46 protein-coding genes (1 of these 46 running past the window's edge) are annotated in these 57,671 nt (G+C 74.0%); 19 read left to right on the forward strand and 27 right to left on the reverse strand.

Going from position 1 to position 57,671, the window contains the following annotated elements:
• From HIR71_RS11540 to HIR71_RS11560, 5 genes are all read right to left on the reverse strand, one after another.
• Window positions 1-2,846, reverse strand: a 2,846-nt coding sequence (locus tag HIR71_RS11540) for an FHA domain-containing protein (protein ID WP_169325220.1), incomplete at its 3' end; no start/stop codon positions are given.
• Window positions 2,847-3,012: 166 nt separating this feature from the next.
• Window positions 3,013-5,658, reverse strand: a complete 2,646-nt coding sequence (locus HIR71_RS11545) for an ABC transporter permease (RefSeq protein ID WP_169325221.1) — start codon at window positions 5,656-5,658, stop codon at window positions 3,013-3,015.
• A complete protein-coding gene (locus HIR71_RS11550; protein WP_169325222.1) occupies window positions 5,658-6,503 on the reverse strand; it encodes an ABC transporter ATP-binding protein in 846 nt (281 codons plus the stop codon). Before HIR71_RS11550 ends, HIR71_RS11545 begins: the two co-directional genes overlap by 1 nt.
• A 195-nt stretch (window positions 6,504-6,698) precedes the next feature.
• Window positions 6,699-7,466, reverse strand: a complete 768-nt coding sequence (locus HIR71_RS11555; protein ID WP_169325223.1) for a response regulator — start codon at window positions 7,464-7,466, stop codon at window positions 6,699-6,701.
• Window positions 7,467-7,500: 34 nt separating this feature from the next.
• The gene (locus HIR71_RS11560; RefSeq protein ID WP_169325224.1) at window positions 7,501-8,682 is read right to left on the reverse strand and encodes a sensor histidine kinase; all 1,182 of its coding nucleotides are present in this window, start codon (window positions 8,680-8,682) and stop codon (window positions 7,501-7,503) included.
• Window positions 8,683-8,837: 155 nt separating this feature from the next.
• Here HIR71_RS11560 and HIR71_RS11565 point away from each other — a divergent pair, with 155 nt between their 5' ends.
• Window positions 8,838-9,530, forward strand: a complete 693-nt coding sequence (locus tag HIR71_RS11565) for a response regulator transcription factor (RefSeq protein ID WP_169325225.1) — start codon at window positions 8,838-8,840, stop codon at window positions 9,528-9,530.
• Between the two features lie 4 nt (window positions 9,531-9,534).
• Window positions 9,535-10,857 carry an ATP-binding protein gene (locus HIR71_RS11570; protein WP_169325226.1) on the forward strand — a complete coding sequence of 441 codons (1,323 nt, stop codon included), beginning with the start codon at window positions 9,535-9,537 and terminating at the stop codon, window positions 10,855-10,857.
• 21 nt (window positions 10,858-10,878) lie between these two features.
• Here HIR71_RS11570 and HIR71_RS11575 read toward each other — a convergent pair whose 3' ends face one another.
• Complete coding sequence (locus tag HIR71_RS11575; RefSeq protein WP_169325227.1) at window positions 10,879-11,412, reverse strand: GtrA family protein; 534 nt, start codon at window positions 11,410-11,412, stop codon at window positions 10,879-10,881.
• 143 nt (window positions 11,413-11,555) lie between these two features.
• On the opposite strand from HIR71_RS11575, the gene HIR71_RS11580 reads away from it, so the two are divergent.
• From HIR71_RS11580 to HIR71_RS11590, 3 genes are all read left to right on the forward strand, one after another.
• Window positions 11,556-12,809: a 5-(carboxyamino)imidazole ribonucleotide synthase gene (locus HIR71_RS11580; RefSeq protein WP_169325228.1), complete on the forward strand. Its 1,254-nt coding sequence runs from the start codon at window positions 11,556-11,558 to the stop codon at window positions 12,807-12,809.
• On the forward strand, window positions 12,806-13,360 hold the full coding sequence (gene purE / locus HIR71_RS11585; protein ID WP_169325229.1) for a 5-(carboxyamino)imidazole ribonucleotide mutase: 555 nt from the start codon (window positions 12,806-12,808) through the stop codon (window positions 13,358-13,360). Before HIR71_RS11580 ends, purE begins: the two co-directional genes overlap by 4 nt.
• A 120-nt stretch (window positions 13,361-13,480) precedes the next feature.
• Window positions 13,481-14,659 carry an acyltransferase family protein gene (locus HIR71_RS11590; protein WP_169325230.1) on the forward strand — a complete coding sequence of 393 codons (1,179 nt, stop codon included), beginning with the start codon at window positions 13,481-13,483 and terminating at the stop codon, window positions 14,657-14,659.
• Between the two features lie 5 nt (window positions 14,660-14,664).
• Here HIR71_RS11590 and HIR71_RS11595 read toward each other — a convergent pair whose 3' ends face one another.
• The 5 genes from HIR71_RS11595 to rfbB form a co-directional block, all read right to left on the reverse strand.
• Window positions 14,665-15,747, reverse strand: coding sequence for a glycosyltransferase family 2 protein (locus HIR71_RS11595; RefSeq protein WP_169325231.1), 1,083 nt, complete (start codon window positions 15,745-15,747; stop codon window positions 14,665-14,667).
• Window positions 15,744-16,838, reverse strand: a complete 1,095-nt coding sequence (locus HIR71_RS11600; protein WP_211374101.1) for a glycosyltransferase family 4 protein — start codon at window positions 16,836-16,838, stop codon at window positions 15,744-15,746. Before HIR71_RS11600 ends, HIR71_RS11595 begins: the two co-directional genes overlap by 4 nt.
• Before the next feature lie 62 nt (window positions 16,839-16,900).
• Window positions 16,901-17,926, reverse strand: coding sequence for an LCP family protein (locus HIR71_RS11605; RefSeq protein ID WP_311836243.1), 1,026 nt, complete (start codon window positions 17,924-17,926; stop codon window positions 16,901-16,903).
• 268 nt (window positions 17,927-18,194) lie between these two features.
• The gene (locus tag HIR71_RS11610) at window positions 18,195-19,433 is read right to left on the reverse strand and encodes an LCP family protein (RefSeq protein ID WP_311836244.1); all 1,239 of its coding nucleotides are present in this window, start codon (window positions 19,431-19,433) and stop codon (window positions 18,195-18,197) included.
• Between the two features lie 78 nt (window positions 19,434-19,511).
• On the reverse strand, window positions 19,512-20,507 hold the full coding sequence (rfbB, locus tag HIR71_RS11615; RefSeq protein ID WP_169325234.1) for a dTDP-glucose 4,6-dehydratase: 996 nt from the start codon (window positions 20,505-20,507) through the stop codon (window positions 19,512-19,514).
• Between the two features lie 218 nt (window positions 20,508-20,725).
• Here rfbB and HIR71_RS11620 point away from each other — a divergent pair, with 218 nt between their 5' ends.
• The 6 genes from HIR71_RS11620 to HIR71_RS17505 all read left to right on the forward strand — a co-directional run bounded on the left by HIR71_RS11620 (window position 20,726) and on the right by HIR71_RS17505 (window position 28,606).
• Window positions 20,726-22,600, forward strand: a complete 1,875-nt coding sequence (locus HIR71_RS11620; RefSeq protein ID WP_169325235.1) for a DUF4214 domain-containing protein — start codon at window positions 20,726-20,728, stop codon at window positions 22,598-22,600.
• A gap of 65 nt (window positions 22,601-22,665) precedes the next feature.
• Window positions 22,666-23,175 carry a phosphatase PAP2 family protein gene (locus HIR71_RS11625; RefSeq protein WP_211374102.1) on the forward strand — a complete coding sequence of 170 codons (510 nt, stop codon included), beginning with the start codon at window positions 22,666-22,668 and terminating at the stop codon, window positions 23,173-23,175.
• Window positions 23,172-24,041, forward strand: coding sequence for a decaprenyl-phosphate phosphoribosyltransferase (locus tag HIR71_RS11630; RefSeq protein ID WP_311836245.1), 870 nt, complete (start codon window positions 23,172-23,174; stop codon window positions 24,039-24,041). The genes HIR71_RS11625 and HIR71_RS11630 overlap by 4 nt, the downstream gene beginning before the upstream one ends.
• Window positions 24,038-25,330 (forward strand): lipopolysaccharide biosynthesis protein, encoded by a 1,293-nt coding sequence (locus HIR71_RS11635; protein WP_169325236.1) that lies wholly within the window; start codon window positions 24,038-24,040, stop codon window positions 25,328-25,330. Before HIR71_RS11630 ends, HIR71_RS11635 begins: the two co-directional genes overlap by 4 nt.
• Window positions 25,324-27,477, forward strand: coding sequence for a hypothetical protein (locus HIR71_RS11640; RefSeq protein WP_169325237.1), 2,154 nt, complete (start codon window positions 25,324-25,326; stop codon window positions 27,475-27,477). The genes HIR71_RS11635 and HIR71_RS11640 overlap by 7 nt, the downstream gene beginning before the upstream one ends.
• A complete protein-coding gene (locus HIR71_RS17505) occupies window positions 27,467-28,606 on the forward strand; it encodes a glycosyltransferase family 4 protein (protein WP_169325238.1) in 1,140 nt (379 codons plus the stop codon). Before HIR71_RS11640 ends, HIR71_RS17505 begins: the two co-directional genes overlap by 11 nt.
• Here HIR71_RS17505 and HIR71_RS11650 read toward each other — a convergent pair.
• The 3 genes from HIR71_RS11650 to HIR71_RS11660 are packed head-to-tail and all read right to left on the reverse strand — an operon-like array spanning window position 28,593 to window position 31,458.
• Window positions 28,593-29,282, reverse strand: coding sequence for a class I SAM-dependent methyltransferase (locus HIR71_RS11650; protein ID WP_169325239.1), 690 nt, complete (start codon window positions 29,280-29,282; stop codon window positions 28,593-28,595). The two genes, HIR71_RS17505 and HIR71_RS11650, sit on opposite strands and share 14 nt — an antisense overlap.
• A 53-nt stretch (window positions 29,283-29,335) precedes the next feature.
• Entirely contained in the window at window positions 29,336-30,553 is a 1,218-nt protein-coding gene (locus HIR71_RS11655; RefSeq protein ID WP_169325240.1) for an ABC transporter ATP-binding protein, read from the reverse strand.
• Complete coding sequence (locus tag HIR71_RS11660; protein ID WP_169325241.1) at window positions 30,553-31,458, reverse strand: ABC transporter permease; 906 nt, start codon at window positions 31,456-31,458, stop codon at window positions 30,553-30,555. The genes HIR71_RS11655 and HIR71_RS11660 overlap by 1 nt, the downstream gene beginning before the upstream one ends.
• A gap of 123 nt (window positions 31,459-31,581) precedes the next feature.
• On the opposite strand from HIR71_RS11660, the gene HIR71_RS11665 reads away from it, so the two are divergent.
• Window positions 31,582-33,483, forward strand: coding sequence for a DUF4214 domain-containing protein (locus HIR71_RS11665; RefSeq protein ID WP_169325242.1), 1,902 nt, complete (start codon window positions 31,582-31,584; stop codon window positions 33,481-33,483).
• 26 nt (window positions 33,484-33,509) lie between these two features.
• Here the strand turns inward: HIR71_RS11665 and HIR71_RS11670 are convergent, their stop codons facing one another.
• Genes HIR71_RS11670 through HIR71_RS11680 form a run of 3 tightly spaced genes read right to left on the reverse strand, consistent with a single transcriptional unit; the run spans window position 33,510 to window position 37,530 of the window.
• A complete protein-coding gene (locus HIR71_RS11670; RefSeq protein WP_169325243.1) occupies window positions 33,510-35,054 on the reverse strand; it encodes a glycosyltransferase family 4 protein in 1,545 nt (514 codons plus the stop codon).
• Window positions 35,051-36,577, reverse strand: coding sequence for a glycosyltransferase family 4 protein (locus HIR71_RS17510; RefSeq protein WP_169325244.1), 1,527 nt, complete (start codon window positions 36,575-36,577; stop codon window positions 35,051-35,053). The genes HIR71_RS11670 and HIR71_RS17510 overlap by 4 nt, the downstream gene beginning before the upstream one ends.
• On the reverse strand, window positions 36,574-37,530 hold the full coding sequence (locus HIR71_RS11680; RefSeq protein ID WP_169325245.1) for an FkbM family methyltransferase: 957 nt from the start codon (window positions 37,528-37,530) through the stop codon (window positions 36,574-36,576). The genes HIR71_RS17510 and HIR71_RS11680 overlap by 4 nt, the downstream gene beginning before the upstream one ends.
• A 120-nt stretch (window positions 37,531-37,650) precedes the next feature.
• Here HIR71_RS11680 and gmd point away from each other — a divergent pair, with 120 nt between their 5' ends.
• The 3 genes from gmd to HIR71_RS11695 are packed head-to-tail and all read left to right on the forward strand — an operon-like array spanning window position 37,651 to window position 42,121.
• Window positions 37,651-38,637 carry a GDP-mannose 4,6-dehydratase gene (gene gmd, locus HIR71_RS11685; protein ID WP_169325246.1) on the forward strand — a complete coding sequence of 329 codons (987 nt, stop codon included), beginning with the start codon at window positions 37,651-37,653 and terminating at the stop codon, window positions 38,635-38,637.
• A gap of 5 nt (window positions 38,638-38,642) precedes the next feature.
• Complete coding sequence (locus tag HIR71_RS11690; protein WP_169325247.1) at window positions 38,643-39,605, forward strand: GDP-mannose 4,6-dehydratase; 963 nt, start codon at window positions 38,643-38,645, stop codon at window positions 39,603-39,605.
• Entirely contained in the window at window positions 39,602-42,121 is a 2,520-nt protein-coding gene (locus tag HIR71_RS11695; RefSeq protein ID WP_311836246.1) for a glycosyltransferase, read from the forward strand. The genes HIR71_RS11690 and HIR71_RS11695 overlap by 4 nt, the downstream gene beginning before the upstream one ends.
• A 10-nt stretch (window positions 42,122-42,131) precedes the next feature.
• Here the strand turns inward: HIR71_RS11695 and HIR71_RS11700 are convergent, their stop codons facing one another.
• The 3 genes from HIR71_RS11700 to HIR71_RS11710 are packed head-to-tail and all read right to left on the reverse strand — an operon-like array spanning window position 42,132 to window position 47,586.
• The gene (locus HIR71_RS11700) at window positions 42,132-44,651 is read right to left on the reverse strand and encodes a glycosyltransferase (protein ID WP_169325248.1); all 2,520 of its coding nucleotides are present in this window, start codon (window positions 44,649-44,651) and stop codon (window positions 42,132-42,134) included.
• Entirely contained in the window at window positions 44,648-45,766 is a 1,119-nt protein-coding gene (locus HIR71_RS11705) for a glycosyltransferase family 4 protein (protein WP_169325249.1), read from the reverse strand. The genes HIR71_RS11700 and HIR71_RS11705 overlap by 4 nt, the downstream gene beginning before the upstream one ends.
• An 11-nt stretch (window positions 45,767-45,777) precedes the next feature.
• The gene (locus HIR71_RS11710; protein WP_169325250.1) at window positions 45,778-47,586 is read right to left on the reverse strand and encodes a DUF2142 domain-containing protein; all 1,809 of its coding nucleotides are present in this window, start codon (window positions 47,584-47,586) and stop codon (window positions 45,778-45,780) included.
• 152 nt (window positions 47,587-47,738) lie between these two features.
• On the opposite strand from HIR71_RS11710, the gene HIR71_RS11715 reads away from it, so the two are divergent.
• Window positions 47,739-48,878: a glycosyltransferase family 4 protein gene (locus HIR71_RS11715; protein WP_169325251.1), complete on the forward strand. Its 1,140-nt coding sequence runs from the start codon at window positions 47,739-47,741 to the stop codon at window positions 48,876-48,878.
• Here HIR71_RS11715 and HIR71_RS11720 read toward each other — a convergent pair.
• A complete protein-coding gene (locus HIR71_RS11720; RefSeq protein WP_169325252.1) occupies window positions 48,851-49,471 on the reverse strand; it encodes a dTDP-4-dehydrorhamnose 3,5-epimerase family protein in 621 nt (206 codons plus the stop codon). The genes HIR71_RS11715 and HIR71_RS11720 overlap by 28 nt on opposite strands.
• Before the next feature lie 90 nt (window positions 49,472-49,561).
• Here HIR71_RS11720 and rfbD point away from each other — a divergent pair, with 90 nt between their 5' ends.
• On the forward strand, window positions 49,562-50,416 hold the full coding sequence (gene rfbD, locus HIR71_RS11725) for a dTDP-4-dehydrorhamnose reductase (RefSeq protein WP_169325253.1): 855 nt from the start codon (window positions 49,562-49,564) through the stop codon (window positions 50,414-50,416).
• A gap of 10 nt (window positions 50,417-50,426) precedes the next feature.
• Here rfbD and HIR71_RS11730 read toward each other — a convergent pair whose 3' ends face one another.
• Genes HIR71_RS11730 through HIR71_RS11745 form a run of 4 tightly spaced genes read right to left on the reverse strand, consistent with a single transcriptional unit; the run spans window position 50,427 to window position 54,073 of the window.
• A complete protein-coding gene (locus HIR71_RS11730; protein WP_169325254.1) occupies window positions 50,427-50,897 on the reverse strand; it encodes a DUF2304 domain-containing protein in 471 nt (156 codons plus the stop codon).
• Complete coding sequence (locus HIR71_RS11735; RefSeq protein WP_169325255.1) at window positions 50,894-51,637, reverse strand: glycosyltransferase family 2 protein; 744 nt, start codon at window positions 51,635-51,637, stop codon at window positions 50,894-50,896. Before HIR71_RS11735 ends, HIR71_RS11730 begins: the two co-directional genes overlap by 4 nt.
• 10 nt (window positions 51,638-51,647) lie before the next feature.
• Entirely contained in the window at window positions 51,648-52,985 is a 1,338-nt protein-coding gene (locus HIR71_RS11740) for a hypothetical protein (protein ID WP_169325256.1), read from the reverse strand.
• Complete coding sequence (locus tag HIR71_RS11745) at window positions 52,982-54,073, reverse strand: glycosyltransferase family 4 protein (protein WP_169325257.1); 1,092 nt, start codon at window positions 54,071-54,073, stop codon at window positions 52,982-52,984. The genes HIR71_RS11740 and HIR71_RS11745 overlap by 4 nt, the downstream gene beginning before the upstream one ends.
• Window positions 54,074-54,169: 96 nt before the next feature.
• On the opposite strand from HIR71_RS11745, the gene HIR71_RS11750 reads away from it, so the two are divergent.
• Together HIR71_RS11750 and HIR71_RS11755 are read left to right on the forward strand one after the other, a co-directional pair.
• Window positions 54,170-55,072 (forward strand): glycosyltransferase, encoded by a 903-nt coding sequence (locus HIR71_RS11750; RefSeq protein ID WP_169325258.1) that lies wholly within the window; start codon window positions 54,170-54,172, stop codon window positions 55,070-55,072.
• A 108-nt stretch (window positions 55,073-55,180) separates the two neighbouring features.
• Complete coding sequence (locus HIR71_RS11755; protein WP_311836247.1) at window positions 55,181-56,299, forward strand: NAD-dependent epimerase/dehydratase family protein; 1,119 nt, start codon at window positions 55,181-55,183, stop codon at window positions 56,297-56,299.
• Window positions 56,300-56,363: 64 nt separating this feature from the next.
• Here HIR71_RS11755 and HIR71_RS11760 read toward each other — a convergent pair whose 3' ends face one another.
• Both HIR71_RS11760 and rfbA read right to left on the reverse strand, forming a co-directional pair.
• Window positions 56,364-57,542 carry an acyltransferase family protein gene (locus HIR71_RS11760; protein WP_211374103.1) on the reverse strand — a complete coding sequence of 393 codons (1,179 nt, stop codon included), beginning with the start codon at window positions 57,540-57,542 and terminating at the stop codon, window positions 56,364-56,366.
• A protein-coding gene (gene rfbA / locus HIR71_RS11765) for a glucose-1-phosphate thymidylyltransferase RfbA (protein ID WP_169325259.1) crosses the window boundary here: on the reverse strand, window positions 57,539-57,671 show its end. The gene runs 737 nt beyond the window's last position; the window shows 133 of its 870 coding nt (coding positions 738-870); its start codon lies beyond the right edge, outside the window; it ends in the stop codon at window positions 57,539-57,541. Before rfbA ends, HIR71_RS11760 begins: the two co-directional genes overlap by 4 nt.

The following is a 57,671-nucleotide window of genomic DNA, read 5'->3' on the forward strand; positions in this document are numbered from 1 at the left end:
CGAACCGGGTCCAGTTCTCCTCGGGGTCGCCGCTCACCTCGAGCGCCTGCGCGGGCCCACCCGGATCGGCGCCCTCGAAGAACACCCGGTACGCCGGGTCGAGCCGCACGAGGTCGAGGTGGGCCCGCGGTGTGCGCCGATCCAGGGGCGCCATCGGCGTGCGCGACCTGGAAGGTCTCCGGTGCGGCGGGCCCGCGCCGCATGATCGCCCGCCCGGGCAGCGCGGCCGGCAGCGACGCGGCGTCGGGCACGTCGAGCAGGTCGAGCGAGTCCGCGCCGTCCGTGACCCGGAGCGCGACCCGCAGAGCAAGGTTCGCGCGGAGCTCCGGGCTCACCGCTCCGGCCGGGCGCTGCGTCGCGAGGACCAGGTGGATGCCCAGCGAACGGCCCTGCGCAGCGATCCGCAGCAGACCCGGGACGAACGTCGGCAGATCCTCCGCGAGCGCCCGGAACTCGTCCACGACCACGAGCAGCCGCGGCGGCACGTCCTGCGAGCCGACCGCGTCGCCGTCCTGGCGGGCTCGGTCGCGGAGAGCGGCGAGGTCGGGCACGCCCGCGGCCGCGAGGGTGCGCTCGCGGCGCCGCAGCTCGCTGCGCAGGCCGGCCAGCGCCCGTGCGGCTCCGGCCGCGTCCAGGTCGGTGACCTGCCCGACGACGTGCGGCAGGCGCGCGCAGGCCCCGAAGCTCGCGCCCCCCTTGTAGTCGACGAGGGCGACAGCGAGCTCGGCGGGGGAGTGCGTGAGGGCGAGGGACAGGACGAGGGTCTGGAGGAGCTCGGACTTGCCGGCGCCCGTGGTCCCGGCGACGAGGGCGTGCGGCCCGTCGCGCACGAGGTCGACGCTCACCGGCGCGCGTGCGCCTGCGAGCCCGAGCCGGGCGACGAGTCGACCCGCCGACGCCCCGTCGGAGCTGCTGCGCCAGCCCGCCGCGATGGCGGCCGCGTGCGGAGCAGGCAGGCCCGGCAGCTCGGTCAGCGCGACCCGAGCGGGGGGCGCTGGGCTGCGGGCGCTCCGCGGGCCCTCCACCGTTCCACCCGCACCCGCACCCGCACCCGCACCCGCACCCGCACCCGCGCCCGCACCCGCACCCGCAGTGCCGTTCGTGTCCGTCCGGTGCCGCAGCGCCCGGATGCGGCGTGCATGCCGTTCCGCCCACGCGACCGTCACACCGTGCAGCGGCACCGGTCGGGTCGCCCCCGCGGGAACGTGCAGGAGTGCGACCGGGGATCGTGGACGCACCTCCAGGACGGTGCCGCACCATGGGGGGACGTCGGCTCGAGCGGGAGCGACGAGCACGACGGCGGCGCCCCGGCCACCCGCCCACCGGCGCGCCAGCTCGGCCCTGCCGACTCCGTCATGCGCACCCCCGTCCAGCGCACCCCGGTCGAGCGCACCGCCGTCGAGCCCGTTGCCGCCGGTCCCGCAGTCGGCGACGAGCAGCGTCCGGTGGGCTCCCGCCCGCCCGTCGAGCCCGTCGAGCCCGTCGGACCCGTCGTCCCGGCGTGCCGGGGCGAGCCAGCGGCACCACGCCCAGCCCGCGCGGTCCTCGGGCGTCCCGACCACCTCCACATGGACGCGCTCGCGTTCCGCAGCGCCGTCCGCGTCGACGTCGGGACGGAGGGCGTCGGCCACGACGGCGCGCGCGGCGGCGAGCGCGAGGGCGCGCGGCCCGATCACCGCGACGCACCCGTCGGGCGACAGCTGCCACGGCGACGGTCGGAGCGACTCCTCCGACCGCTCGTGCTGGTCGCGCCGCGGGTCCGGTCCGTGTCCGGCGAGAACGGCATGGACCGCATGCGTCGCGAGGTCGGCGGGCGCCGCGAGGGTCCCGGGAGCGGCAGCGACAGCGGCCGGCCAACGTGCCGGGTCGACGGCCGCGGCCGGTGCCGCCGCGCGACCGGCGCCGAGCCGTCTGCGTCCGAGGCCCGGCCCACCGCGCTGTCCGAGGCTCGGCCCACCGCGCCGTCCGAGGCTCGGCCCCCCGCGTTCTCGCAGCGCCGACCAGCCCGTGACGGCCGGCCCCACGAGCGCGAGGGCGAGCAGCGCGGGGTTGCCCGTGCCCAGCGCGAGCGCCACCGAGCCCAGCGCGGGGGCGAGCCAGGTGGCGGCGCTCCCGCCGTGCCGCAGCGCACCGCGAACCGGTCCCGGCGGCGCTCCCGCGCGACCCGGACGGTCGAGCGCGGGCGGATCGAGGCGTTGGGGTCTGTCCTGGGGCCGGCGCGCCTCGAGCACCGTGGCGCCGAGCAGGAGCCGATCGCCCGCGTGCAGGCGGACGGGTCGCCGTCCCACGCGACGGCCGCGCGCCATGAGCGGCGGCCGGGGTCGGTCGCCTCCGCGCGTGTCGTCGTCGCGCCGATCACCGTCGCGGGCGCGCGAGCGGACGAGCCGCGTCCCGTTGCTCGATCCCAGGTCCCGGACCTGGAGCCCGCCACCTGCGACCCGCACCTCGAGGTGCCGGCGGGAGACGCCGGGGTCGCGCACGGCCAGCTCACCGGTGCGGCCCACGACCAGCGCGGGCACGGCGTCGGCGCCACCCAGACCGACGAGGTCCCCGCACTCCGGCCCGGAGACCACCGCGAGGTGCCAGGGGGAACGCAGCGCGGCGCGGTCCGGGTCGACGGGGCCCTGCCCGTCGCGCAGCAGCGCGCCCGCGAGGAGCGGGACCTGGCCGGTGAGCTGGTCGTCGTCGAGCACCGTCTCGTCGACCGCGAGCGCACCGCCCCGCGCCAGCTCCGCCCGACCCACGGCGAGCGCCAGGTGCGGGCGGAGGTCGCCGAGCCGCGCGCCGTCGGGCACCTCGAGGTCGACGTCGGAGGAGCCGGGCGGGCCGGCGAGGGTGAGCAGCACGCGCCCACTCTCGCCGGGTCCCGCGTCCGGCGGCGGGCGGCCGCCGCCGGACGGGGACGAGCCCGCGTTCCACAGGCCCGATCGTCAGGTCACCCGGTCACGAGACCCGCCCGGTCACGAGACCCGCCCCGTCGCCAGACCCGCCCGGTCACCAGACCCACCGATCTCACTCCACCGCGAGCGCCGCCACCGGAGACGTCCGCGCCGCCGCGCGTCCGGGCAGGATCGAGGCGAGCAGGCCCGCCACCACCGCGACCGCGACCACGAGCCCGAGGTCACGCCACGGCACCTCGAGCCGGACGTCACCGACCACGCCGAGGACGGTGGCCGCCCCGGCCCACCCGTACAGCGTTCCCAGGGTCGCTCCGAGGACCCCGCCGACGCCCGCGATGAGCATCCCCTCGATCGCGAGGGTGCCCCGGAGCTGACGCCGCGAGAGTCCCAGCGCGCGCAGGGTCGCCGACTCGCGTCGACGTTCGAGCACCGAGAGCGACAGCGTGTTCGCCACGCCGATCAGCGCGATGACGACCGCGACCGCCAGCAGGCCCACCACGACCGCCAGCAGCGTGTCGATCACCTGCTGGTACCGCGCCCGCTCGACGCCCCCGCCCCCGATCTGGACCGCTGTGTCGGAGAGCGCGTCCTGGATCGCGGGGACGACGACGGCGGCGTCGGTCACGTCGGTCAGCCGTGCCCACACCTCGTTGGCCGGCACCTCGACGCCCATCCGGTCGAGCACGGCGGGCGTCACGAGCACGCCGTCCGGCAGGTCCGACACGACGACGGTCAGCCCGAGCGGTGTCGCTGCCGTCGCGGCGCCGACCGTCCCGGTGCCCCCGACCGCGCCCTGCGCGCCGGACGCGTCGGGCTCGACCGTGACGGTCTCGCCACCCACGAGACCGAGCGCCTCCGCGAGCTGGGAGGAGACGACGACCGTCGTGTCGTCGAGGTCGGCGACCATCGACGGCGCCCGCAGCAGGGCGGCCGCCTCGGCGGCACCGACGGCCTGCGCGGTCGAGAAGGCCTCGTCACCCGTGGCGAGCTCGACCCGCACGTCCAGGCGGCGCAGCGCGACGACCTGCGCGACGCCCGCGACGTCCTCGACCTCGCGGACCAGGGCCGGCACGGCGAGACCGGCCGCCTCCGCGTCCGCCGACCCGCCAGGGGTCGCGATGACCACGTCGACCGGGAACTCGGTGTCGAGCTCCTGGCCCAGGGTCACCCGCGCGCTCGCGGCCCCCGTGCTCATCATCGTCACGAGCGTGACGCCGATCAGCAGGGCGGTGCTCGTCGCGGCGGTGCGGCGCGGGTTCCGCACGGAGTTCGCGGCCGCGAGCCGGGCCGCCGTCCCGGTGCCCGCGAGCAGACGACCGACTGCCGCCACCACCCGCGGGACCCAGAAGACCGCACCGACCAGGACGCCGACGAACGACAGCGCGCCACCGAGCACGCCGATCCCCAGTGCGGCGACCTCGTCGATCCGGCGCCCGACGGCCACCGCGAGCAGCAGCAGCGCGATCCCGCCCACCGTGAGCAGCGTCGCGAGCACGAGCCGCGGCAGGTTCCGCCGCTGCGTCACCGCCGGCGCGTCGGCCGGCCGGAGCGCGGCGAGCGGCGACACGCGGGTCGCGGCACGGGCCGGCGCGAAGCAGGCGAGCACGGTCATCAGCGTCCCGACCACCAGCGGTGCGATGACGACCGCGGGCGAGATCGGCACCGCCGCGGGCAGGGGGACGTCGAGGTTGCTCGCACCCAGCACCGACAGCGCGACCTGGGCGAGCCCGACGCCGACGACGAGCCCGACGAACGATCCGCCCAGACCCAGCAGCGCGGCCTCGACCAGGACGGAGCGGCGGAGCTGCTTCTTGTCGGCCCCCACGCACCGCAGGAGAGCCAGGGTGCGGGTCCGCTGGGCGATCAGGACCTGGAACGTGTTGGCGATGACGAGCGCGGCGACGAGCAGCGCGACGGCCGCGAAGCCCAGCACGATCGTCGTGAACACGTCGGCGCCGCCGGTCAGCTCGGCGGTGATGGCCTCGGCCTGCTCGTCCTTGGTCCGGACGGTCGAGCGGTCGGGCGCGGCGGCCGTGACGGCGTCCTTCCCGGCGGTCAGCGAGACGCCGGGGTCGAGCGCGACGACGGCGCGCCCGTAGGTCGCCTCCGCCGACGGGTCGGTCCGGGAGGCCGCGTCCCAGCGCTCCGCGTCCGCCCGTGTGACGACGACCGCCCCGCCCGACTGCGCGAAGGCGCCGGCGGGGTCGTCGGTGATGCCCACGACGGTGAGCTCCTCGGACTCCTCGACCCACCTGCCGTCCGTGCCGTCGGCGCCCTCGGCGCCGGCGCCCCAGACGGACCGGCTCGTGGTCACCGGGTCCCCGACGCCGACGCCGAGCCGCTCGGCGACCGGCCCGGGCAGCGCGATCTCGCCCGTGCGCGCGGGGAAGGAGCCCTCGGCCACCGTCTGGGCGTCGAGCCGCGGGTGTGAGGCGACCACGGTGACCTCGTGGTACGCGCGTCGGGGTCCCTTCGAGACCTCGACCCACTGCACGAGCCGGCCGTCCACGGCCGCCACGCCGGGCGTGCGTCGCAGGGTGTCGAGCTGGTCCGCGGTCAGCTCCTCGTCGCTCGGCGCGGTCACGACGAGGTCGGCGTCGGCGTAGGAGGCGGAGACGGCGTCGTAGGTCGTCCGCGTGATGACGCCGCCCGCGATGAGGGTGGCCGCCACGAACGCGGTCCCGATGGCGATGGCGATGCCCGCGGCCGTCAGCCGGCCGAGGCTGCGCCGCATCTGGGCCAGGGTAAGGCGCAGCATCAGCGGCTCACCGGTCCCTGACCCGCTGCGGCACCCACGTGACCCGCCGCGCCGTCGAGCGAGCGCAGGGCGTCGAGCCCGGTGAGAACCGACTCGGGCGTGGGGTCGGCGATGTCCCCCGCGATCCGACCGTCGGCGAGCAGGACCACGCGGTCGGCGTAGGCGGCCGCGGTCGGGTCGTGCGTGACCATGATGATCGTCCGGCCGAGCTCGCGGACCGACCGGCGCAGGAAGCTCAGCACCTCGGCTCCCGAGCGGGAGTCGAGGTTGCCGGTGGGCTCGTCCGCGAAGACGACCTCCGGCTTGGCGATGAGCGCGCGGGCGATCGCGACGCGCTGCTGCTGACCGCCCGACAGCTCGGCGGGCCGGTGGGTGAGCCGGTCGCGCAGGCCGAGCGTCGTGACGAGCAGGTCGAACCACTCGTGGTCCAGGCCCGCGCCCGCGAGCTCGAGGGGCAGCGTGATGTTCTGCTGCGCCGTGAACATCGGCAGGAGGTTGAACGACTGGAAGACGAAGCCGACGCGGTCACGCCGGAGCCGGGTGAGGGCGCCGTCGTCCAGGGTCGTGATCTCGGTCCCGCCCAGGTAGGCCGCGCCCGACGACGCGGTGTCGAGCCCGGCGAGCAGGTGCATGAGCGTGGACTTGCCCGAGCCCGACGGGCCCATGATCGCGGTGAACGCGCCCGCGGCGAAGTCGACGTCCACGCCGTCGAGCGCGCGGACCGTCGCCGCGCCGGTGCCGTAGACCTTGGCGAGGCCTCGGGCGCGGACGGCTGGAGTGCTGGGATCGCCCCCTCGACCCCCCGGCGTCGGGGGGTCGAGGGGGCGGTAGACGGTGGTGTCCACGGAGGTCTCCTGGGTGTCGGTGCGCTGAGGTGCGCCACGACGCTACGAGCCGCGCGCACGACGCCACATCGATCCCCGGGAGGGTTCGCGGGTAGTCCCGCAGTCGTACCTCGGCGCGCGCGGCGTCAGCCCGGGCGCCCGACGACGCCGGCGCCGGCGAGCGTGACCGGTTGCGGACCGGCTGCGGACAGGCCCTCAGGCCCCCGCGCGGACCAGACCGGTCTCGTAGGCCACCACGACGGCCTGCACGCGGTCACGTGCCCCGAGCTTCGCCAGGATGCGTCCGACGTGCGTCTTGACGGTCGCCTCGGCGACGAAGAGGTCCTGCCCGATCTCCGTGTTCGACCGGCCGCGCGCCATGAGCACGAGCACCTCGCGCTCGCGGTCGGTCAGCTCGCCGACGGCGCGCTGGGCGTGGGTCCGCTCACCGACGCCCGGCCCGGCAGGGGGCAGCACGGTCACGAGCTGCTCGAGCAGGCGACGCGTGCTCGAGGGCGCCATGACCGCGTCACCGGCATGCACGGTCCGGATCGCCGCGAGCATCTCCTCGGGGTCGGCGTCCTTGAGCAGGAAGCCGCTGGCGCCGGCCCGCACCGCGGCGAGCACGTACTCGTCGAGGTCGAACGTCGTGAGCACGATGACGCGGGGGACCCTCGCGTCGGCCGCGCCGTCGGCGGTGTCGGCGGTGTCGTCGGTGGCCGCCGTGAGCCGGGCCGTCGCCGCGAGCCCGTCGAGGCGCGGCATGCGGATGTCCATGAGCACGACGTCGGGTCGCTCACCCGGCGCCCAGCTGTCGCGGCCGAGAAGCCGGACCGCCTCCTCGCCGTCGCCGGCCTCGGCGACCACCTGCAGGTCGGGCTGCGAGTCGATCACCATCCGGAAGCCCGCGCGGACGAGCTGCTGGTCGTCGACGAGGGCGACCCGGATGGGGACCACCGCGCCCTCCACGGGCTCGTGCGTCACGTGACCGACCGTCCTCTCTCGTGCAGCGGGGTGCTCATGGAGCCAGCGGCAGGTCGGCGCGGACGGTGAAGCCGCCGCCCGGGCGCGGCCCGGCGGTCACCGAACCGCCCAGGATGGCGGCGCGCTCGCGCATCCCGACCAACCCGTGGCCCCGCCCGTCCGAGGTCGCGGCGGCGCCACGTCCGTCGTCCGCCACCTCGAGGCGCAGCGAGTCGGCCGACCACCGCATCAGGACGGTGACGCCGGGATCGGGGCCGGCGTGCTTGAGCACGTTTGTCAGCGACTCCTGCACGAGGCGGTAGACGACCAGGCCGACCCCGGCAGGCAGGGGGCGATCGACGCCGACCCGTACGAGCGACACCCGCAGCCCGCTCGCCCGGACCTGCTCGAGGAGCTGGTCGACGTCGCCCGCGGGCTGCGGGACCAGCGCCGCCTCGCCGTCGTCCCCGGTGCGCAGCACGCCGAGCAGCCGGCGCATGTCGACCAGGGCCGCCCGGCCCGTTTCGGCGATCGTCTCGAGCGACCGCGTCGCGGCGGCGGGGTCGGTCTGGGCGGCGTACCGGCCGCCGTCGGCCTGCGCGACCACCACCGACAGGGAGTGGGCGACGATGTCGTGCATCTCCCGGGCGATGCGCGCGCGCTCCGCCGACGTCGCGAGCCGGGCGTGCTGGTCGCGCTCGATCTCGAGGCGCTCGGCCCGGTCCCGGAGCGCGGTGATGGTCTCGCGCCGCGCTCGCCGCACGAGCCCGAGCGCCCAGACGGCGAGCGCGGCGATCGAGGCGAAGAGGGCGACGCCGAGCCCGGTGCCGAGCCCGGCGTTGACGTCGACCAGCACGAGACCGATCGCGAGCGCGCCCGAGCCCACGACCGCGCCGACGATCGCGGTGCGGTGCGCCCAGGTGGGGCCGTGCACGGTGACGGAGTGCAGCGCGACGAGCACGGCCAGGTCCGCGGGCAGGATGAGCGGGTGGCCCGCGAGCAGCTGCAGCAGGCCGGCGGCGTACACCGCGACGGCGGACGCGACGGGTCGCGTGCGGCGCCAGGCGAGCGGGAGGACGACGAGGAAGGCCCACACCCCGGGAGCGATGCCGCCGGGGCTCCCGAGGAACGGCGCCGCCGTCGGGACGGCCACGAGCAGCAGGACGGCCGTGCCGACGGCGTCGAGGGCGAACACGCGCGCGTCGACCCAGCGGTGCGCCCGCTCCCACCAACCCATGCGCGCCAGCGTAGGTGCGCGACTACCGAGGTCGCGTCCGCCTGCGGACGGACCCGGCCGCAGCGCGGTCCGCGTCGGGGCGGATCGGATCGGCGGACCGACATCTCCCGGTGTCCGCTCGACGCCGAGGGGGTCTCGTGACCTAGCATGGCCGAATGACCCAGGTGCTGCTGGCTGAGGACGACCCTGCGATTGCCGAGCCTTTGGCACGAGCGCTCGGCCGTGAAGGGTATGACGTGATCGTGCAAGGCACTGGTCAAGGTGCCATCGAGAGCGCAGCCCACGCCGATCTCGTGGTTCTCGACCTCGGCCTGCCCGACATGGACGGCCTCGACGTGGCCCGGGCCATCCGGAACCAGGGTCTGACGACGCCGGTGCTCGTCCTGACGGCCCGCGCGGACGAGGTCGACCTGGTGGTCGGTCTCGACGCGGGCGCCGACGACTACGTGACCAAGCCGTTCCGGCTCGCCGAGCTGCTCGCGCGTGTCCGCGCGCTGCTGCGCCGCACGCACGGCGACCCGGTCGACGAGGACGAGCTGCACGCGCAGAACGTCCGGGTCGACGTCGCCGCTCACCGCGCCTTCCAGGGCGAGCGAGAGCTGCACCTGACGGCCAAGGAGTTCGACCTGCTGCGCGTGCTGGTGGCCGCCGCCGGGACGGTCGTCTCGCGCGAGACGCTCATGCGCGAGGTCTGGGGCACGGATCCGTCCGGCTCGACCAAGACGCTCGACATGCACGTCTCCTGGCTGCGCCGCAAGCTCGGTGACGACGCCAATGCGCCGCGCTACGTGACGACGGTCCGGGGGATGGGTTTCCGGTTCGAGACCGGCGAGCACGCGGTGGCCTGACCGGATGCGGCGCCGCGTCCTGCAGGCGACGATCGCCGCGGTGACGGTCGCGGTCCTCCTCCTCGGCTTTCCCCTCGCCTTCCTCGGCGCGCAGTACGCGCGGGACACCGAGGTGCGCGAGCTCGAGAACCGCGCGCTCTCGCTCGCGAGCACGATCGACTTCCGCGACTCCCGCGACATCGCGATGACCGAGAGCATGCTCGACCCGTACGTCGACGGTACGAACGCGCTCGCCGCGTCGGTGCTCGTCGTCGAGGCCGACGGGACCCGGCTGCAGGCGGGTGAGCCCATCACCGGGCGGTCGCTGTCGGCCGAGGCCGCCGCGGGCACGGGGGCGCTCGTGATCCTCACGATCTCGTGGTGGGACGTCTTCTGGCTGAGCGCCCGCGTCGTCACCCTCGTCGTCGCCGCGGCCGTCGTCGCCTTCGCGGCCGGGATCGCGATGGCGATGTGGCAGGCGAACCGCCTGGCCGCGCCGCTCGTCTACCTCGCCGCGTCGGCCGAGCAGCTCGGGTCGGGGCAGGTCCGCCCGAGCCTCGAGCCGTCCGGCGTCGAGGAGATCGACCTCGTGGCGGCCGAGCTGGCGCGCAGCTCCGACCGCATGGCGGGCCGGCTCGCGGCCGAGCGGCAGTTCGCGTCCGACGCGTCCCACCAGCTGCGCACGCCCCTGACGGCGCTGTCGATGCGGCTCGAGGAGATCGCCGCGGCGTCGGACGACCCGGGGATCCAGGACGAGGCACGGATCTCCCTCGAGCAGGTCGAGCGGCTGGTCACGGTGGTCGACGACCTGCTGGGTCGCTCGCGACGCGCCCAGGGAGGCACGACCGAGGCCGTGCGTCTGATCGACGTCGTGCGCCAGCAGGAGGAGGAGTGGGAGCCGACGTTCCGGGCGGCGGGACGCGAGCTCGTGCTCGACGTCGCCGAGGACACCCAGGTGCTCGCGACACCCGGGGCGCTCGCCCAGGCGATCGCGACGCTGATCGAGAACTCGCTCAAGCACGGCGGCGGGCGCACGACGGTGCGGTCGCGCCCGAGCGGTCCCAGCGGTGCGACGGTGGTCGAGGTCGCCGACGAGGGCGACGGCGTCCCCGACGAGCTCGCTCCGCGGATCTTCGAGCGCGGCACGACGTCGGGAGCCGGCACGGGGCTGGGGCTCGCGCTCGCGCGGGACCTGGTGACGGCCGACGGCGGCCGGCTCGAGCTCGCGCAGCGCCGACCGGCCGTGTTCGCGATCTTCCTGGCCGGCGTCCCCAGGTCGCTCGACCCGGACGTCGTCATGCCGCGCGGCTCGGTGGTCTCGACGGGCAAGGAGCGCCGGAGGCGGTGAGCGCGCCGGCCGGCCGAAGCGTCAGACCCGCGTGCTCAGGTCGGTCCGGGGCTCGCCGTCCGGGGACCTGAGCGCCGCGTCGAGCGACGTGGCGGTCGGTGCGCCGGTGAACACCAGGTGGCGGTAGCAGAGGTACCGGAACGCCGTGCCCAGCACGAGTCCGACGCCGTTCGCCGAGATGTTGTCGGCGAGGGGTGACGTCAGGCCCAGCACGTAGTGCGAGAACGCGAGGCATCCCACGCCGATCGCCAGGCCACCCACGTTGACCAGCGCGAAGCCGAGCAGCTCGCGCGTGCGCGTCTCGGTCCTGCGGTCGGCGAAGGTCCACCAGCGGTTGCCGAGCCACGCGACCACCGTCGCGACGGTGACCGACACCACCTTGGCGGTCAGCGGCTTCTCGCCGAGCAGCTCGCCCGGGCCGAAGCGCAGCAGGTTGAACAGGCCCAGGTCGACGACGTAGGCCAGCGCGCCGACCGAGCCGAACCGCGCGAGCTCCGCGCCGCGGCGGCGCGCGGCCAGGACCCGCGCTGCGGAGGGCGCCCGGCGAGTCGTCACCGGGAGAGGCTAGACCGTCGGGCCTGCGACTGTCGCCCGGGCCCGGGCGGATCGCCGTGATCCGGCGGACCCCGGGCTTCTCGGGCGGCGCGGAAGCTCCGGCGACCCGAGGTTCGGCACGCGCTCGACTAGGCTCACCGCTCGTGGCAGCACCTGTGGTGGCGGTGGTCGGCGGTGGGCAGCTCGCCCGGATGATGTCGCCCGCGGCGACGGCGCTCGGGGTCCACCTGCGCGCCCTGGTCGAGGACGCGGCGTCGTCGGCGGCGCAGGTGGTCCCCGACGCACTCGTCGGCGCGGCGAGCGACGAGGCCGCGGTCCGCGCGCTCGTCGACGGGACGAGCGGGGATGGCTCGGCAGGACGCGGCGACCCGGCCGCCGCCGAACCGGCCGACGTCCTGACGTTCGAGCACGAGCACGTGCCGAACGCGCTGCTCGAGCAGCTCGTCGCCGAGGGGCACCCGGTCCGCCCCGACGCCGCGGCGCTGGTCCACGCGCAGGACAAGATCGTCATGCGGCGTCGCCTCACCGAGCTCGGCGTGCCGTGCCCGCGCTGGTCCGAGCTGCCGGACCACGCCGCGCTCGAGGCCTTCCTCGCGTCCGTCGGCGGCACGGCGGTCGTCAAGACGGCTCGCGGCGGCTACGACGGCAAGGGCGTCCGGGTCGTCCACTCGGCCGAGGACGTGGCGGACTGGTTCGAGGCCGCCCAGGCGGAGGACGGCACGGGCGTCCCGCTGCTGGTGGAGGAGCGCGTGCCGTTCACCCGCGAGCTCGCCGTGCTCGTCGCGAGGCGGCCCTCGGGCCAGGTGCGCGCCTGGCCGGTGGTCGAGTCGATCCAGGAGGACGGGGTCTGCGCCGAGGTGATCGCCCCCGCGCCCGGGCTGACCCCCGAGCTCGCCCGGGCGGCGACCGAGCTCGCGGTGCGGGTCGCGGACGGGCTGGGGGTGACCGGGGTCCTGGCCGTCGAGCTGTTCGAGGTGCCCGGCGCGGACAGCGGCGCGCCGACCGTTCTCGTCAACGAGCTGGCCATGCGCCCGCACAACTCGGGGCACTGGACGATCGACGGCGCGGTCACGAGCCAGTTCGAGCAGCACCTGCGCGCCGTGCTCGACCTGCCGCTCGGTGAGACGACCGCCCGCGCGCGGTGGTCCGTCATGGCGAACGTGCTGGGCAGCGCGCACGCCGACCTCGCCGCCGCCCTGCCGGAGGTCACGGCGCTCGACCCGGGGGCCAAGGTGCACCTCTACGGCAAGGCGGTGCGCCCGGGGCGCAAGCTCGGACACGTCACGGTGACGGGTGACGAGCTCGACGACGTCCGTTCACGGGCGCGGGCCGCGGCGGCGGTGCTGCGCGGTGACGCGCCGGACCCGGTGCGCGTGACGAGCGGAGGAGCGCGATGAGTGCGGGGGCAGCAGCGGTCGTCGGGATCGTGATGGGGTCGGACTCGGACTGGCCCGTGATGCAGGGCGCCGCCGACGCGCTCGCGGAGTTCGGCGTCGGCGTCGAGGTCGACGTGGTCTCCGCCCACCGCCAGCCCGAGAAGATGCTCGACTACGGCCGCACCGCCGCCGACCGAGGGCTGCGGGCGATCGTGGCGGGCGCCGGCGGCGCCGCCCACCTGCCCGGGATGCTCGCGTCCGTCACCGTGCTGCCCGTCATCGGCGTCCCGGTGCCCCTCGCCCATCTCGACGGCATGGACTCGCTGCTGTCGATCGTCCAGATGCCTGCCGGCGTCCCGGTCGCGACCGTCTCGGTCGGCGGCGCCCGCAACGCCGGCCTGCTCGCGGTGCGGATCCTGGCGTCGGGAACGGACGACGACGCCGCGCGGCTGCGAGCGGCGATGCGCGACTTCCAGGACGGTCTCGCTGCGCAGGCGACGGCGAAGGGCGAGCGCCTGCGCTCGCGGTACGGCTCCGGGGGGCGCGGTCAATCGACCGGCTTCAGCGCCTGATCGGGGGTCAGCGGTCCGTCGCTCGGACGAGCGCGTCCCGCACCGCGGTGGGCGTGCGGCGCCGTCGACCGCGACGGCCCTCGACCTGCGAGTCCGCCGCTTCGCGCCTACCGTCGAGTGATGGCTGAGGCGACCGTCAGTACGTCCCTGGTGCCCCCGGGCGCGCTGACCGGCGCACCACCCGCCGGGTCGCCGGACGGGCAGGTCGCCCGGACCCCGCGACTCGTCGCGCTCGACGGGCTGCGCTTCTTCGCCGCCGTGGGCGTCATGCTCTACCACTACACGGTGCGCAACTCGCAGGCGTGGGGCCAGCCGCCGGCCGAGGTCTTCCCGCAGCTGGGGAGCTGGGTCGTGTACTTCGCGCTCGGCCCGGAGATGTTCTTCGTGCTCAGCGGCTTCGTCATCCTCATGACCGCCTGGGGCCGCTCGGTCGCCAACGTCGCGGCGTCGCGGATCGCGCGCCTGTACCCCGCGTACTGGGCGGGCGTGCTCCTGACGGGCGCCCTGCTGCTGTGGATCTGGCCCGAGGGCAAGAACGTCACGCCCGGCCAGGTCGGGGTCAACCTCACGATGTTTCAGAGCCTGTTCGAGGTCGACCACGTCGACGGCGTCTACTGGACGCTCTGGACCGAGCTGCGGTTCTACGCGTTGATCCTCGTGCTCACCGCGATCGGCGTCACCCGGCACCGGGTGCTGGTGTTCGCGACGGCGTGGCCGGCCGCGGCGCTGGTCGCCGACGTCACCGGGCCGCAGTGGCTGCGCGTCGTGCTGGTCACGGAGTACGCGCCGCTCTTCGCGGCCGGCATGGTGCTGTACGTGATCATGCGCTCGGGCCCCTCGCGCGCGGCGTGGCTGCTCGTCGCCGCGAACACGGCGGCCGCCGTGTGGCTCGTCGTGCCGAACCAGCTGGCCATGCAGGCGAGGAACACCGACGCGACGCCGTCGGCGGTGACGTTCGGCGTGCTGGTCGTCGCGTGCGTCGCGCTGGTCGCCGTCGCCGGCCTCACCCGGGTCTCCCGCATGGACGCGCGCTGGCTGACGGCCGCGGGCACTCTCACCTACCCGCTCTACCTGATCCACGAGCACTGGGGCTGGTGGGGGATCTCGAAGCTGCACCCGGGGCTGCCACCGGCGGCGACGCTCGCGGTCGTGATGACGCTCGCGCTCGTGATGGCGGCGGCGATCCACGTCGGGGTCGAGCGGACGCTCGGGCCGCGGCTGCGCCGGGGCGTCCAGGGCGCGCTCGAGCGGCTGCCGAGCGTGCGGTCCCTCGTCGTGCCGGGACCGCAGGTGCGCTGACCACGTCAGGCCCGGTAGCCGCCCGTCGCACGACCGGCCGGCGGGGGCGCGAGCCGCGCCTCGACCTCCGCGCGGGGGACGCGCGCCGTGCGGCCGATCCGCCGGCGCTCGCGCAGCATGGCGGGCAGCAGCCGGACGTACGAGCCGACGACGCGGAGCCGCACGCGGACCGCGGACCACGGCTGGCTCCGGCGCACCGCGATCGAGGCGGTGGTCAGGAGGTAGCGACCGACGGCACGGACCGCGAGCCCCCCCGTGGCGTTCTTGGTGAGCATCAGCAGGCGGTTGCGTCCGTCGTGGAACCGGAACAGGTCGCTGCCCTCGCCGGTCGACGCCGCGTGCACGTGGTGCACGACCGCCTCCGCGCAGTGCTCGATCCGGTAGCCCGCGAGCCGCAGCCGCCACGAGAGGTCCGAGTCCTCGTAGTACAGGAAGAAGTCCTCGTCGAAGAGCCCGACCTGCTCGAGCGCCGAGGTGCGCAGCACCGCTGCGGCGCCGCAGAAGCCGAAGACCTCGGGCTCCGGGTGGTGCGTCGAGGCGTCGGCCAGCCAGCCCCGGTCGACGCCGTAGCCGTCGCGGCGCACGACGTTCCCGGTCGAGTTCACGAGCGTGACCGGGCCGCGCGGATCCGGGACGTACTCGCCGTCCGGCCCGACGACGCGCGTCCCGGCCGGGTCGGACGCCGTCGCCGGCCGGAAGCGGTCGGCCAGCAGCACGGTCGCCGTCAGGGCGCCCACGTCGGCGGGTGCCGCGTCGAGCCCCCGCACCAGGGCGGCGACGAACGACGGCTCGGGCACGGCGTCGTTGTTGAGCAGGATGACGTGGCGGCTCGTCAGGCTGCGCAGGGCGAGGTTGTTGCCGCCCGCGAACCCCTCGTTGCGCGGCGAGCGGACGAGTCGGACGCCGGGGTGCTCGCGCGCCACGCGCTCGGCCGTCCCGTCGGACGACGCGTTGTCGACCACGACGACCTCCATGACGAGCCCGTCGAGCTGCTGGCGCTCGAGGCCGGCGAGGCAGTCCAGGACGAGGTCCGCGCCGTTGTAGGTGACCGTCACGACGGCGACGTCCGGTGTGGCCCCGCGGGTCATGCGGCGAGGTACGCGTCGAGGGTCCGGTCGGCGAACCGGGACCAGGTGAACTCGCGCGCCCGGTCGCGGCGGAGCGCACGTGCGGCGTCGTCGTCGGGGGCGGAGAGGGCCGCGAGCAGGGCGCCGGCGAGGGCGTCGGGGTCCGACGGCGGGGCGGCGTGCGCGAGCGGGCCGGCGACCTCGCGCAGCGCGGGGATGTCGGACACCACGACGGGCCGCCCGCACGCGAGCGCCTCGAGCACGGGCAGGCCGAAGCCCTCGTCGAGCGACGGCAGGGCGAGCGCACGGGAGCCGGCCACCAGGCTGCGGAGCTCGTCGTCCTCGAGCCAGCCGGTCACGTGCACGCCGTCCTGCGCCGTCAGGGAATGCTCGCGGCCCGCGGGGCCGGCGAGCACGAGGGCCGGCACGCCGGCGTCAGCGGCGAGCGCCCGGGCGTGCGCGGCCAGGAGCGTCGGGAGGTTCTTGCGGGGGTCGAGCGAGCCGACGAACACGACGTACTCACGCGGCAGCCCCCGGACGTCGAGCCAGGCGGGATCCGGCGGGGTCGCGTCGAACCATCCCCGGTCGACGCCGAGCGGGGTCGCCCGCACGCGGTCCGCGGGCAGTGCGTAGTGGGCGCGGACGGCGGTCGCGACCGTCTCGCTGGGCGTCACCACCAGCGCGCCGCGGTCGAGCGCGCGCGGCACGAGCTCGCGGTAGAGCAGGCTGGCCCGGCTCACCGTCCCGGCGTGCTCGACGTACGTGAGGTCGTGGACGGTCACCACCTCGCGCGCGCGGCGCGTCGGCGGGGACGTGAAGTTGGTGCCGTGGAACACGTCGGTCCGGCCGACGAGGGCCTCGATCGGCGGCAGGGAGGTCCGTCGCCACAGCTCGCGCAGGAGCCGGGCGGGGACGCGGGGGCCGGCCTGGGTGATGCCTGCCGGGAGCCCGGTCAGGCGCGCGCCGCGGGCCGTCCACGTGGTGGCGCGGACCTCGGCGTCGAGCCCGCGGCGGGCGATCGCCGCCGGAAGCTCGTCGACGAGGTGCTGGACGTAGCGCCCGACGCCGGTGCGGGGCCCCAGGAGCGGGGTGGCGTCGAGGGTGATCCGCACGGGCGGCATCGTCTCATGCACCACCGGGGGAGCGGTCGTCAGGCGTCGCGCTCGGGCCGTGGTCAGGACCCGGGCATGCCGCCGACCGTGCCCGGGGGCAGTGCGCCCTCGGCGAGGTCGGCGAAGAACGCGGGCGTCGCGTCGGGGTCCAGGCGCACGGTCGACCCGACTCCGCCGGGCCGGTAGTTGGTGTCGAGGATCGGCGGGGTCCCGCGGATGCCCTCGGGACCGGTCGCCGCCCGGAAGCCGAGCGCGAGCCGGCCGAGGTCGAGGATCCCTGAACCCTCGCTCACGGCCAGCGCACCCAGGCCCGTGTCGACGAGCGCGACCTGCTTGGTCGGCTGGAGCGCGAGCGACGGGGTCGAGACGGCCGACGTCACCGCGCCGATGAGCTGCTGCTGGCGCAGACCTCGGCCGATGTCACCGGTGGGGTCGGACTGCCGCATGCGGGCGAACGCGAGCGCGGTGAACCCGTCGACGACCTGGCAGCCCGGGGCCGGCCACACCAGGCCCGAGTCTTGGTCGTCGACCGGGTACGCGATGTTCGGGTCCTCGAGGCACAGCTCGACGCCACCGACGGCGTCGACCACGTGCTGCACGCCGCCGAAGCCGATCTCGACGTAGTGGTCGACCCGCAGGCCGGTCAGCTGCTCGACCGTCTGGACGAGCAGCGGCGCGCCACCGAGCGAGAACGACGCGTTGAGCTTGCCCGGGCCCTGGCCGGGGATGTCGACGAACGTGTCGCGCGGGAGGCTGATGAGCGCCGCGGGCCCGCGCGAGGGGACCTGGAGCAGCATGATCGTGTCGGTGCGTGCGCCGAGGGTCTCGGCGTCCTCGATGACGCCGTCGGCGCGCGAGTCCGAGCCTGCGAGGAGGTAGGTCGTGCCCGCGGTGCCGGGCGCGGTCGTGAGGGCCTCGACGTGCTGGATCTTGCCGCTCGCCCAGATGAGGAGCCCGATCGGCCAGGCCAGCAGCAGCACGAGCACGAACGCGAGGACGCCCGCTGCTCGGCGGCCGCGCCGGCGGGGCCGACCGGCGGTCTCGGGACGAGGCGCAGGTGCGGGGACGTGCTCCGGCGGCCGGCTCACGCGCGGTTGCGCGGACGACCGCACGGGTGCAACGGGACCGGCAGGGTGCTGCGGACGGCCGACCGTGATGGCGTCCTCCGCGGCGGCCGGGCGCCGCGCTCCGCCCCCCGGGCTGAAGCTCGGCGGGCGGGTCGGTGGGACGGTGCGCTCGGACGCGGGAGCACGGCGGGGTGCTCGCGCGTCGTCGGCGGGGCGCGCGGAGCCACCGGGTCGGGCGCGGCTCGCGCCCGAGGGGCGCCGCGGCGGGGTCTCGGGTGTCACGGCGGCGTCAGGCGCAGACGGTCGAGACGTCGTCGGCGGTGATGGGGTCCTTGCCCGGGGTCTTGGACGGCGCGGGCTCCGGCTCGGCCGGGGCCGCCGGCGCGTCCGTCGCTGCAGGGTCCGCCGGCGCCGCGGGGTCGGTGGGCGCGGCCGGAGTAGCCGGCTCGACGATCGGCTGGTCGGCCGCGACGCGCTCCCACAGGACGTCCGCCTCGGCCGTCATCACCACGCGGTTGCGGTCCGTGGGCGCAGGGGCGAACGGCACGGTCATGAAGGAGATGTTGCCACCCAGCGTCCCGCGCAGGCTGAACGCCAGGCCGCTGAGGTTCGTGATCGAGGCCAGGTTCGGGCTCGCCGTGATCGACGACGTCGCGGCGTTGAGGAACTGCAGCAGCTCGGGGACGTCCGTGAGCAGGTTCTTGGACTGGACCGACTGGACCATCGCGGCGAGCAGCTGCTGCTGGCGGACGAGCCTGCTGGTGTCCGAGCCGTCGCCGACCTCCTTGCGGGCCCGGGCCAGTGCGAGCGCCGTCGAGCCGTCGAGCGTCTGAGAGCCCGCCTCGAGGGAGAGGCCGGCCTCCGCGTCCTCCATCTTCTCGGGGACGCACATCGGGACGCCGCCGAGGGCGTCGACCATGCGGATGAACCCCGCGAAGTCGATGACGACGAAGTCGTCGACGAACACGCCGGTGTTCGCCTCGACGGTCTTGATGGTGCACACCGCCGCGTCCGAGACCTGCCCGCTCTGCGCGCCGATCGAGAAGGCGGCGTTGAACTGCCCCTTCTGCGCGCGCGACTCGGTGCCGTCCGAGCGCGGGCACGCCGGGATGTCGACGAGCGTGTCGCGCGGGATGGAGATCAGCTCGACCCGCTGCCGGTCGGCCGACACGTGCATGAGGATCGTGGTGTCCGAGCGCATGCCCTCGACCTCGCCGCCGATCTCGGCGTTCTCGCCGCTGCGGTCGTCCGAGCCCATGAGCAGGATGTTGAGCGCGCGCCCGGCGTTCGGGTCGTCCGGGTCGGGCTCGGCCGCGGGGGTGGGCCGGTCCTTGCCGAGGAGGTCGGTGATGTCGGCCGACTCGATGTTGCCCTGGAGCTTGGTGTACGCGGTCGCGGCTCCCGTCACGCCGAACGCGAGCAGGGCGACCACGGCGAGCGCGACGCCGGTGAGCACCCGGTGGGACTCGGGCCGGCGGGCGTGGCGAGCCGTGCGCGGGCGCGCGGGAGCAGGACGACGTGAGGGCACCGGAAGAGTCTAGGACCGCTCCACTGCCGCGCGGGGGAGGCGCTGGTGCGATCGCGTGGAGGACGTGTGGAGAGCGGCTCAGCGCCCCAGCTGGGCGTACTTCGCCTCGGTCGCGTCCTTCTGCGGACGCCACCAGGCCTCGTTGTCGCGGTACCAGTCGATCGTCGCGGCGAGGCCGTCACGGAAGCTCGGGTACCGCGGCGCCCAGCCGAGCTCCTCGCGCAGCTTGGTCGAGTCGATGGCGTACCGCAGGTCGTGGCCCGGCCGGTCGGTCACCAGGTCGTAGGCGTCGCGCGACTGCCCGGTGAGCTCGAGGATCAGCTCGACGACGTCGCGGTTGTTCTCCTCGCCGTCGGCCCCGATGAGGTACGTCTCGCCGATCCGGCCGCGCTCGACGATCGCCCAGACCGCCGAGTTGTGGTCCTCGACGTGGATCCAGTCGCGCACGTTCTCGCCCGTGCCGTAGAGCTTGGGCCGCACGCCGTCGATCACGTTGGTGATCTGGCGCGGGATGAACTTCTCGACGTGCTGGTAGGGGCCGTAGTTGTTCGAGCAGTTCGAGAGCGTGGCCTGCACGCCGAACGAGCGCACCCACGCGCGGACGAGCAGGTCGCTCGCGGCCTTGGTCGAGGAGTACGGGCTCGAGGGGTTGTACGGCGTGTCGGGCGTGAACTTCGCCGGGTCGTCGAGCTCGAGGTCGCCGTAGACCTCGTCGGTGGAGATGTGGTGGTACCGGGTGCCGTGGCGCCGGACCGCCTCGAGCAGCGTGTACGTGCCGACCACGTTGGTCTGGAGGAAGGGCCACGGGTCCGCGAGCGAGTTGTCGTTGTGCGACTCGGCGGCGAAGTGGACGACGACGTCGGCGTCCGCCACCAGCCGGTCCACGAGCTCCGCGTCGGCGACGTCGCCGCGCACGAACGAGATGCTGTCCGCGACCGGTGCCAGCGAGTCCTCGTCGCCCGCGTACGTCAGCGCGTCCAGGACGGTGACGCGGACGTCGGGGCGCTCCCGCACCGTCTGGTGGACGAAGTTGGAGCCGATGAAGCCGGCTCCGCCGGTGACGAGCAGACGCACGGGGTGACCTCCTGAGGGATCGTGTGACTGACGAGCGTAGTGCGGCCGAGACGCGGGACGGGACGGACGGAGCGCTCACATCGGCACGCCGGGTGCCGATGGCAGACGCGGAAGGTCCTGCCGAACACGCCCGGCGCGGTCGCGATCGTTGTGACCGGTCGTTCGGGGCAGGACACTCGGTTGTGCTGCCCATGTCCCCTGTCCCACCTGGTGTCGTCATGTCTCTGAAGCCCACCCGCCCGGCTGCCGTCCTCGCGCTCGCGGTCGCGCTCGTCGCGACGCTCACGGGGGGGATCCCCGCGTCCGCCGCCTCCGGCACGCAGGTCGCACCGCCTCCCGCCTCGTCGGACTCGGGCGGCGTCGAGGAGATCCCCGTCGTCGTTCCGCCCGTGGCAGAGCTCGGCACCTCCGCGAGCCGCCTGCTCCCGGACGGCGGGGCGGACGCCGCGGCCGTGCCGAGCCGCGTCGTCGCCGACCAGATCCTCGCCGCCGACCGGGTCCAGACCCCGGTCGTGGAGCGCGACGGCTTCGCGATGGTCGGCCTCACCTGGCCTTCGGGCGTCGGTACCACGGCGATCGACGCCCAGGTGCGGACCCGCGCGGGCGACGAGTGGACCGAGTGGACGCCGTTCGAGATCGCCGACGAGTCACCCGATGCCGGGACGGCCGACGCCGCCTCGGGCGCCCGGCGCGGGATGTCGCCCGTGTGGGTCGGCGAGTCGGACGCCGTGCAGCTGAGCTTCGCCACGACCGCCGCGGGGGCGCCCGAGGGGCTCAGCCTCGCGCTCGTCGACCCCGGTGAGGTCGCCGAGCCCGTGGGCGGCGCCGTGGCACAGGCCGCCGTCGTCGAGCAGGCCGCCATCATGACCGCGGCTCCGAAGCCGCGGATCATCTCGCGCGCCGAGTGGGGCGCCCCTGCCACGAACCCGTGCCGCGCGGACACCGCCAAGCAGCTCGTCGGCGCCGTCGTGCACCACACCGCGTCGTCGAACAACTACGCCAGCGTCGAGGACGCCAAGGCCGCGATCCGCGGCTTCTACCGCTACCACACGCAGTCCCTCGGCTGGTGCGACATCGGCTACAACTTCCTCGTCGACAAGTGGGGCAACACCTACGAGGGCCGTCAGGGGAGCATGGACCAGCCGGTCATCGGCGTGCACGCCGGCGGCTTCAACACGGGCACCGTCGGGGTCGCGATGATCGGCGACTACTCGTCCGTGACGCCGTCGGCGGCCACGCAGGATGCGGTCGCTCGTGTCATCGGCTGGCGGCTCGCCGGCTACGGGGTGAACCCGGCCGGCTCGATGGTCTACCGCACCTTCGGCGGCGACAACTCCAGGTTCCCGGCGGGCTCGGACGTCCCGCTCCCGGTGGTGTTCGGCCACCGGGACACGAACAAGACCGTCTGCCCGGGCAACGGGGGCTACTCGGCCATGGGGAAGATCCGCAGCACGGCGGCGGCGGTGACCTACGCGGAGCCCATGGTGCGCTCGCTCTACCGGGACATGCTCGATCGGGAGGCGGACCCTTCCGGGCTCGCCACCTGGAGCGCGATGCTGGCGTCGGGGCGGTCCGCCGCCGACCTGGCGCAGTCGCTCTCACGCAGCGAGGAGTACGCGTCCCGCGAGGTGCGCGCGATCTACGCCGAGATCCTCCGTCGGCAGCCGGACGCCGGTGGCCTCCAGGACTGGACCCGGGGCGTGATGGCCGGGGCGGTCCGGACGGAGGACCTGCGCGGCCGGTTCATCGCGAGCGAGGAGTACTACCTGCGCAGCGGCTCGTCCCCGGAGGGCTATGTCGTCGCGCTCTACCGGGACCTCCTCGAGCGTGAGCCGGCCTCGCAGGACGTCACGAGCTGGAGCCAGCGGCTCGGCACCGTCGGGCGGCAGTACGTGGCCGACGGCGTCTGGCGCTCGCTCGAGAGCGGCCACCGCCGGGTGGACCGCGCCTACGGCGTCTTCCTGGACCGGCGCGCCGATCCTGCCGGGCTCGACACGTGGGCGCCCCTCCTGCTCGCCCAGGGCGAGGACGCGCTGCGGTCATCCCTCGTCTCGAGCCGCGAGTACTTCCTGCGCGCGGTCGCCCGCGCCTGAGGCCCACGTGTGTAGAGTCTCGGCGCTCCTTCCCACCCACTGACCCGTCGGGAGACCCCAGCATCGTGCGTGACGCCGAGATCGAGGTCATGCGTCGCTGGCAGCGACTGACTGCCCGCGGACCGGCGCCTGTTCTCGCACGGCGGTACTCGGCGTTCGGTGAGCACGCGGCCGGATGGATCCTCCTCGGGCTGGGTGGGGCGCTGCTCGACCGGCGTCGGCGGGAGGCCTGGCTCGGGGTCGCCGCCTCGGCGTTCGCAGCCCACGCGTCGGCGGTTCTGCTCAAGCGGGTCGTTCGCCGAGTGCGTCCGGAGGATCCTCGCGTCACCGTGTACGTGGGGACGCCCTCGCGGTTGAGCTTCCCGAGCGCCCACGTCAGCTCGACGACCGCCGCCGCGACCGCGCTCGTCCCGATCATCGGCGCCCCGGCCGCCGTGACCACAGCGGGCGCGATGATGCTCGCCCGGGTGCTGCTCGGAGTGCACTACCCGACGGACGTGGCCGCGGGTGCGGGGCTGGGGTATGGGGTGGCCCGCGTGCTGCGGGGCCGGCTCGCCGCCCGGGGCCCGCGGTGAGCCGGTTCCAGGCGCTGCTCCGGGCGATGCGTCCGCGGCAGTGGGTCAAGAACGTCCTCGTCCTGGCGGGTCCGCTGGCCGCGGGCACCCTCGGCCGCACGGACCAGCAGCTCGCCGTCGCGGTCGCGTTCGGGACGTTCTGCCTCGCGTCGTCCGGGATCTACCTGGTGAACGACGTGCTCGACCGGGAGTCCGACCGCCGGCACCCGGTCAAGCGGTTGCGTCCGATCGCCTCGGGTGCTCTGCCGGTACCGGTCGCGACGGCGGTCGGCATCGGGCTGCTCGCCAGCGCGCACGTCCTGGCGCTCGGGCTCGGCTACGAGGCGCTCGCGGTCGTGTTCGTGGTCTACACCGCGCTCCAGCTCGCGTACTGCTTGTGGCTCAAGCACCAGGCCGTCATCGACCTCGCGATCGTGTCGTCCGGGTTCCTGCTGCGCGCCATCGCGGGCGGCGCGGCGGCGGGCGTCGCGCTCTCTCCCTGGTTCCTGCTCGTGGCGGCGTTCGGCTCTCTGTTCATGGTCGCGGGCAAGCGGTACTCCGAGGTGCGTCTCGTGGGGGAGGGCGCCGGTGGCACGCGCCGGATCCTCGAGCTCTACTCGGCGAGCTATTTGCGATACGTGTGGGGCATGGCCGGCGCTGCCACTATCACGTTCTACTCGTTGTGGGCGTTCAGCCTCGACCGCACCAACCAGCTCCTGCCGCAGCTGTCGATTGCGCCGTTCGTCGTCGGGCTGCTGCGTTACGCCATCGACATCGACAAGGGCGCGGCGGGGGAGCCGGAGTCGATCGTGCTCGGCGACCGCACGCTGCAGGTGCTCGGGTCGCTGTGGCTGGTCGTCTTCGTGACGAGCACGGTTGTCGGGTGACCGGACGGCTCCCGGCGGTCGACTCGCCGGCCTGGGTCGGCGCGGGTGCGGTGGTGGCCGGCAGCGCGACGTACGGGCTCCTCGTCGTGGTCGCCCGCGCGTTGGGCCCGAGCGCGTACGCCGAGTTCTCCCTGTTCTGGGCCGCGATCGTGATCGTGTCGCTGGGCACGTTCCTGCCGGTGGAGCAGGTGCTGGCACGCTGGACCGCTCGGCGCGACGGGCCGTCCGGCGCGCGTGAGCCGCTGGGAGCGGGCCTGCGGGTCGGGGGCCTCCTCGTGGTGCCCGGCGTCGTCGCCCACGCGATGGTGTGGCTCGGCCAGGGCGAGCAGCACGCCCGCTCCCTCCTCGTGACCGTGGTCGTCGCCTTCGCCGTGGCGTGCGCCGGCTTCGCGCTGCAGTTCCCGGCGCGCGGCGTGCTCGCGGGCCTCCACTCGCTGCGCGACTACGCGGTGGTCATCTCGGTTGACGCGGTGCTGCGGGCGGTGGTCGCCGGCGCGCTCTGGGTCGTGGGTGTCCGCTCCGTCGGGCCGTACGTCGCCACGGTCGCGGGCTCTTCCCTCGTGTGCGGCGTGGTCGGGCTGGTCCTGGTGCGGCGGCGCCGACGTTCCCTCGGCCACGAGACGGTGACCCGGACGCCGGCCGCGACGGAGCCGTCCGAACCGTCGGTCGGGCGCGAGGTGGGCACGCTCGTCGTGGCGACGCTCGGCATGCAGTTGCTGCTGAACAGCGGGACCGTCGTCGCAGGCATCGCGAGCACCGGGGCCGAGGCCGTTCTCGCCGGCCACGTCCTGGCGGTGATCACGCTCGCCCGGCTGCCCGTGTTCGTCGCGCAGTCGGCGCAGGCCTCGTACGTGGCCCGGATCGCCTCGTACGCGCACCGCGGTCAGCGCGCGGAGCTGCGGCGGCTCCTCACGGTGCTCGCCGGGGCGGTGCTCGTCGTGGGGTCGGTCAGCGTGCTGGTCGCCGGCGTGTGGGGGCCCCCCCTCGTCTCCCTCGTCTTCGGGCCCGGGTACACGGTCTCGTGGACGATGACGCTCCTGCTGGCGAGCGGCGTCGCCGTGTACCTCGTGGCCTCGGTGTCCAACGACGTGGCCGTCGCGCTCGGTGCCCAGCGCCGGCTCGGTGTGGCGTGGGTGGTCGGTGCGGCGGGGGCTGCGCTGGTCGCGGTCGTCGTCCCGGACCTCGTGCTGCGTAGCGCCCTCCCGCTCGTCGTGGGGTCGGTGGTCGCGGGCGCGCTGATCCTGCCTGACGTCGTCGCGCGCGTCCGGGGGGTGCGGTCAGCATGGTGAGTGTCGTCGAGACCGGGCTGCTGGCGCTGCTCGTCCTCGGCTTGCTGGGGTGGGCGGCGCTCGCCCCTCTTGCACGGGCGCACCGGGACCTGCTGCTGCCGGCGGCACCCGTCCTGGGCGCCGCGCTGCTGTGCGTCGTGCTGTCCACGACGGCCTGGTTCGTCGACGCGGGGGGCGGGCTCGTCGTCACCGCTGCCGTCGCCGTCGCGCTCGTGGTGGTCGGGCTGCGGAGGTCACGCCGACCGTGGCGGTCGGCGGCGGGCGGGTGGGCGGGGGCGGCGGTCGGACTCCTCGTCGGATCGGTCGGCGCGGCCGTGGCGCTGCTGCCGAGCGCGTGGGTCGGTGACGGACGTGCCATGTCGCCCAACGCGAGCCACGACATCTACTACTACGTCGCGGAGGCGGCGTGGCTGGCGGAGAACACGCTCGCGAGCGTGCCCGAACCCGGTGCCGTCCCGGGCGCGGGCAACGCCGTCCCGGCGGACGTACCGATGCGGTCGTCGCTCATCCTCCCGCTGAGGATCGGCCAGCCCATGGTCCACGCGGCGCTCGGCGAGCTCACCGGTCAGGGAGCGCTCGGCACGGCCATGGTGGTCATGGCGCTCTGGGTCCTGCTCGTGGCGCCGGCCGCCCTCGTCACCGGCCGGCTCCTCCGCCTGGGCCGGGGGGCGTCGACGGCGCTCGCCCTGGTGTCCGTGACCTCGGCCATCCTGCTCCAGCAGGTGTACCAGCAGAACGTGGACGCGCTCCTCGGCGTGAGCCTCGCGCTCCTGACCGTCGGCACGTGCATCGCGGCTGCGGAGCGGCGCCTCGCGCTCTGGCCTGCCGCCCTGACGATGGCCGGCCTCGTCGGCGTGTACACCGAGTACGCGCTGTTCGTGGTGCCCGCGGTCGCGGGCGGGATCCTGCTGCGACGCCCCGCAGGCCTGGGGCGCCGGCTCGCGCGGCTGCTCGCCGTCGTGGGTGTCGCCGTGCTGGTCGCCCCGACGTCCTGGTGGCGGGGGATCGGCGTGCTGCTCGTCCAGCGCGACGCCGACGCGCTGGGCTCCCCGTTCTTCAGCGACGGCTGGTACGCCGCCGTGAGCCGCGTGGTGGGGACCTCCGCGATCGCGGGGCCGCTGACCGGCAGCCGCGCGACGCTCCCGCTCGTGCTCCTCGTCGTCCTGGGATGGGTGCTCGCGGTGCTCCTCGACCGGTACCGGGGCGCCTGGTTGCTCCTGCTCGGCGTCGGGCTCGGGTACATCGGGTTCCTCACGGTCGAGCACCGCGGGTACTCCCAGATGCGGTCCGCGAGCCTGCTGCTACCGCTGCTGCTCGTCGTCACGGTCGCCGGGTGGTCCGCACTGCTGCGGTCGCTGCGGCGCAGCCGACGGGTCCCGCGCGCGGCGCGTGTCGCGGTCGCCTCGGGTCTCGTGCTCTCGGTCGCGGTCTGGGCGTTCGTCAACCTGAGGTCCGCGCCCGCGGGTCTCGACCGCGGGTACGCCGCGAGCCGCCACGTCGACGAGACCTACGACGAGGCCGCCGCCTGGGTCGACGAGCTCGGCGGCCGTGAGGGCGAGGACGTGACCGTCGCGGCGCCCGACTTCGTCCACCAGCTGTGGCTGTCCCACCTCCTGCGCGACGACGAGCTCGTCTCCTACGTGTCGCTGCGGCCGGACTACCTCGGCGTGCAGTCCTACTGGGCCGGCGAGTCCGACCGCTACGTCCTCGTCGGGCCCGGAGCCGCGCTCGACGCCACGGGCGGCACGGTGGTCGAGCAGAACGAGCGGTTCACCCTGGTGGACATGAGCGCCGGCCCGGTCGTCGTCACCGTCCCCCGCGAGCTAGTCTCCTGGGTCCCGTACGCACAGCCGGACGGCAGCATGATCGGCCCCGACGGCGGCGACGTGGCGGTCCTGCGCTCGGCCGGCACCACGGGGGCGGTCGAGCTCATGCTCGGAGTGTCGGAAGGTCCCGGCACCCCCGTGCGGGTGACCGTCGCCGAGACCGGGCGCAGCGTCACCGGTGCGGTGGGCGGCACAGGTGTCGGTACCGTCGTCGTGGACCTCGCCGCCCTGCCGGTGGCGACGCTCGACGTCGACCTCGGCGCCGACGGCGTGACGTCGGCGACCACGTTCACCCTGATCGGAGCCACCCGTGTCCCCTGACCCGACCTATGACGTCGTCGTGGCGCTCACCTACTACGCGCCCTACGTCTCGGGCGTCACGGAGGCCGCGCGCGTGACGGCGGAGGGGCTGGTCGCACGCGGGCTGCGGGTGCTCGTGATCGCGGGCCACCACGACCCCCGGACGCCGGTGCGTGAGCGGATCAACGGTGTCGACGTGCTGCGCACCCGCGTGGTCGCGCGCATCGGCAAGGGCATCGTCAGCCCCGGCTTCGTGCCGACGGTGCTGCGCTGGGGCCGGCGGGCGCGCCTCGTGCACCTCCACCTGCCGATGCTCGAGGCCGGCGCCATCGCCTCGGGCCTGCGCGGCACGCCCGTCGTGACGACGTACCAGTGCGACGTCACCCTGCCGCCCGGGACGTTCAACCGCGTCCAGGTCGCGGTGCTCGATCGCTCCCACGCGCTGGCCCTGCGCCGGTCCGGCCTCGTGCTCGTCACGAGCGAGGACTACGCGCGCTCGAGCCGACTCGCGGGCGCGATGCGGGAGCACGTGCAGGCCGTGCCGGCACCGGCGGTCGACCGGTCCGGCGGCACCCCCCGGTTCCGCGACGGCGACGGGCTGCACGTCGGCTTCCTCGGTCGCATCGTCGAGGAGAAGGGGCTCGAGTACCTGGTCCGGGGGTTCCGGGCGCTCGGCCCCGACGCCCGCCTCCTCATCGGCGGTGACTTCACCAAGGTGGCAGGCGGCAGCGTCGTGGACCGCGTGCGGGCGGCGATCGGCGGTGACCCGCGGATCTCCCTGCTGGGCTTCGTGCCCGACGCCGAGCTGCCGGACTTCTACGCGTCGCTCGACGTGTTCGCGCTGCCGTCGGTCAACTCGCTCGAGGCCTTCGGGCTGGTCCAGGTCGAGGCGATGATGCAGGGGGTACCGGCGGTCGCGACCGACCTGCCCGGCGTGCGCATGCCCGTCCGAGACACGGGGTTCGGTCGGGTCGTGCCGCCTCGCGACGCAGAGGCGATCACCAGCGCCCTGCTCGAGCTGGCGGACGCGCCGCTCGACCGGGAGGCGGGAGCGCGAGAGGCGCAGAACCGCTACCTCGACCGCGTGGTCGTGGACCGGCACGTCGCGCTGTTCGAGGAACTTCTCGGCCGGCGGCTCACGCCCAGCTGAGTACGAAGAACGAGGACTCGCCCGCGCCCGGACTCAGCAGCATGCGGCCGCTGAGGAACTGCGCCGCCATCGGGAGCCCGTGACGCAGCGCGTCCAGCGGGACGGGGAGCCTCGAGTACGGGAAGTTCCACAGCCCGTCCGAGCCTTCCCGCTCGACCCGCAGGCCGTGGGAGCCGAAGAGCTCGCGCCAGTCGGCGTGCGGCTTGAGGTTGACGTGCGTCGGGTCGGTCAGGCCGTTCCAGGCGGCGCCGTGCAGCCGACTCGCGCGACCCGCAGGGTCCGGGACGACCACGAGCAGCCGGGCATCGTCGGCCGACGCCCGGCGCAGGGCCGCGAGGAGACCGGTGAGCTCGTCGTCGGGGATGTGCTCGAAGACGTGGATCGCCGTGAGCCCGTCGTACGCGGCGGCGGGCAGCTCCCCGGGCGACTCCCACACGGTGCTCGAGGGCGAGACGGTCCGCGCGACGCTCGCCGAGTAGGCGGAGAGCTCGAGCCCGTCGGCAGGCCAGCGCGCGCTCATCCGGGCGAGCAGGTGCCCGGTCCCGCAGCCGACGTCGAGCACGCGGCGCGGGCGCACGTAGCGGCCGACCAGTCGGGTGTAGTACCGCAGCGCCGGGCGGTCACCCAGCTGTCCGTTAGCGGCGTAGTACGCCTCGTCGTAGTCCGGTCCTGGCATGGCCCCCTCGTTCCTCGGCCCTGAGGCCACGGCGCGCGGCGTGCGCGACCCTCTCAGCCTGCGACGGGGCTGAACGTCGTGTCGACGCTGAGCTGACCCTGGCCGCGCCCCGATCCTCGCACCTCGAGGTGCGACGCCTCCGACATCCGGTGGATCTCCAGGCCGTTCGTGCCGGCCACCGCGACGTGGACGGCGTACGCGCCCTCGCCCAGCCGGAGGTCGGGGAGGACGAAGTCGAAGGACGCCGTACCGATGACGGGGTCGAGCCGCGCGCCGAGGAGCGTGGTGTTGGTGCCGTAGACGACGGCCCCCAAGGGCGTGTCGAGGCCCATGCCGAGCACCCAGTCCTCGAGCTTCTCGTCCGCCTGGATCTGCACGCGCACACGGATGGCGTCGCCCGGCTCGATCGTGGTCAACGGTTCCCCGCCGTCCGGGGTGAGGAGCTGTGCTCCGAGCACCCGAGCGCGCGGCGGGCGAGCCGCTCCCGTGGTCTCGGCGCGCTCCTGGGAGCGCTCGACCTCGTCCTGCCGGATGGCCTCGAAGTCGGCGCGCAGCACGCGGAGCGCCTCTCGCGGGGCGCCGTCCGCCATGACCTGGCCGTGCTCGAGCACGATCGCCCGGTCGCAGAACTCGGCCACCTGGTCGAGGCCGTGGGTGACGAGCACGATGGTGCGACCCTCGTGCTGGAAGCCCCTGATCCGTTCGAGGCACTTGCGCTGGAACGGCTCGTCCCCGACCGCGAGGACCTCGTCGACCAGCAGCACGTCCGGGTCGACGTGCACCGCGACGGAGAACGCGAGCCGCACGTACATCCCGGACGAGTAGAACTTCACCTGGGTGTCGATGAAGCGCTCGATGCCGGAGAAGTCGACGATGGCGTCGAAGTACCGGTCCGTCTGCTGGCGCGACAGGCCCAGGATCGACGCGTTGAGGTAGACGTTCTCGCGGCCGGTCAGGTCGGGGTGGAACCCCGCCCCGAGCTCGAGGAGCGCGGCGAGCCGCCCGCGAAGGGAGACGGTGCCGGACGTCGGCTGGAGGATCCCGCCGATCATCTTGAGGAGCGTGCTCTTGCCCGAGCCGTTCGGTCCGACGAGCCCGACCGTGCTGCCGGACTGGATCTCTACGTCCACGTTGCGCAGCGCCCAGAAGTCCTCCTTGTGGAGGTTGGACCTGCCGAAGTTGACGACCCGTTCCTTGAGCGACTTCTCCTTGCGGATGACGAAGCGCTTCGAGACGTCGTCGATCTTGATGACGGTGGGCGGCGACGTCATCACAGCTCCTGGGCGAAGTTGGCCTGGAGCCGGGCGAAGACGCGCTGCGAGACCCAGAGGAAGGCGACACCGACGGCGAGCGCGACCACCAGCCGCGTGCCGAGCTGGTCCGGTACGAGGGAGCCGTCCCCGGCGACCCAGAACACCTGCTGGAAACCGAGCACGACAAGGGTCATGGGGTTCGCGAGGTACAGCTGCTCGAGGAACGGGTTCGGCATCTTGGGCGCGACGAGGCCCCACGAGTACACGATCGGGGAGATCCAGAAGAAGACCATGATGATGATCTCGACCAGGTACTGGATGTCTCGCAGGTAGACGTTGAGCGCGGACAGCAGGAGCGCCAGCGCGGTCGCGAAGACGACCAGCACCCCCATGGCGAGCGGGAGGTAGAGCCAGCGACCGCCGGTCGGGAAGCGACCGACGAGCGCAGTCGCGGCCAGCAGGATCCCGAGCTGGATGACGAAGTTGAACAGCGCCGAGCCGACGACGCTCAGGGGGAACACCTCGCGCGGGAGGTAGATCTTCTTGATCAGCCCGGCGTTGGTGACGATCGAGCCGGTGCCCGTGATCACGATGTCGCTGTAGAGCGTCCACGCGGTCAGCCCGGTGAAGATGAAGATCGCGAAGTCGTCGATCTGGCGGGCGGCACCGAGGAACTCGCCGAGCGCGATGTAGTAGATGAGCAGCATCGCGAGCGGCCGGAGCATGCTCCAGAGGAAGCCGAGCGTGCTGTCCTTGTACTTCGCCTTGAGCTCGCGCCGGACCAGCATGCCCAGCAGCTCGCGCTGCCCGACGATGTCCTTGATCGACAGCCACGTGCCCGACGCGAAACCCGGCTGTGGCCCCGCCACGCGCAGCGGCTCCCGGGCCAGCGCGGCAGCCCGCGCCTCACTCGTCGTCGTCATGGGTCCCCTCGGTACGAGGCGCCTGCGGACGGCCGCGCGCCGTCGGACAGTGTATAGACACCCGTCGCAGGTCCCGACGGCCGGAGACGTGACTCTCGCCTCCGGCCGGAGGATGATGAGGCCGTGCCTGCCTCCGCCGTTCCCGTCGTCGTTCCGTCCCTCCCGCTCCACCCGCTCGGCAGAGCGGGTCGACGCCTGCTCGTGTCGCTGCTCGCCGCGGTCCTCGTGCTCGTCCCGGCGTTCGCGCCGCCCGCACGCGGTGCAGAGGACGAGATCACCTTCACCGGTTACGGCTGGGGCCACGGGCGAGGGATGGGTCAGTACGGCGCGCTCGGGTACGCCGTCGACTACGGCTGGGGCTACGAGCAGATCCTCGCCCACTTCTACGGCGGCACCACCCCTGGTGACGTCGGCAACCGTGTGATCACCGTGGAGCTGATGGACCTCGTCGGCAAGCCGCTCACGGCGATCGCCCGCGGGCTGACGATCAACGGCGGGCCGTGGCCGGACGCCAACGTCGACGGGAGCTCGGTTCGCGTGACGCCCCAGGGCGGGACGTTCCTGGTCGAGACCGGCGCCACCTGCGCAGGGCCGTGGACGGTGCTGGGGACCGCCGCCACCGTCACGCTGGGCACGACGTCGCAGAGCGGCTTCGACCGGCTGATCCGGGTCTGCGAGGCGGCCGGGGAGCGGGCGTACCGAGGCCAGCTCGTGGTGCAGCGGCACGCCCAGACGGGGGTCCAGCTCAACCTCAACCGCGTGTCGGTCGAGGACTACCTGCGCGGCGTCGTGCCCCGCGAGTCGCCCGCGTTCTGGGGCGACCTGGGCGGCGGGCGCGGCATGCACGCGCTGCGCGCCCAGGCGGTCGCGGCCCGCAGCTATGCGCTCTCCGGAACCCGGCCCTCCGGCGCCACCACCTGCGACACGATCACGTGCCAGGTGTACCGCGGGGCGGCCTTCCAGCCCTGGAGCCAGCCGCGCGAGATCCTCGACGCCGCGAACACCAACCGGGCCATCGACGACACGCGCGGTCAGGTCCGCTACCTCAGCGGCGGCACGACGATCGCGCGCACCGAGTTCAGCTCCTCGACCGGCGGCTACACCGCAGGCGGGCAGTTCCCGCCGGTCGTCGACCTGGGTGACTCGATCGCGTCCAACCCCAACCACACCTGGACGACGGCGATCGGGCAGGCGACCGTGGCGGCACGCCTCGGCGTGAGCGGCATCGCGTCCATGGCGGTGACCGCGCGCAACGGGCTCGGCGCGGACGGCGGTCGCGTGACCCAGGTGCGGGTCACGTCGAGCACAGGCCAGGCCCGCACGTTCACCGGGAACGAGGTCCGCAGCCTCCTCGGCCTCAAGAGCGACTGGTTCAGCCTGTCGTTCGTGTCCCGAGCCGAGGCGCAGCAGGTGGTCAAGGCGCTCTACCAGGACGTGCTCGGCCGGTCGGTCGACCCGTCCGGGCTGCAGACCTGGACCGACCTCGTCGTCCGCACGGGCTCGGCGCGCGACCTGGCCACCGGCATCGTGACCTCGCGCGAGCGGATGATCAACCTCGTCACGGCGCAGTACCGGTCCGCGCTCAGGCGGGACCCCGAGCCCGGCGGCCTGGAGAACTGGGTCGCGCACCTCGAGGCGGGTCGTGGCGTCTACGACCTGCAGATCGGGATCTACGGCTCGCAGGAGTCGCTCCTGAACCTCGGCGGCGGCAACGTGCAGACGTGGGTCGGCGCGCTGTACCAGGAGCTGCTCGGTCGCGCGGGTGCCCCGTCCGAGCTCCAGTTCTGGGTCAACCACGCGAATCGGTACGGCCGGCCCGCGGTGGTCGCGGGCATCGCGCAATCCGACGAGTCCACGATCCGCCGGCTCAACGCCTACTACCGGACCTTCATGCAGCGCGACGTCGATCCTGCAGGCCGTGCGACGTTCCTGCCCATGATGACTGCGCGCGGCGACTTCGACGTCCCGATCAGCCTCGGCAGCAGCCCCGAGTACTGGACCCGGGCGCAGTCACGGACGTTCTGACCTGTCCGGTCCACCGGGCACGCCGCTCAGGCGTCCGCATCCATCGGGTTGCTCGTCACGAGGTAGTCCCAGGTCTCGGCTGCGTACTCGTCCCAGGTCCGCACCGGGCGCTCGGCGGCCTCCCGTGCGAGCCGCGCATGGACGTGGTCGTCGGTGAGGAGCGTGTCCAGCGCGACGGCGATGCTGTGGTCGTCGCGCGGATCGACCAGGAGCGTCCCGCCGGACTCGCCGACCTCGGCCATCGCCCCGAAACGCGACGTCACGACCGGCGTGCCGCTCGCTAGCGACTCCGCCACCGGCAGCCCGAACCCCTCGTTCAGGGACGGGAACACCGTGCAGCGCGCGAGCCGGTACAGCGCGAACAACGTCTCGTCGGGGAGCGCACGGACCGACTCGACCGGGCGCCCCTGCTCGGTGAGCTCGGCCAGGCGCTGCTGGGTGCGCTCGCTGTTCCAGGCGTTGCCGCCGACGAACACGAGCGAGAACTTGCGGCCGCGCCGCCACAGCAGCTCGGCGGCGTGCAGCACCGCGAGGTGGTTCTTGCGGGGCTCGTGGCTGCCCACGCAGAGCACCATCGGCATCGTCGGAAGGCAGAAGCGGGCGCGCGTGGCGGCGAGCGCCGTGGCGTCGGGCGCCTCGACCGACGACGGGAGGGCGATGGTCCGGATGCTCGGCCCGGTGATGCCCGCGGCGGAGACCATCGTCCGCCAGCCGCGGTACTCCGTCTCGGCAGCGAGCGAGATGGTGGCGACGCGGTCCATGTGCCGGATCGCCGCGAGCTCGTTGATGAACTGGGCCGGCACGTCCTGCTCGGTGGTCTCCGACGTCGTCAGCGGTACGGCGTCGAAGCCGATCACGCCCGTGGCGCACCGGGCGTGCATGACGAGCGCCAGCGTGCGTCGCGTCCGTGACATCTCGAGGGCGACCTCGGGCAGGACGTAGCGGCACCGCCAGGGGACGACGACCGTGGGTACGGACGTCGGCAGCTCGGGCGCTGCGGAGCTCCGCCGTGGGGCGCCGGTGAGCATGTCGGTGGTCTCCGCCGCGGTGAGGCGGCGCAGTGCGCGGCGGTCGTGCGTCCACACCACGAACGACAGCTCGTGGTCCCTGTGCCACCGGGTCACCGTCGCGTGCGTGACGCGCTGGATCCCGGTGGTCAGTGTGGTCCGTGCCAGGTGGTTCACGTCGACCAGCACCTCGTCGGTCGCCACCTCGACGCGCCTTGTCCTGTTCGCCGGCGCCACGTCCCCGATCGCGTCCCGCAGCACGGTGGCGGGGCCCTCGAGCTCCGCCCGACGGCGCGCCGCGACGACGGAGACGGCGGTCGGCAGCTCCGCGGCGATCACGGCGAGCGCGAGCCACATCGTGTCGGCGTCGTGCGGGTCGAGTCGAGCCGCGACCTGCTCGACGAGGTCGTCGACCTGCTCGGTCGGCCGGGCTCCGCCCGCCCCGAGCGTGCGGAGCAAGGTCTGGAGCCGGTCGACGAGTGCCGCGCGGTGTCGGGGGGACTGGGCCACGAGCGCCTCGACCACCTGCGCCCCGCGTGCTCGGAGCGGTGCTACGACCTTCATGCTGCTTCCCCCTTGCCGTCGACGAGCCGGTCCCACAGCTCGGCGGAGTACGTGTCCCAGCTGCGGCCTACCGAGCGAACGGCCTGCTCCTTGAGCTCCCGATACGCCCGGGGGTCGGTGAGCATGGTGCGCAGCGCGCGGGCGAGGCTGTGGTCGTCGCGCGGGTCGACGAGCAGGCAGCCGCCACGCTCCGCGATCTCCGCCGTGCTGCCGTATCCCGTGGTGACGGCCGGTGTGCCGCACGCGAGCGACTCCGCCACCGGCAGGCCGAACCCCTCGTGGAACGAGGGGAAGACCGTGAACGTGGCCTCCCGGTAGGCCGCCCACAGCTCGTCGTCGGTGACCGCGCCGAGCATCCGCACCGGCCGTCCGGCCTCGGCGAGCCGGTTGAGCCGGACGTCGAAGCCGGCCATGTCCCAGCCCGAGCCGCCGACGAACGTCAGCGTGAACTCGAGCCCCTCGCGCCAGAGCAGCTCAGCCGCGTGGAGGACGGCGAGGTGGTTCTTGTGCAGCTCGTGGCTGCCGACGCAGAGCATGCGCGGCACGGACCCGGCGCTCTCGAGGGGCGCCACGGTGTGCGTCGCCGGTGCGTCGGGCACCTCGGCGGCCAGCATGACCTCGCTGACGACCGGACCCTCGAGCCCCTGGGCACGCACGGCCTCGGAGAACCCGCGGAACTCGGTGGCGGCCGACCGGCTGATCGCAGCCACGCGGTCGATGTGCTTGAGCAGCGTGAGGTAGCCCGTGAAGACGTTCGGCTCCGTGCCGGGACGGAGGTCGGACAGCGTGATGGGGATCGCGTCATACCCGACGGCGGCGACCTCGTTGCCCGAGAAGCGCGCGAGCGCGGCGAGGTGCCGGCTGGAGCTGCCCTGGGCGACCTCGGGCAGCACGACGGTGCTGCGCCAGGGGACGACCATCGGTGTCAGGGGCGCGTCACGCACCGGCAAGCGGTCGCCTCGCTGCTCCGTGCGCATCCCGACGTGGGTGAAGCGTAGGACGCGCGCCTCCTCGTGCGGGAGGAGGCCGCGCAGGGCGGTGCCGCCGGGCAGCCACGCGGTGAGCGTGATGTCGTGCTCGGCGTCCCACCGCGCGCAGACCTCGCGCGTGACGCGCTGGATACCGGTGTGCCGGTCGTTCTGCGCGCTGTAGTTCACGTCGACGACGACGCCGTCGGACACCACTCGAAGCTCCCGCTCCGGGGCGCCGAGCTCCGCCGTGAGTTCCCGGGCCCGTTGCAGCAGCCACACCTCGGCGTCGGTGCTCGACCGGGCCAGCTCGAGGCGGCGGACCAGCTCCTCGACGTCCTCGATGAGCGGCAGGTGCCCCACGACCGCCGTGTGGAGCAGCCACGCGTACCGACGGTCGAGCGTGGACCGGGTCCGGTCGACCAGCGCCCGCAGGAGATTTCCCGCCTCGTCCGCGAGACCGGACCGGGGCTCGAGCGGCGCGTCGAACATGACGTCCGCCGCTGCGGCCAGCCGCTGCCGGAAGCGCGCGAGCCCGTCCTGCGTGCCCGTCACGAGCGGCCCATCAGGCGGCGGACCGCGCGCAGCGGCCGAGTCACCCGCCACGAGAGCGTGCTGTGGGTGGCGTCGATCTCTGCCCGCAGCGCCTCGATCTCCCGCTGGAGGACCGGCACCACGGCGTTGTTGCGCGTCTCGTCGAGCTCGCTCCAGTACTCGAGCGCCTCGGCCCGCCAGCGGCGCAGCTCGCCCAGGAGCTCGTCGCGCTGGCCGAGGAGCTCACCCACCTTCTGCGCGGCCTGGTGCGCCTCCGCGTCCACGAAGTCGTCGAGCGCGAACGCAGGGAAGGACAGCACCTCTCGCAGCTCGTCGGCCTTCTCGCTGCTGACGTAGAAGCGCGACAGCCCGTCGAACAGGCAGAATTCGTAGCCCGCGCCGAGGACGATGTCCTCCCACTCGTGATGGGTCGGCTCGGTGGTGAGCGGCGCCGTGGCCTCGATGACGAGGACCCAGGGTCGCCAGACCGACAGGTCGATGCTCTCGAGCACCGTCCGTTCGGCCCCCTCCGTGTCGACCACCAGGAAGTGGATCGGCCGGCCGCCCCAGCCCTCGCGCTCGAGGACCGTGTCGAGCCGCACGGCCCGCACCTCGATGTCGGTGTGCGACCAGCCCAGGCCCGCGTGCTTGTCGCTCACGGCGTCGACCAGGGTCGACAGGCCGGTGTCTGAGATCTCGTGCAGCACGACGCTCTCGACGTCGGCGCTCGTCACCGCGGCCTGGACGAGGGTGTCGCGAGGCCGCTCGGCCCGGTGGAGATCCGCGAAGGACCCGACCGGCTCGACCGTGATCCCGCTCCAGCCGCGGTCGTAGAACGCCCGCGTGATCGAGTGATCGCGCGGGTGGTTCGCGCCCACCTCGACGTACCGACCGTGCGGCACTCGGCCGAGGGCGCGCCAGAGGACCACGTCCTCACGATTCTGGGCATAGGAGACGAACACGGGGTCGGCCACCGAGGAATCATAGGGCGGAGGCCACCGCGGCGCGGTCGGGGTCGGCCCTCGCGGCCGGTGGTGCCGGTCCCGGCCCGGTAGGGTGAACCGACCCGGACGGACCCCAACCACCGAGGAACCATGCCCCGCGCACTCATCACCGGAATCACCGGCCAGGACGGCCTCTACCTGTCCGAGCTCCTGCTCTCCAAGGGGTATGAGGTCTTCGGCCTGATCCGCGGGCAGAACAACCCGAAGCTCGAGCTCGTGCGGACCACGGTGCCGGACGTGAAGCTCCTCACCGGCGACCTGACCGACCTGTCGAGCCTCCTGCGGGCGCTCGAGGTGGCGAAGCCGGACGAGGTCTACAACCTCGGCGCGATCTCGTTCGTCGCGTACTCGTGGGAGAACGCGTCGCTGACGACGGACGTGACGGGCAAGGGCGTGCTCAACATGCTCGAGGCCGTGCGCCTGTACTCGCACGACGACCCGACCAAGGTCCGCTTCTACCAGGCCTCGAGCTCGGAGATGTTCGGCAAGGTTCAGGAGGTCCCGCAGCGCGAGTCGACGCTGCTGTGGCCGCGGTCGCCGTACGGCGTGGCCAAGGTATTCGGCCACTACATGACGATCAACTACCGCGAGTCGTATGGCATGCACGCCTCGTCGGGCATCCTCTTCAACCACGAGTCGCCGCGCCGCGGCCCCGAGTTCGTGACGCGCAAGGTGACCCAGGCGGTCGCCCGCATCAAGCTCGGCCTGCAGGACTCCATCGTCATGGGCAACCTCGACGCGAAGCGCGACTGGGGCTTCGCGGGCGACTACGTCGAGGCCATGTGGCTCATGCTCCAGCAGGACGAGGCGGACGACTACGTCGTCGCGACGGGCGAGACGCACTCGATCCGCGAGCTGCTCGACGTCGCGTTCTCGCACGTGGGGATCGACGACTGGGAGGGCTACGTCACGCAGGACGCGCGGTTCATGCGTCCCGCGGAGGTCGAGCTGCTCATCGGTGACCCGACCAAGGCGCGCGAGAAGCTCGGCTGGGCGCCGAAGGTCGACTTCCCTGAGCTGGTCCGCATGATGGTCGCCAACGACCTCGAGGAGCAGCGGGCGCAGGCTGGTCGGTGAGCCGCATGCCGACCGTGCTGATCACCGGTGTGACCGGTCAGGACGGCACGATCCTCGCGGAACGGCTCGTCGCCGAGGGCGCGGACGTGCACGGGCTCGTGCGGCTGCGCGAGGAGCTCTCGGTCGGCGTGCCCGGGGTCGAGCTCCACCTCGGTGACCTGACCGGGCGCGACGCCGTCGGTGGGCTGGTCCGTGAGCTCGCGCCCGACGAGGTGTACAGCCTCGGGGGCATCAGCTCGGTCGGCTTCTCGTGGGAGCACCCGGTCCTGACCGGCGCGGTGAGCGGGCTCGGCGCGGTCACGGTGTTCGAGGCGGCGTACGCCGCGCAGCAGGCGACCGGGCGCGACGTCCGCGTGGTCCAGGCGTCGAGCGCCGAGATCTTCGGCGAGCCCGACCGGACGCCGCAGGACGAGTCGACGTCGGTGCGCCCGATCAACCCCTACGGCGCCGCCAAGGCGTACGCGCACCAGATGGCGGCGGTCTACCGCTCGCGCGGTCTGTTCGTCGCCTCGTGCATCCTGTACAACCACGAGTCGCCGCTGCGCCCGGAGGCTTTCGTCACGCGCAAGATCACGAGCGGTGCCGCGCGCATCGCCGCGGCGGGCGCGGGCGTGCTGTCGCTGGGGAACCTCGACGCGCGCCGCGACTGGGGCTGGGCGCCCGACTACGTCGACGCGATGGTCCGTGCGGCGCGCCACGACACCGCCTCCGACTACGTGGTCGCGACCGGCCGCACCCACTCGGTCGCCGACTTCGTCGAGGCGGCGTTCCGCCGGGCCGGGATCGAGGACTGGCGCTCGCACGTGCAGGTGGATCCGGCGTTCGTCCGGCCGGTCGACGCCTACGAGATGGTCGGGAACGCGAGCAAGGCGCGCGACGAGCTGGGCTGGGAGGCGACGGTGACGTTCGAGGAGCTCGTGGCCCGCATGGTCGACCACGACGTCGCGCTGCTGGGGACGCCGTCGTGACTGGGGACCGGACCGCACCGGTGCCGCCGCCGACCCGCGAGGGCGTCGTCTCGGTCGTCGTGGTGAACTACCGCGGCGCCGAGGACACGATCACGTGCCTGCGCTCGTTCGCCGACGTCGACTGGCCCAAGGACCGGCTCGAGCTGATCGTCGTCGAGAATGCCTCGGGCGACGACTCGGCCGACCGGATCCGCGCGGCGCTGCCGCACGTGCGGCTCGTCGAGGCGGGCGCCAACACGGGCTTCGCCGGTGGCTGCAACCTCGGCGTGAGCCACGCGACCGGTGAGTTCGTGGCCTTCCTCAACAACGACGCGCGTCCCGACCCGGGCTGGATCTCCGCCGCCGTCCAGTCGCTGCGCTCGGACCGGCGCATCGGGTCGGTGGCCTCGAAGGTGCTCGACTGGGACGGCGAGCTGATCGACTACGTCGACGGCTCGATGACCTGGTTCGGCATGGGGTACAAGCGCGAGGTCGAGCGCCCCGACACCGGGGAGTGGGACGAGCCGAAGGACGTGCTGTTCGGCACCGGCGCCGCGATGTTCGTGCGGACGGACGTGTACCGCGAGGTCGGCGGCTTCGACGAGCGCTTCTTCATGTTCTACGAGGACGTGGACCTCGGCTGGCGGCTCAACCTGCTGGGCTGGACGGTCCGGTACGAGCCCCGCTCGGTCGCGTACCACAAGCACCACGTGACGATGAAGAAGTTCGGCAGCTACCGCGAGAGCTACCTGCTCGAGCGCAACGCGCTCCTCGCGATGTACAAGAACTACGACGACGCGTCGCTGGCCCGGGCGCTGCCCGCCGCGATGGCCCTCGCGGTGCGCCGGTCGGTCGCGCGGACCGGCCTCGACGCCTCGATGCTCGACCTCCAGCTGTCACCCGGCGGGGACGACGTCGGCACGGTCGAGGTCGAGAAGATGGCCCTCACGGGCCCGCTCGCGATCGACTACTTCATCGAGCAGCTGCCGTCGCTCACCGAGACCCGGCGCGAGCTCCAGGCCCGGCGCCGCCGCAGCGACCGCGAGCTGCTGCCGCTGTTCCGGACCGCCCTCGAGCCCGCGTACGGCATGCCGAGCTACCTCGAGGCGCACCGCTCGCTGGTCGAGGCGTTCGGGATCGCGGACCACTTCACCTCGCGCCAGCGCATCCTCGTCGTCACCGGCGAGCCGCTGCTCGAGCGGATGGCCGGGCCGGCGATCCGGGCGTGGGAGATCGCCAAGTCGCTCGCCCCGGAGCACGACGTCCGGCTCGTGTCCACCAACGGCGTCAAGGTCACGCACCCGGACTTCGCCGTCGAGCACGCCGCGGGCCGCACGCTGCGCGAGGCCACCGACTGGGCGGACGTGATCATCTTCCAGGGCTTCCTGCTCGACCAGGCGCCGTGGCTGCGGACGAGCGGCAAGATCCTCGTCGCCGACGTCTACGACCCGATGCACCTCGAGCAGCTCGAGCAGGCCAAGGACCTCGGCCCGGCGGGCCGCGAGCTGTCGGTCCGCGAGACGACGCGCGTGCTCAACGATCAGCTGCGCCGCGCCGACTTCCTGCTGTGCGCGTCCGAGAAGCAGCGGGACTTCTGGCTCGGTCAGCTCGCGGGCCAGGGCCGCGTCAACCCGGTCGTCTACGACGAGGACGCGAGCCTGGACTCGCTCATCGCCGTCGTGCCGTTCGGCATCGCGGACGAGCCGCCGACGCAGGCGCGCCATGCCATCCGCGGCACCGTCGACGGGATCTCCGCGACCGACAAGGTGATCCTCTGGGGCGGCGGGATCTACAACTGGTTCGACCCGCTCACGCTGCTGCGCGCGGTCGACCGGCTCCGCGTCCGGCACCCCGAGGTCCGGCTGTACTTCATGGGGCTCAAGCACCCGAACCCCGACGTGCCCGACATGAGGATCGCCTGGGAGACCCAGCAGCTCAGCGACCGGCTCGGCCTGACGGGCACGCACGTGTTCTTCAACGAGGGGTGGGTGCCGTACGCCGAGCGGGCGGACTACCTGCTCGACGCCGATCTCGGCGTCTCGACCCACTTCCAGCACATCGAGACCGCCTTCAGCTTCCGGACCCGCATCCTCGACTACCTGTGGGCGTCGCTACCGATCGTCGCGACCGAGGGTGACACCTTCGGGACCCTGATCGCCGCGCACGGGCTCGGACGGGTCGTGCCGGCCGAGGACGTCGAGGCCCTCGAGCGTGCGCTCGAGGAGATGCTCTACGACGACGCGGCGGCCGAGGCGGCTCGGACCAACGTGCGGGAGTTCGCGGCCGGCTACGTCTGGTCGAAGGCGCTCGAGCCGCTCGTGGCGTTCTGCCGCAGCCCGCGGCGCGCGGCGGACCTGGCGGTCGAGCTCGAGGAACCGCAGACGCCGCTCCGCACGCACCCGAGCCCGCCGACCAGCATCCGGGGCGACCTCGCGCTCGCGAGGCAGTACCTGGCCGAGGGCGGGGTCGGCGAGCTCACGCGGCGCGCGAGCGGGCGGATCCGCAAGACGATCGGGCTCGGTTCGACACCGTCATGAACGATGCGGGTCAGGCCGGGGCGGCGGTCCGGCGGATCTCTTCGAGCCGGGTGGCGATCGCGCGCCCGGCGGTCTCGGCGGAGTGCCGTACAGCGATGTCCTCGGCCGCCTGCGCGCCACGGCGCGCGGCGAGCGCAGGCGCGTCGACCACCTGACGCATGAGCGCCGCCGCGGCGTCGAGGTCGGGATCGGCCCAGCGGCCCCCGAGAGGGTAGGGCTCGGCATCGGCGGGGATCGTCACCGGGCTCCAGGGCACCAGGAAGCTGTTGTCCTCGTCCATGAACTGCAGATTGCCGGAGTACCGCGTCGCGATGACCGGCTTCCCGAGCGCCATCGCCTCCGCCATGCTCAGCCCGAGGCCCTCGGCACGGTGCAAGGAGATGTAGCAGTCGGCAAGGGCGGTCAGCGCGTCGCGGTCCCCGGCGTCGAGGTATCCCTCCATCAGCATCACGTCCGGCTCGCGGGCGGCGCGCAGCCGGAGCCGTTCGGCGTCGGGTATGCGACGGTCGGCGTTGATCGTCTTGATGACCAGAGACGGCCCCTCACCCGGGGCGAACGACCGGCGGAACGCGTCGATCAGGCCTAGGGGGTTCTTCCGCTCGAGCGTGCTGAGGTGGTCGAAGCTGAAGAGGAAGACGAAGCCCTCCGGGAGGCCGAGTGAGTCGCGCGTCGCGTCCGGACGTGGGCGCGGCGACGGCATCGGGGGAGTCATCGTGACGACCGGCTTGGTGGTGTGCGGCGCGAGCGCGTCGCGGATGAAGTCGGTGGCGCTCCAGACTTCGTCGACCACCCCGAATGCTGGGTGCATCGACGCGGGGAACTCCTCGACCTCCCAGTACCACATGCCGATCCGGTAACCGGCTCGTACGTCGGCGGGCAGGTGCTCGACCGCGTCCGCGACCAGGTCGGCGTTGACGCAGACGAGTGTCGTGTCGAACGTCCGGTCGCCGACGATCGCCGTGAAGGTCGCGTCCTGCCGGCTCTGCACGTGGCGCGAGACGGCCACATCCCGGTGCGGCACGTCGACGGCGTCGAGGGCGCGGATGACGAGCCGAGCCGACTCACCCACGCCGAGCTCGCCACGCAGGTAGCCCACCACGTTCAGACCAGGGGTCAGGCGGGATCGCTGCGCGGCGTCGGCCGACTCGGTCTCCGAGGCGGCGTCGCCGGCCCAGTCCGGGCCGGCGGCTCCGGCGTGTGCTGCGTCGTCCCCGACGCCGCCGGCGCGCCGCGACACGGCGCTCCGGACCGCGCGACCGAGGACGCCACGGACGCCGCGCACCGCGCGGCGGCCCAGGTCGATCGACGCGTGGTGCGACTCGCGGCTCCCCGCCGCAGCGAGGGAGGCGTCCAGGAGCCCGGCGTCGATCCCCTCCTCATGGCGTCCGTGCCGATCGGCCCACGCGAGCAGTGCGGGACTGTCCCTCCCCGGCACGTCAGGGAACGCCTGCTGCAGGTCGCGGCGCACCGACCTGACCCCCGCGAGGTAGCGGCTGACCTCTCCGCCGGGCCGTCCCAGCGCGGGCTCGGCCAACCACGCCCGGAACGCGGCGGCTGTGTCTGGGTCGAACGGGTCAGGCGGCGCCATCTCGGAGCCGACCGCCGCAGCGTCGATGCCCGTCCGGTACGCCGCACGCAGGGCCGGCGTCACGAGTGGGCCGGCCGCGATCCGCCGAAACGCCCCGGGGCAAGCCGACGCCCGGCGTGCCAGCAGCTCCGCCCCGTGGTCGGCGCAGATCTCAGCGAGCACGGGATGCTCGCTGAGCAACGCGCGAGGCACCCCGGCGCGGGCCGGGTCGATCACCCAGGGCCGGTCGGGGTCGAACCCGCGGAGGTCGACGAGCTGCACGGGGGCCCCGTCCGCTGTGATGCCGCCGTACGTCGCGGTCAGCTCGGTACCCGGCCCGACCGTCCACGCAGAGACGACTCGCAACGGTGCCGGCTGCGTGACCGGCAGGAGCTGGTCGAGCCACGGCACAGCGGCGGTGTCTCGCGAGCATCGCTGCGCCCATCGCGAGAGCACCTCTCGCCCTGCGCGGGCGGCGGCCACGACGCCGTCGTCCAGTGCCCCGGCCCGCGCCGCGTCGTCGGGGCTCGGCGTGCGGCCGTCGTCGGGCACGGGATGCGGGGCCCGCGGCTGGGCCGTTGTGCCTTCGGCGAGCGCGCGCTGCACGAGCGCGTCAAGGCGTCCGACCACCCGGAACCCCGGGTCGAGGAGCACGACGACGTCGCGCGTCCCGAGCAGGTGCTGCAGCAGGCGGGGGCGCAGCCAGGCCCTGAAGGCCGTGTCGTCGAGGTACAGCGCCTTTCGGTGCAGCTCGTCGGGAGCCAGCCCCAGCTCATGCAGGCCCACGACCCGGATCCGGGAGCTCTTCGTCTCGGCGGGCAACGCCGTGTCGACGTCGAGCAGCGTGACCGTCGTCTCCGGGTGGACGTCGAGCACGGTGCGCGCCAGCACCAGCGCCGCGGCGACGTCCGAGCCGCGCACCACGCTGCTGACGTGGAACTCGGCGGCCGGCTGGGCGGTCATGCGAGGGCCTCACGGTAGGCGGCCGTGGTGAGCTCCCCGGCGCGCGCCCACGAGAACCCGGCCGCCCGGGCCAGCGAGGCTGCGTGCAGCCGTCCGCGGTCGGGTCCGGTGGCTCGGAGGAGCGCCGTGGCTAGCTCGTCGGGGTCCCGTGGATCGATGAGCAGGGCGGCGTCGCCGGTGACCTCGGCCATCGACGTGTCGCGTGAGGTGACGACGGGAACGCCGTGCGCCATCGCCTCCAGCACCGGCATGCCGAAGCCTTCCCACAGCGAGGGGAAGCAGAACGCGTCCGCGCCGGCGTATGCGAGCTGGAGGTCCGCCCAGCTCAGGTGACCGAGCCGGTGCACCCGCTCGGCCGACGTCGCGGTCCGGGGTCGGTCGGCCCCGCCGTCGCCCCAGCCGGCGGGTCCGACGAGAACCAGGTCCAGGTCGTCGCGCTCTGCCGCGACACGCGTGAACGCGTCCAGCAGCCCGCCGAGGTTCTTGCGCGGCTCGTGCGTGCCGCACCACAGGACGTACGGCCGGCTCAGGCCGTGCTCCGCGCGGAACGCGGCGAGCGCACCCGGCTCCGCGGGCGCGATCCGGACACCGTGCGGCACGACCCGGATCTGTCGCGCGTCGATCCCAGCCGCAACGCAGTCGGCCGCCGTGACCTGCGACGGTACGACGACCACAGCCGCCTCGGCCCGGACCCGCTCGAGCGCACGCCTGAAGAACCGCACTCCGCGCGGTGTGAAGTGCGAGGGATCGCGCTGGAACGCCAGGTCGTGGACCGTGACGACAAGCGGCTGGCGCGTGGGCGGGATCGCCCACGTGGTGGCGTGCACGACCTCGAGACCTCGGACGCTCCACTCGGGCCGCGGCATACCGAGCGTGTTCCACGACCGGTAGAGCAGCCCGCGCGGCAGGCCGAGCGAGCGCATCTCGACTGGGGGCTTCTCGCCCGCCGGCGCCTCCCGGTGAAGGGCGGTCAGCCCGAGAGGCGCGACGTCCGGGCGCGCGCCGAGCGCTCGCAGCAGCTCGATGATGTACGTGCCGGAGCCACCCGGTACGCGCTGCCAGCACTGCTCGACGGTCAGGCCGACCCCGAGCGCCCCTGTCTGCGTGGCGCTCATGCGTGCCGCGGTCACCGGGGCGTGCTCGTCGCGGTCGGCTGCGAAGGACCTGGCGGAGTCGGCTCCGGCTCGCCTGACCCCGAGACGACGCCGCGGGCTGGTCCGCGGCCGGTGGAGGTTCCGTCGCTAGCGGTGCCGGTGCCGGTGCCCCCACCGGGGTCGGGGGTCGACGGCTCGCCCTCGTCGGCCGCCAGGTGCGCCGGAGCGCGCGCACCGTCGTCGACGGCCGCCGGCGTGCCGTCGGTGTCGCCGCGCGCAAACGTGCCGTCCGCGCCGCCGCGCGCGACCCGGGCGACGAGAACGCCGACGCCCGCGGACCCCAGCAGCCCGACCAGCAGCACCAGGCCGACGTGGACGGGCGGCAGCCAGGCGCCCTCGACGACGCGCCGCCAGCTGCCGTACGCGCCGTTGACGTAGCGGTGCAGGTTGAACACGAAGGCGACGGCCAGGACCCAGGCCAGGATCGTGGCAACGGTCGTGACGATGCGGACGGTCTCGGGCCGCGGGATCGCGACGGCACGCCGGACCAGCACGTACCCCGCGAGGATCGGCAGGCCGACCGCGATCGGGAGGATGTAGCGGCCCTGCCAGATGATGCCGAGGTACCGGGCCTGCGACGCGTGGATCACGACGGGCAGCAGGATGATCACCGCGGTGAGCCCGAGCAGGAGCACCCGCTCGCGCCACGTCCCCAGCGCGAGCGCGACGAGCGCGACGACGCCCAGTGCGCCGGCGAAGACCATGTGCAGCCACACGGGCAGGTTCGTGTCGGTCCAGCCGAACTGGCCGATCATGTTCTGGAGGTAGACGCTCGTGTTGTTGACGCTGATCCACACGGCCTGCTTGAACGTCAGGTCGGGGAAGCGCTCGGTGCCGCCCGAGCCCAGCGAGTTCGTGCCGACCACCCACGCCGCGGCCGCGAGGCAGCCGAGCACGATCACGGCGAACGACGGCCAGGTGCGCCGGACCTGGAGCACGTCGAGGAGCGTCCGCCAGCGCGCGACGAGCAGCGCGAACAGCACGATGAGGGCGCAGTACAGCAGCGAGAGGCCGCGCGAGTTCACGAGCAGCACGGACGAGACGGCGATCCAGCCCATCCGGCCGGCCGTCCTCGACGGGTCGGGGTGCCGCAGCAGCGTGAGCAGCTGGCACCACAGCGCGAACGCGGCGGCGACCTCGAGCGCAGCGGGGTTCACGGTCGACGAGAGGTAGACGACCATCGGGCTGATCGCGGTCATCGCCCCGAGCGCAGCCCACGCGGGGCGCCGCAGCTCGGCCACGGCGCGCACGCCGAGCGCGAGGAGGAACGTGGACAGGGCTGCGGAGAGCAGGCGCATCGCGTACAGCACGCCGTCGCCGGCGGGCGCGAGCGTGGGGGCACCGACCAGCACGTAGTAGAGCGGGTTGTACCGGCCCGCCGTGGTGATCGTCTCGACGGTCTCGTCGAGGTCGCGCGCGGCGGGGATCTCGCAGTTGCCGGGCAGCTCCGGCCGGAACATGTAGCAGGTCGGGTAGGCCTGGCTGTACTCGTAGAAGTACGGGACCTCGATGTCGTTGCCCGCAGCCCCGCCGTCCACGTCGTCACCGAGCAGCTGCCCCCGCACGACCGACGCCGCCTTCGCGACGTGCGCCGGCTCGTCGGGGGAGGCCATCAGCGGGTTGGCGACCGCCCACGCCGCGGCGAGGGCGAACAGCACGCCCCACGCGGCCCAGAAGGCGCGGCTAGCCCGGCTGCGCGACGGTCGGCGTCGGGCCGGTGCGTCGACCGAGGTGCCTTCCGTCGGCGCGGCCGCGGCCGCCGGAGCGGTGTCTCGTGTCACGTGCTGACCTCGTCTGAGTGGGGTCGGAACCGCACGAGCCTACCGACTCGCGTACGCGTCGGGGGCGGGCCGGGCTCGCGTCCGTCGCTACCGTCCGCCCTGTTGGCCGGCGCGCGCCGTTAGGCTCACCGGGTGCGAACGGCGGCGGCGGCATGAGGGTGGCGCTCGACGCGACGGCGATCCCGGTGGACCGGGGCGGCGTCGGCCGGTACATCGACGACCTCCTGCCGGCGCTGGTGAGGACCGGGATCGACCTCTCGGTGATCTCGCAGGAGCGGGACGCGGCCGGCTTCGCGCGCATGGTGCCGGGCGCCGACGTCGTGACCGCACCGCCCCGGATCGCGCCTGCCGGCTCCCGGCTGGTGTGGGAGCAGGTCGGTCTCCCGTCGCTCGTGCGCCGGGTGGGTGCGGGCGTGCTGCACAGCCCGCACTACACCTTCCCGCGCCTGGCGCGCGTGCCCGTGACCGTGACGCTGCACGACGCGACGTTCTTCAGCCATCCCGAGGTTCACTCGGCGGTCAAGTCACGGTTCTTCCGCGCGGCGATCCGGCAGGCGGTCCGTGGCGCGGGGTCGCTCGTCGTCCCCTCGGAGGCGACGGGCGCCGAGGTCCGGCGGTACGCGGGCGGCGACGCGCGGCGGTTCCACGTCGCGCACCACGGGGTCGACCGCGGCACCTTCCACTCCGTGGACGACGCCGAGCGCGTGCGGGTCGCGCGGTCGCTCGGGGTCGACGGCGACTACGTCGGGTTCCTCGGGACGCTCGAGCCGCGCAAGAACGTGCCGGCGCTCGTCCGCGCGTGGACCCGGGTCGCCCAGGCGCTGCCCGCACCGCCCGCGCTCGTGCTGGCCGGCGGGCCCGGCTGGGACACCGACGTCGAGCCGGCGATCGCGGCCGTGCCGGCGGGCCTCCAGGTCGTCCGGGCCGGGTACCTGCCGCTCGGCGACCTGCCGGGGTTCCTCAGCGGTGCGGCCGTGCTCGCCTACCCGAGCCTCGGGGAGGGTTTCGGGCTGCCGGTGCTCGAGGCGATGTCGTGCGGGGCGGCCGTGCTCACGACGCGGCGGCTCTCGCTGCCGGAGGTGGGCGGCGACGCGGTCGCGTACTGCGACGTCGACGAGGACTCCATCGCCACGGCGCTCGCGGGGCTGCTCGCGGACCCGGCGCGGCGGGCCGGCCTGTCGCGGGCCGCCGTCGAGCGGGCCGCGGGGTTCACCTGGGACGCCTCGGCCGCCGTGCACGTCACGGCGTACGAGGACGCGCTGCGTCAGTCCCGGCGCAGCGACGCCACGTAGTCCTGCACCGCGTCCCACCGGGGCAGCAGCCCCGACGCGACCGCCTCCTCGAGCGACGGCGCCTCGAGATCCTTCGCCGAGAGCTGCGGGGTGAGCGGCGACCCGTCGCGCGCGGTCGTGGGCCACTCGACCCCGACGGTCGGGTCGAGCGGGTGGATGCCGTGCTCGTGCCCCGGCGTGTAGCCCGCCGAGCAGAGGTACAGGACCGTCGAGTCGTCCTCGAGCGACAGGAAGGCGTGCCCCAGCCCCTCGGCCAGGTAGATCGCGCGCCGGTCTACGTCGTCGAGCAGCACCGAGTCCCACGTGCCGAACGTGGGCGACCCGACCCGCACGTCGACAACGACGTCGAGCACCGCGCCGCGCGCGCACGTCACGTACTTGGCCTGGCCGGGCGGCACGTCGGCGAAGTGGATGCCGCGCAGCACGCCGGCCGCCGAGACCGAGGCGTTCGCCTGCTGGAGGTCGAGCGGGTGCCCGACCGCGGCGGCGAACTCGCCCGCCTTGAACCACTCGAGGAACACGCCCCGCGGGTCGCCGTGCAGCTTCGGGACGATCTCCCAGGCACCGGGGACGGTCAGCTCGCGGACCTGCACAGGGTTCTCCTTCGCGGTGGTGAGGACGACGGCCCAGCCTAACGACGTCGCTAGGCTGACGAGGTCGTCGGATCGATCGAGGGAGACGTTGTGCGCTGGTTGGTGACGGGTGCGGGTGGGATGCTCGGGCAGGACCTCGTCGCGCTGCTCGAGCGGACCGGCGCGGACGTGACCGCGGCAGCCCGGGCGTCGCTCGACGTCACCGACGCGACCGCCGCCGAGCGGGCCGTCGAGGGGCACGACGTCGTGGTCAACTGCGCGGCGTGGACGGCCGTCGACGACGCCGAGAGGCGTGAGCCGGACGCGTTCGCGGTCAACGCCGTGGGGGCCGCGAACCTCGCACGGGGCGCCCGGCTCGCCGGTGCGCGCATCGTGCACGTCTCGACCGACTACGTGTTCGACGGCGCGGCGACCGCGCCCTACGCCGAGGACGCCCCGCTCGCGCCGCGCTCGGCCTACGGACGCACCAAGGCGGCGGGGGAGTGGGCCGTGCGCGCCGAGCACGACGACCACCTCGTGGTCCGCACGGCGTGGCTCTACGGGGCCGGCGGCCCGTGCTTCCCCAAGACCATGGCGCGCCTCGCGGCCGATCGTGACTCGCTCGACGTCGTCGACGACCAGGTCGGTCAGCCGACGTGGACAGCCGATGTCGCTGACCTGGTCCTGCGGCTCGTCCAGGCGGAGGTGGCGCCGGGGACGTACCACGCGACGTCGTCGGGCGAGGCGTCGTGGTTCGAGTTCGCACGCGCCGTGGTGGCGTCCGTCGGTGAGCCCGCCGACAAGGTGCGCCCGACGACGTCGGACGCCTTCGTGCGCCCCGCGCCCCGGCCAGCGTTCTCGGTGCTCGGTCACGACGCCCTGCGGCGGGCCGGCGTCGAGCCGATCGGACCGTGGGGCGAGCGCTGGGAGAAGGCGGCGAAGGACGTGCTCGGGACGCGGGACTAGCTCAGACGGGTCAGGAGCCTTCGTGGTCCAGCCGGTCGACGTCGGTCGACCCGTCGACCTGGGGCGGCGCCGGGGCCGCACCGTGCGCAGCGCTCGGACCGCTCGCTCCGTCCGGCGGCGGCGGGTGCAGCTCGCGCCCTCGGTCGAACCCCGTGCGCACCTCGAGCCGCAGCAGCGCGATCTCCTCCGCGAGGGTGCGCGTCTCCTCCTCGAGGTTGGAGACCTCGCTGCTCAGCTGGATGCAGACCGCGAGCAGCACCGCGAAGCCGACGGCGAAGAGCAGGTTGACCGGCGTCTGCACGCCGACCAGCCGCGAGAGCCAGAACGCGAGCTCGGGGAACGCCCCGAGCACCACGACGGCGATCGACAGCACGATCCAGATGCCGGCGTACTTCTCGCGGATGCGACGGGTGCGCAGAAGGAAGAACAGCAACGTGACGACCACGGCGCTGAGCGCGATCGCGAACACGTACCCGGTCACGCGGCCTGCTCCGTCTCGAGCGGCTCCGTCGGCCTCGACAGCGCGATGACCAGCGCGAGGACGGCGCGCACGAGGAAGACGCCGGCCCTGACCGGGCTGTGCGACGGACGCCCGCCCGCGCGCGGGCGCATCCGGACCCCGACCTGCCGCACCGTGAGCCCCGCGCGCGAGGCGATCACGAGCGACTCGACGGTGTCGCCCAGGTACTCGGCGGGGTAGTTCGCCGCGAACAGCCGGATCGCCGTCCGGTTGCAGGCCTTGAACCCCGACGTCGTGTCAGTGAGCCTCGTGCCGGCCACACGCGACAGCACCGTGGCGAGGAACCGCATCGACCACCAGCGCGGCCCGCGCGCGGCGTAGTCGCCGACTCCTGCGAATCGCGCGCCGATGACGATGTCCGCGCCCTCCGCGGCCATGGTCGCGATCAGCGCCGGGACCTCGGCGGGGTCGTGCTGGCCGTCCGCGTCGAGCTGCACGGTCGCGTCGTATGCGTGCCGGAACGCGTACTTGTAGCCCGCCCGCATGGCGCCGCCGACGCCGAGGTTGATCGGAAGGTCCAACACTGCGGCGCCTGCCGCGGTCGCGACCTCTCCGGTGCGGTCGGTCGACCCGTCGTCGACCACGAGGATGTCGGCGTGGGCGAGGGTGGCACGGATCTCGGCGATCACCGCCGGCAGCGTCTCCTGCTCGTTCCAGGCCGGCACGATGATGAGCAACCGCGCGGGCAGGGCGGTGGGCATGGGCGGCACTCTACCGACCGGCCCGACGCGCCCGGTCGATGACGGCCGCATGCACGGCGACCCCGACGAGCGGGCCCACCGCGAGGCTCAGCGCCGTCCGGAGCTCGATCGACGCCGGCATCAGGAGCACCGCGAACGACACGACCGTCGCCACGACCCAGCCCCACGCGTACGCCTGGTGCTGACCCAGCGACAGGACGGCAGCGCCGGTGAGTGTGAGCAGCGCGAGGACGGCGGCGGCCAGGGTGAGTGCCGCGAGGACCCATGGTGCGACGTCGTACGCCGGACCGAAGAGCACCACCATGAGCCACGGGCCGACGAGACCGGCTGCCCCCGCGCCGAGCACGCCGACGCCGACGACGGCCCCGGCGAGCCGCACGAGCGGCCGCACCCCCTGCTCGCGGTGGGCCAGGAAGTGGGTGATCGCGACGCCGGTGTACGCGGTGAGCGGGATCAGCAGCGGCGCGCGGGTCATCGAGACGGCGAGCAGCAGGGGCGCGGCGGCCGCGTAGACGGCGTCGGACGTGGTCACGCGCAGCAGCACCGGGAACCCGACGACGAGCGCGGCGCTCGACGCCGCCCCGACCATGGCCTGACCGGCACGCCGCGCGAAGACGGACCGACGGGCGTCGGCGCGCGCGCCGAGGTTTGCGCGGGCCTGCCGTGACGCGATCAGCACGAGGAGCCACGCCGCGGCGGCCGCGGCGCTCGCGGTCTCGAGGCCGACGACGCCGAGCGCGTCGAGCCCGACGGCGGCCCCGGCCAGCGCGACGCCGCCGACGAGCAAGAGCCGCAGCCCCGCCTCGGCGCCGACGAGCCGCGCGTACGTCGTCCATCGCCCCGCGCCGCCGAGTGCACCGGCGAGGCCCGAGTGGCCAGCGAACGCGACGACCGCGACGCACAGGACGACGGCGAGGGTCCACGGCTCCGTGCCGAGCAGGCGACCGGCCCACAACGGCGAGGTCGCCGCCACGACGAGCGCGAGCGCGCCACCGATGGTGAGTGCCGCGGGCAGCACCCGCACGCCCGTATCGGCAGGCGGTGCGCTGGCGATCGGTGGCCCGGCGTCCGGTGCCCCCGAGATCCCTGTCGCAGGGTCCCCGGCCGGGGCGGCGGGCGCGTGCCGCGCCACGCGCACCGCCCGCGTGACCTCGTTCTGGAGCCCGCCCAGCACCCCGAACAGGCCGAACAGCAGCGCCCAGAACACGAGGAACTCGGCGTTGCGGGCGGGGTCGAGCGTGCGCGCCGCGATGAGGAGCACCAGGTAGCCCGACGCCGCCGCGACGAGCGACGCGAGACCCACGCCCGTCGCGCCGCGCGGCGTGATGGTCGGCGTGCTGCTCGTCATCGGTGCGCGGCCGCGCGGTACGCCGTGACGTGCGCGGCGGCGCAGCCCTCCCAGGTGAAGCGGGTGACCTGGGCGAGGCCGCGCTGCTGGAGGCCGGCGGCGTCGGCCAGGGCCGCGCGCACGCCGGCGGCGATCGCCTCGGGGTCCGTCGCGTCGAACAGCACGGCCGCGTCGCCGCAGATCTCGGGCAGCGACCCCGCGCCCGACGCCGCGACCGGGCAGCCCGATGCCATCGCCTCGAGCGGAGGGAGCCCGAAGCCCTCGTAGAGACTCGGGAAGACCAGGCAGGCGGCGGTCCGGTAGAGCTCGCGCAGCTCGGCGAGCGGCACGAGGCCGCGCACGTCGACCCAGTCGGGGAACTCCCCGAGCGTGTCCAGACCGCCACCGGTGAGGACGAGGCGCAGGCCCGGGTCGTCGCGGCGCAGCAGGTCGACGGCCTGGATCAGGCGCGCGTGGTTCTTGTGCGGCCAGCCACGCGCCGGGTAGAAGAGGAACCGCTCACGCTCGCCCAGGTGCGGGGTGAACGCCGTCGCGTCGACACCGAGGTGCGCGACCGTGATCGTGGCGGGGTCGAGCTGCAGCTGGGCGACGATGCGCTCCTTGGCGAACTCGCTGATAGTGACGACCGCCTGGGCCCGGCGCGCGGCGTGGTCGTAGTACCGGCGCCGGTACAGGCGCTCAGCGCGACCGAACAGCTGGGGCAGGTCCAGGTGCTGGACGTCGAGCAGGCTCTGGACGAGCGGCAGCCCCGCGGGTGGCCAGGGCACGGGCGCCGTGAACGGCACGTGCATCACGTCGGCCCCGCCCATCCGCCCCAGGATGGCGTGGCGGTGCCGGGCGGCCCCGAGCAGCGTCTGCACGCGCTCGCGGGTCGAGGGACCGCCGTCCACCTCGGGCACCACGACCTCGGGGATCCCGGCGCTGAACCCCGCGGCGACACGGCCGACGTAGGCCCGCGCGTCGATCGACGGGACGCGGGCGAGCTCGCGGGTCAGCTCGCGCGCATACGTCTCGCTGCCGCCCATGCCGCCGGGCACGAGGGTGAGCATCGACACGGCGACCCGGACGTCACGGTCGGTGCCGCTCACGCGGTGGCCCCGGTCGACGGGCACGGTGGGGTGTGCATGGGGACATAGTCTGGCCGATGCCATCGCGTCTCAGCCCACGGAAGGTCCGCCGTCCCCATGCCCCTCGACATCCTGGTGCCGTTCTGGGGCGACCCCGGCCTCCTGCGCGAGACCGTCGCGAGCGTGCTCGCGCAGCGCAACGGCGACTGGCTGCTCACCGTGGTCGACGACGCGTACCCCGACGAGAGCGTCGCCGAGTACTTCGCGGGCATCACCGACCCGCGCGTGCGGTACGTGCGCAACGAGACGAACCAGGGGATCACCGAGAACTACCGGACGTGCGTGGCCCTCGCGACGCAGGAGCGCGTGGTCATCCTCGGGTGCGACGACGTGCTGCTGCCCAACTACGTCGACGTGGTGCTCGACGCGCACGCGCGGTTCCCCGACGTCGAGATCGTCCAGCCGGGCGTCCAGGTGATCGACGAGCGCGGCGCGGTCGTCACGACGCTCGCCGACACCGTCAAGCAGCGGCTGATGATGCCGCGCACCTCGGGCGCGCGCGTGCTCGCGGGCGAGGAGCTCGCGGTGAGCCTGCTCCGCGCCGACTGGCTGTACTGGCCCTCGCTCGTGTTCCGGCGCGACGTGCTCGTGCGGACGCCGTTCCGGGACGCCATGCCGATCATCCAGGACCTCGCGCTGGTCATCGACGTCGTGTGCGCGGGCGGCCGGCTGCTGCTCGAACCGACGCTCTGCTTCTCCTACCGCCGCCACAGCGCGAGCGCGTCGTCGGCCAAGGCGATCGACGGCACCCGCTTCCGTGGTGAGCGCGCCTACTTCGACCTGGCGGCACGGCAGGTCGCGGCCCTCGGGTGGCGGCGCGCCGAGCGGGCGGCCCGCACGCACCTCACGTCGCGCCTGCACGCCCTCACGCTGCTGCCGCAGGCCGCGCGGGCGAGGCAGCCGGAGGCGGCCAGGGCCTTGCTCCGCCACGCGCTCACGCCGGGGACCTCGGCGGACTGAGCGTGCGGGACGCGGCTGCGCGCCGGGCGTCGCCCGAGCCCGTGAGAGTATCGGCGGCGCGACGGGCGCCCTGGTGAACGCCGTCGACCACGCACCCGGAGGAGAGCCGTGACCGACCCTGCGACGAATGTGCCCGCTGACCCGCCCTCGTCCGGTCTGGCGGCGAGGGGCGGCACGTGCCTCGTCACGGGCGGCGCCGGGTTCATCGGCACTGCGATGTCCCCGGGTCTCCTCGAGCGGTTCGACCGCGTCGTCGCCATCGACAACCTGCACCCGCAGATCCACCCCTCCGCGGAGCGGCCGACGGCCCTGGCGGCCGGCGTCGAGCTCGTGGTCGGCGACGTGACCGATCCCGCGGCGTGGGACGCCCTCCTCGCGGGCGTGCGGCCCGACGTCGTCGTGCACCTCGCGGCCGAGACCGGGACGGGGCAGTCGCTCGCCGAGGCGACGCGGCACGCGCACGTCAACGTCGTCGGCACCACGCAGCTGCTCGACGGCCTGCTGCGGCATGACGCGCTGCCCCGGCGGATCGTGCTGTCGAGCAGCCGCGCGGTGTACGGCGAGGGCGCCTGGCGCTCGGACGACACGGGGGAGCTGTTCTACCCGGGTCAGCGCACGAGCGAGGTGCTCGCGCGCGGCCAGTGGGACTTCCCAGGCGCGCGACCGGTCGCGATGTCGGCCGCGACGACGACGCCCGCCCCCGTGAGCGTCTACGGCGCCACGAAGCTGGCGCAGGAGAACGTCCTCACCGCGTGGGCCCACTCGGTCGGCGTCGAGCCGGTGGTGCTGCGCCTGCAGAACGTCTACGGTCCGGGCCAGTCGCTCATCAACCCGTACACCGGGATCCTGTCGTTGTTCTGCCGCCTCGCGAAGGCCGGCCAGTCGATCCCGCTCTACGAGGACGGCGAGGTCCGCCGGGACTTCGTCCTCATCGACGATGTCGCACGCGCGCTCCTCGCCGCGACGACGGCCCCGGTGCCCGGTCGCACGCCGATCGACATCGGGTCTGGGGAGGACCAGACGATCGCCCGCGCGGCCGAGCTGATCGCCGCGCACTACGAGGCCCCGGCACCCCACGTCACCGGGCAGTACCGCCAGGGCGACGTGCGCCACGCGTGGGCCGACGTGACGGTCGCGGCACGCGTCCTGGGCTGGGCCCCCGAGTTCTCGCTCGAGGAGGGCGTCACCCGGTTGGCGACCTGGATCGACGCCCAGCGGCCGGGCTGAGCCCGGTCGGGAGACGGCCGGGTCGGAGGCGGCTCCGTCGCAGGCGGGCCGGTCGGCCGGTCGCTCAGGCGACGGCCGCCGCCTCGCGCGGCGGCACCCGGTCGGTCGCGACCGGTGTCTCGCGCCGTCCGCGCGCGCGGCGCATCACCGGGCGCTCGACCAGGAGCCAGCTCGCCGTGGCGAGGACCGCCGTGACCGCGAACGCCGCGACGTCGTACACCGCGAGCCCGAGCTCGTGGACGCCCGCGAGCACGAGGAGCTGCTGGACCGGGAACGCGTAGATGTAGACGCCGTAGGAGATGTCGTGCCGCTGGACGAGGCGCGGCGACGGCAGCGTCGCCCCGATCCAGAGCAGCACGTACGCGATGAGCGGCGCGGTGAGCTGCGCGCCCCAGCCGTCGAGCGCCCAGACCGTGAACGCGACGACCGCGGTCGAGGCCAGCGCACCGGGCAGGTGGAGCGGCAGCCGGTCACGCAGCACGTGGACGAGCGCGCCGCCCAGGAACAGCGGCAGGAGCTTGCCGAGCAGCTGGAAGTCGACGTTCCCGCCGACGTACGGCAGGAGGCGGTCCATCAGCGCGTGGACGGCGACGCTCAGCGCGAAGGCGCCCGCAAGCGGCCACGGCGACCGGCGGAACCAGCCGAGGACCGCAAGCGCCCCGATGATCACGTAACTGAGGAACTCGTAGTAGAGCGTCCACAGCGAGCCGTTCCAGGCCCCCGGGTACGGGACGCCGGCGGGCGTGGCGGCGACGTCGTAGGCGTTGACCCGCAGGCCCGCGTTGCCGAAGACGTAGGCGGCGGGGGTCGTCCCGGTGGTGAGGTAGCCCTCGAGCGACCCGTGCACGCTCCAGTAGCCGATCGGCGCGAACACGAGCGCCGTCACGATGAGGCACACGAGGAAGGCGGGGAAGATGCGCGCGACCCGGTGCACGAAGTACGTGCCGACCGGGTTGTCGAGGCGGCTCCCGGTGATCAGGTAGCCGCTGATCGTGAAGAACCCGAAGACCGCCCACCCGCCCAGGTTCTCGCCGTCGATCTGCGGGCCGACACCGACGCCCGCGATGTAGTAGGCGTGCGCGACGAGCACGAGCGACGCGAGCGCGAGCCGGACGAGGTTGAGCGCGTTGTTCCGCGGGTCGAGCGGGCGGCCGGCGGGGCGCCACCCGAGCCACGAGTGCGACCGCGGGGGCTGGCTGACGGGCCTGACCTCGGCGCCCTCCTGCGCGGTGGCGCTCGTCATCGTCCGTGCTCGATCAGCTCCAGCAGGTACGTCCCGTACCCGGACTTGACGAGCTTCTCCGCGCGCACGCGTAGGTCGTCGTCGGACAGGAAGCCGCGACGCCACGCGACCTCCTCGGGCGACCCGATC

Source organism: Cellulomonas fimi, assembly GCF_012952065.1.
Lineage (GTDB): Bacteria > Actinomycetota > Actinomycetes > Actinomycetales > Cellulomonadaceae > Pengzhenrongella > Pengzhenrongella fimi_A.

What these genes read in the sequence shown, in the direction of transcription:
- HIR71_RS11565 (WP_169325225.1), top strand. Translation starts at nt 8,838, where the DNA reads ATGACCCAGGTGCTGCTGGCTGAGGACGACCCTGCGATTGCCGAGCCT.
- HIR71_RS11570 (WP_169325226.1), top strand. Translation starts at nt 9,535, where the DNA reads ATGCGGCGCCGCGTCCTGCAGGCGACGATCGCCGCGGTGACGGTCGCG.
- HIR71_RS11715 (WP_169325251.1), top strand. Translation starts at nt 47,739, where the DNA reads ATGAGGGTGGCGCTCGACGCGACGGCGATCCCGGTGGACCGGGGCGGC.
- HIR71_RS11655 (WP_169325240.1), bottom strand. Translation starts at nt 30,553, where the DNA reads ATGACGTCGCCGCCCACCGTCATCAAGATCGACGACGTCTCGAAGCGC.
- HIR71_RS11700 (WP_169325248.1), bottom strand. Translation starts at nt 44,651, where the DNA reads ATGACCGCCCAGCCGGCCGCCGAGTTCCACGTCAGCAGCGTGGTGCGC.
- HIR71_RS11640 (WP_169325237.1), top strand. Translation starts at nt 25,324, where the DNA reads ATGGTGAGTGTCGTCGAGACCGGGCTGCTGGCGCTGCTCGTCCTCGGC.
- HIR71_RS11595 (WP_169325231.1), bottom strand. Translation starts at nt 15,747, where the DNA reads ATGACCCGCGGGGCCACACCGGACGTCGCCGTCGTGACGGTCACCTAC.
- HIR71_RS11735 (WP_169325255.1), bottom strand. Translation starts at nt 51,637, where the DNA reads ATGCCCACCGCCCTGCCCGCGCGGTTGCTCATCATCGTGCCGGCCTGG.
- HIR71_RS11660 (WP_169325241.1), bottom strand. Translation starts at nt 31,458, where the DNA reads ATGACGACGACGAGTGAGGCGCGGGCTGCCGCGCTGGCCCGGGAGCCG.
- HIR71_RS11740 (WP_169325256.1), bottom strand. Translation starts at nt 52,985, where the DNA reads ATGACGAGCAGCACGCCGACCATCACGCCGCGCGGCGCGACGGGCGTG.
- HIR71_RS11670 (WP_169325243.1), bottom strand. Translation starts at nt 35,054, where the DNA reads ATGAAGGTCGTAGCACCGCTCCGAGCACGCGGGGCGCAGGTGGTCGAG.
- HIR71_RS11760 (WP_211374103.1), bottom strand. Translation starts at nt 57,542, where the DNA reads ATGACGAGCGCCACCGCGCAGGAGGGCGCCGAGGTCAGGCCCGTCAGC.
- HIR71_RS11560 (WP_169325224.1), bottom strand. Translation starts at nt 8,682, where the DNA reads ATGGGTTGGTGGGAGCGGGCGCACCGCTGGGTCGACGCGCGCGTGTTC.
- HIR71_RS11705 (WP_169325249.1), bottom strand. Translation starts at nt 45,766, where the DNA reads ATGAGCGCCACGCAGACAGGGGCGCTCGGGGTCGGCCTGACCGTCGAG.
- HIR71_RS11750 (WP_169325258.1), top strand. Translation starts at nt 54,170, where the DNA reads ATGCCCCTCGACATCCTGGTGCCGTTCTGGGGCGACCCCGGCCTCCTG.
- HIR71_RS11620 (WP_169325235.1), top strand. Translation starts at nt 20,726, where the DNA reads ATGTCTCTGAAGCCCACCCGCCCGGCTGCCGTCCTCGCGCTCGCGGTC.
- gmd (WP_169325246.1), top strand. Translation starts at nt 37,651, where the DNA reads ATGCCCCGCGCACTCATCACCGGAATCACCGGCCAGGACGGCCTCTAC.
- HIR71_RS11650 (WP_169325239.1), bottom strand. Translation starts at nt 29,282, where the DNA reads ATGCCAGGACCGGACTACGACGAGGCGTACTACGCCGCTAACGGACAG.
- HIR71_RS11690 (WP_169325247.1), top strand. Translation starts at nt 38,643, where the DNA reads ATGCCGACCGTGCTGATCACCGGTGTGACCGGTCAGGACGGCACGATC.
- purE (WP_169325229.1), top strand. Translation starts at nt 12,806, where the DNA reads ATGAGTGCGGGGGCAGCAGCGGTCGTCGGGATCGTGATGGGGTCGGAC.
- HIR71_RS11590 (WP_169325230.1), top strand. Translation starts at nt 13,481, where the DNA reads ATGGCTGAGGCGACCGTCAGTACGTCCCTGGTGCCCCCGGGCGCGCTG.
- HIR71_RS11545 (WP_169325221.1), bottom strand. Translation starts at nt 5,658, where the DNA reads ATGCTGCGCCTTACCCTGGCCCAGATGCGGCGCAGCCTCGGCCGGCTG.